The following is a 51,804-nucleotide window of genomic DNA, read 5'->3' as shown; positions in this document are numbered from 1 at the left end:
CCCCAAAATCGACCAGCCAAAGGGTTATGTGGACGGCAAGCTCGCCCGCGCCCACGTCTCAACTGCTCGCGTACTCAAGAAGGCTCGGGTGGGAAGACCTTGAAAGGGGTGGCTCTTAGGGCTCATCATTTCAAGTTGAAGCGAGTCAAGCTGCTTTACGTCGCTACCAGCATCACTCAACCATTCCATACTGTTTTTGGCGACACCTTGGAATTAGGTCAACAGCCTCAGGTCATCCGAGTAAAATGGCAGGCATGACAACCCAACACCCCTATGCAGAGCTAACGCCTGATGTGATGCTCGATGCCGTTGATGCTACAGGCCACCTTTGCGATGGTCGCTTACTGGCACTCAACAGTTATGAAAACCGAGTCTATCAAGTTGGCCAGGAAGATGGCCCACCACTGATTGCCAAGTTCTACCGACCTGGTCGCTGGTCCGACGCAGCCATCCTGGAAGAACATGCTTTCTCCCAAGCACTGGCGGAGGCCGAGATCCCAGTTGTCGCTCCACTCGACATCCATGGTCAAACGTTATTGACGCATGGCGCATTCCGCTTTGCACTGTTCCCACGCCGTGCAGGCCGCACGCCTGAGCTGGATGACGAAGCAACCCTGCAATGGATTGGCCGCTTCCTTGGTCGCATTCACGCCATCGGCGCCTGCACCGACTTCGCACATCGTCCAACCTTGGATATTGCCCATTTCGGGCTAGTACCCAGCCAATACTTGCTGGAACATGACTTTATCCCGCCAGAGTTACGCTTGGCTTACAGCACGCTGGCAGAGCAATTGATTGAGAAACTGAATGCGCGTTGGGCACTGGCCGGTGGGGTCAAAGCCATTCGTCTACATGGCGATTGCCACCCAGGCAACCTGCTCTGGACAGATGCGGGTCCGCATTTTGTGGATTTTGACGATGCTCGCATGGGGCCAGCTATCCAGGACCTTTGGATGCTACTGTCTGGCGACCGCACCAGCCAACAATATCAACTGGGCACACTACTGGATGAATACAGCACATTTCATGATATGGATGAGCAAGAACTCTGGTTGATCGAGCCCTTGCGTACCCTACGCATCATGCATTACGCCAGTTGGCTTGCGCAGCGCTGGTCAGACCCAGCCTTTCCCAGTGCCTTTCCATGGTTCAACAGTCAGCGCTACTGGGAAGAGCACATTCTCACCTTGAGAGAGCAATTGGCCGCCCTGGATGAACCACCATTGGCGGTGTAAACCTGCTCACTTTATGCAGCAGCCGGGGGGGCCTGCCTGGCGCCCCACTGCTGCACAACCAAGCCCAGCAGAATCGCCCCCAGCCCAGCAATCGTCGATGGCAGAATCTGCTCACCAAGCAAGAAGCTGATAAATACCAGCGACATCAACGGTGACAGAAAAATCAAATTGGAAATCCGTGCCGCACTGGTTGTCAAACGCATGGCTTGCAACCACAGTACAAATGTCAGCCCCATTTCAAACACCCCGATATAAGCCGCCCCTGCCAAGCCTTGCCATGCCACAGGTTTCAACTCATCTGTCACCCCACACCAGATCAAAATCAATGGCAGGCTGAACAGAAAATTCAGCGTCAACCCCAGCACAGGCTCCCGCTGGTCACGGGTGTTCAACAACCAGTAGCTGGACCAGAGCAACGTGCTCAACAAAGCAAACCCCACGCCACCCAAATCCGAGAAATTCAATGAAAGCGGATGGCCACGTGTGGCGATGATCAGGACCCCCATGTAACACATCAGCGCGGCCACCATATCAAAACGATGTAAGCGCTGTTTCAACACCGGCACCGCCAACAAGGCCATGGTCAGCGCCCAGGTGTAATTGATTGCCTGTGCCTCCTGCGCGGGCAATCGGTCATAGGCCTGGAACAAAATCAGGTAATAGACGAATGGGTTCAAACCACCAAACAGTAGCGATACTCGCCAGTACCGGCGAATCCCCGATACCAGCTCCGCTCCACGTCGACTGATCAACATCCAGCTCAATAAAAACAAGCTGGACGACATGGTCGCGTACAGCACCAACTGAGCCGGTGTCAAGTGCGAAAGACTGATTTTGAATGCCGTGGCCACCGTAGACCAAAAAAACACGGCCATCAGGCCGAACATATAGGCTTTGTTTTGAGAGGACATCGAGCTACAACTTCTGGATTGGTGGAACAAGAGGGAAGGAACCGCCAATGATATCGCTCACGCCAGGCCCAGGCCACCCCAATTGCAGTGCTGCGAAGGTAATACACAATGGCGGATTCGGATGAAGACCCGCCATTTATTTATACCCGTTTTCGTCATATACGATAAGTCAGGCGAACCAAACCCCGCTGCAACGATTTCACCTCGACAAGGTTCAATGTATGCCGCTCCTTTACCTCGTTGAAAAGTGGCTTCCCCTGCCCCAAGACAATCGGGTGCACGACCAATCGAAGCTCATCAATCAGGCCGACATTCATCAAGGTTGAAACCAGTGCAGCCCCACCTACAGCATGAATATCTTTGCCCGGTTCACGCTTCAACCGGCTAATTTCATCAATACTCCGCACGATACGCGTATTTTTCCAACTAACCGTTTCCAGCGTTTTCGATAGCACAATATGTGGTGTTTTCTCGGCAAAGTGTGCGTAATCGATTTCGCTCTGTGATGGTGGCTTACCAGAAAATGGCAACAGGCCGTCAGGGTCGGTCAAAATCGCTTGCCAGTACCGCTCATAGCCCGGATACATGCCACGCCCAAGAATACAGGTATCGATTTGTGGAAGCAGATCAAATGTGTCCTCCCATGTTTCTACCCAATCCAATTCGCCATGTGGCCCCTCAATCAGTCCATCCAATGAAACCTGCAGAGCAGCGATGATCTTTCTCATACCAATACTCCTTTCAAGTGCAATAGGAGGGCAAAACAATTAATCGACCATAAAAGACCCATTGACTACTTGCGCCTTAGCTATGCATTGCCCCCGCCGACTACAAAGGTAAATATCCAGACAATGCTCAGCAGATCAAGCAACCCATGGCGCAAACCAGCGAATGGCGGTATCAGTCAAGAAATGCTTATAGACGGTGACATCACTGATGTATTAGTGATCACGTCTGCATCTGATGATATATGCGGTACTAACATATTTGGCGAATGCTGGTCAGTTTTCCCACTCAGTCTAGTCTCTCGTTTTGTCATTGAAGCTCAGATTATTTCCGCCCAAAGTGCTGTACCGCCACGGCCATTGAAGCCAATTATGACCACCGCATGTGAGACTCTCGGCAAAATGGTGGCCTATATACAGTCAGCTTCGGACCAACCATGTTGCCAACCTCTACCGAACCCGCGTGGCTCAAACTGCTTCGCAAACTAGGCACTCCTATTCCGCCCTGCCCACCGTTAAGGCGATTGGCAGACCCATTTGGACCAGACGATTTGGCCAATGTATCAATTCGAGTGGTACAAGGTGGCCGGTTGACATCCATGCTGAATACCCATGCAAGCTGGCTGTTTGACAACGAAAACAGACCATTACCTGCGGAAGCCTGGCTGATCGATTGCAGTGATTGGACCAACACAATCTCCCTGGCTGACTTGTATGGCGTGTTGTGTCCACGCATGAGTACCCTGCCCACCCATAGCCGCATCATCTTGCTGGCCAGTCATATCGGGCTACAGGCTCCCATTATCTGTGAAGCCTTATCAGGCTTTGCTCGTAGCTTGGCTAAGGAGCTTGGGCGCAAAGGTTCTACCGTCAATCTGCTGACCGTGGGCCTAGAAGAGACGCCAGGTTTGGCACCCTGGGTTGCTTTCCTGGCTTCACCTCGCAGCGCCTACCTATCCGGACAGGTATTGATGGTGGGATACCATCCAGCCTCACTAAGCCGTTACGGAGAACGGCGTCGAGAGGCACAAACGGCCTTGGTTACCGGGGCTGCTCAAGGTATTGGGTTGGCGATTGCACAACAGTTGCGACGGGACGGCATGCAAGTAATTGGTGTAGACCGGGCCGGCAGCCCGTTGGAAGCCACTATGGCGGCCATTGGCAGCACAGCCATTCTGCTGGACATCACCGCACGCAATGCGGCTGACGAACTGTGCGATCGGATATCAGATTTCGATGGGCTGAATGTGTTGGTCAACAATGCAGGCATGGCACGTGACCGCACTTTCAAGCATATGAGCCACACTGAATGGCAAAGTGTGCTGGATGTCAATTTGTTTGCCAGTCAGCGACTGACGGATGCGTTGGTGAAAAACCAACTGCAACAGAATAGTCGCGTGATCTGCCTGTCGTCCATCAGCGGCGTGGCAGGCAATGCAGGACAAACCAACTATGCTTTATCCAAGGCTGGCATCATTGGCTACGTCAAGGCAATGGCGTCTGAGCTGGCCAATCGGCGGATATCCATCAATGCTGTTGCACCCGGCTTTATCCAAACGCCCATGACCGATCGCATTCCTTACTTACATCGGCAAGTGGCGCAACGGCTGAATGCATTGGGTCAGGCTGGCACGCCACAAGATGTCGCAAATGTAGTGGGATTTCTTGCCAGGCCGGAAGCCATGGCAGTCAGCGGAACAACAATTCGGGTTTGTGGGCTGCACATGATGGGACGATAGGAGCGAAGCCAATGTCTGACTGGATGATCTATGGTGCAAACGGTTACACCGGTCAGTTGATTGCCAAGCAAGCGGCACAACTTGGCCTGCATCCAATCCTGGCCGGGCGACGCGAGGGCATGATTGCTGAACTGGCCCGCCAATTGGGACTGGAAAAACGTATCTTCTCACTTGACCAGCCTGACGCAATTGACCGGGCCATGGCTGGGGTCAAATTAGTGTTGAATTGCGCAGGTCCGTTTTCGGCTACCAGTCAGCCAATGATTGCTGCATGCTTACGGCAGCGCAGCCATTATCTGGACATCACGGGTGAAATCAATGCCTTCGAATTTGCACATGGTAAACATACCGCAGCCCATGCCGCCGGAATCGTCCTCTGCCCAGGTGTCGGGTTTGATGTCATCCCTACCGATTGTGTAGCAGCCGCGCTGAAATCAGCCATGCCGGACGCGACCGAATTGGTGCTGGGATTTTCGTCAAAAAGTCGGCTGAGCCCCGGTACCGCCAAAACATCAGTAGAAGGTATGGCCCATGGCGGCAAGGTACGCAAGAACGGGCAGATCACCACTGTCCCTTTTGCCTTCAAAACCCGGCAAATCGATTTTGGTGATGGGGATACTCATGCAGTGACAATTCCCTGGGGAGATATTGCCACTGCGTTTTACAGTACTGGCGTACCCAATATTGAGGTTTTCATGAGCATGCCACCCAAGATGATCAGCCAAATACGACGTTTAAATTGGATCAGGCCAGTATTGGGCGTTGGCGTGGTACAGCGGCTGTTGAAAACACTGATTGAGCGACGCATACAAGGCCCGAATGAAGCCAACCGCAAGAGTGCCCCGACCTGGGTTTGGGGTGAGGTTCGCAATGCTTACGGCCAGACCAAAACTGCCCGTATCCGTACCGCCAACGGGTATCAGTTGACGATCGATGGCTCGCTGTACGTTGTTCAACAATTATTGGCCGAGCCCAGCGTGCCGGGCGGGTACTACACCCCATCCTTGCTGCTTGGGCCGGCCTTGGTCGAGTCGCTGCCCGGCTCTGGTAAGCTTGAAATCAGTGACACTTAGCGACTGACCATTTTCGCCAAACGGGCCTTCAATGTTTCAACCCCGGTATCCAAAATCGGATCTTTACTTGTAGCTATTTCAACTTGGACCAATACCGGTGGCTGAAACGTCTCTCGCGGGGTGCCATTCATGTGATAAAGGCGTTCCGCAGAATAAGCCAGCCGAATTTGTGAACGTGGCAAGGTCAGATCGAATACCGCACCATTCAGACCCGCCATCGGTGTACCGACAATGGTGGCTCGATTCATTGCATCCAGCCCGATCGCCATGGCTTCGCCAATGCTGGCCGTCCAGCGTCCCACCAATACGACCACGGGTTGGCGATAAGTCCAACCACGTGACTGCACCTTCCGTACCCACGGCTTACCTTGCATCGGTACACCCTTCTGATAAGACACCGTATGGTCGATCAGGCGCCCCAGAATAGGTTCTGCCACATTGGTATTGCCGCCACTGGGCGTATTACGCAGGTCCAAAATCAGCCCTTTGGTATGCCGTAACTTGATGAGCGCACGGTCAAACTGTTTCACCGTCTCGGTGTCACCTAGATAATTGTTGATACGGACGTAACCCAAATTGTCGCCCAAATGCCGCCAATCTACATTGGCAGTTGGATTAGGCTGGTCGACAGTTTGATGGGTAGCTTGATCCAGTTGATAAGTGACACGCTGGCCCTGGTCTTCCACTTCAACAGTTCGGGCTTGCTCACGCGTGCCAGCCAAAACAGACCGCAATGCCCAGTTACGTGCCTCCATATCATCCGCTTTCAGTGCTTGACCAAGCTTGCGTTGAACAGCTTCCCCGATAGGCACGCCATTCATTGCTGTCACAACCATACCGGGGTATAAGCCAGCCTGTTCAGCGCTGAAGCCCGCCCGTAGCTGAGTAACCACAGCCTTGCCATCACACCATTCGGCCCACATGTCCAGCCCTGTAGGTACCAAGCGCGAAGACTTGATGGTATTGGCTTTCAGGTGGGTGTGAGCGTCATAAAGCTCGTCCAACGTTCGCTCCAGCACCCCGATCAATTCACGCGTGTTATTAGCTTGTCCCGCCTGATCACGATACAGCTGCTTGACCTTGGCCCAATCCACCTGCTTTTTACCGAAGTAGACATAGTGAGTATTCATCTGTGACCAGAGATAATCGAAATCCTCCAAATTTGCAGTCTCATCCAATATTGAATTGGTAGCCGCAATGGCAGTACCCCACCCTATTCCACACAGCGTCAACAAACCCAGCTTCCAGTTATTTATTAACATTGCTCTATCCTAAATCCACGTTATATAAGCACGTCAGCTTAAAGGGAAAAAAGATGGAAATAAACGAGAGGGCCAATTTACTTACGACTTAACGCGCACTGGGTCGTTCATTGGCGGAAATATTTGGGTAAGCTTCCACGTTGATGATCAGATCGATCTCGTCGCCAATCAGACTAGGCATGCCAGCCATGCCAAATTCACTGCGTTTGATGCGCCCAATCGCTCTACCCCCACAGCCCTTGGCCAAGCGCAGCGGGTTGAATGCACAGTGGAAATGTGTGATCTGTATCGGTACTTTCCGGGTAACCCCTTGTAAAGTCAGTTCCCCTTCGATGCGTATCGGTTGTTCACCTTCAAATACCACGGTATCGGATCGATAGGTCATGAAGGGAAATTTCTCTGGCTCGAAGAAAGTGGTACCCAATACACCACGCAACAGGTTCTTGTCGCGCAGGGGCATCCCGGTGTCCAGCGATGCCACCTCTATTCTGACCTCCACTTTGCCACCTTTAGCCTCCATATCCATTTCTGCCCAACCGGTCATCTTATTGAAGCGGCCTTGAAGTTCAGACATACCCAGATGACGGACAGCGAAATAAGGGTAACTATGATCGGTATCCAGCACGTAACGAACCGGTTCCGCCTGCGCTGTAGCAAGCACGATTGCCATACAAGATCCAAGAAGTTGATACCGCATCCACACACCCCTGATACATAATCTGGTCATAACCAACCCATATTCCATGCTGATTATCTTACTCACTGGGCCAGGTAATACTGTCAGTCACAACCCGTGCAGATAACTGCCATGTCGAAATTACGACCCGATGATCTGATTCGAAAGCCGGCCCAACTTGCCGAGCAAGCAAATTAACCTTATCAGAATGAAATGTCAGATCAATGGGTACCAGCCGCCAATGTTCGCTACTGTAAGGTGCCCAGGTAGGTTGCCACTGCTGATTTGCCGCATGCAAACCGCTTTCTTCCAGAAACCGGCGATACCACGGTGACCAGGGTGTAATGTTGAAATCACCCACGACAATAACTGAATCGGGTGCTTGTCGGGATACACGCTGTGCCAGTTGCTGCAACTGATGGTTTCGAGCTTGCGTCAAGGAACCGGAAATGGGTGGTGGTGGATGGACACCAATCACATGCAAGGTTCGCCCTGCAATATTGACTTGGGCTTCAATGTAAGGAAATGAATCATTTACCAACTCCAGGTGTGTGTCAGGCAACCGGCTCAGCATGGCAATCCCAAAGGGTGAGTCATCCAGTTGCATGCTTTGGTATGGGTAATGTGATTTCATGCTTGCCAGCAGTGGGGTCAGAGCAGGTCCTGCTTCCAATAGGACTACGATATCCGTATCGGCATGCTTACGATTGAGCCAGGAAAAAAATGCAGGCAAATTGGGGTTTAGTAAACTGATATTGAACTGTGCAACTTTGATGGTAGGCGCCGTAGCAACAGGGGTACCCAATGATGGGGACATTGCCAGGCCAATCTGTACCGCCATGACCGCGGAAACTATCAGGCACAACAATGCCAATCCGATAAATCGCCGCCATACCCACCAGACTGCACCAAGCAAACATGCCAGCAGGTAATAAGGTACAAAGCTGGTCAACACATCAAGCAGCCAGTGCCACGATGCGAACCAGCTCAGTACTGGCGGCAGTACAATCAGCACCAGCAGTCGCCACTCCCATGCCTTGGGCTGATACTGGCGATTGACGAGTGATCGCATTCAGGTCAAACAGCAGCGACCACTACAATCTCAACTTTCCAGGCCGGGTTGGCCAGTTTTGCTTGTACTGTTGCCCGGGCGGGCGGGTGGCCTACAGGCACCCAGGCATCCCACGCAGCATTCATTCCATCGTAATCGGCAAGATCGGACAAAAAAATCTGTGCTGACAGAATACGAGTCTTGTCACTGCCTGCTCGTGCCAACAGTGTATCGATGTAGTCAAGAACTTGTGCTGTCTGCCCTTTTGCATCCAATGTTGTGTCTTCAGGTACTTGACCAGCCAAATAAAGTGTATGGTTGTGTTTAACCATTTCACACAAGCGAGGGCCTACGTCAAAACGCTCGATGTCCATTGTTCTCTCCTGTAAAAATAAAAAAGCCGGACAAAGCCGGCTTTAGATCTGGAAGGCTCTGGTGGCGCCTATTCTACGTTCGAAAATGTCATGCCAACAAAACCTAGCCTGAAAAGTTTACGCCATAGCGTAGCAACGCAGACGTTGTGAAAATTCACGCAGGGGCTCGATACCCGAACTTTCCGCACGATGACACCAATCCTGCAATTGCTTGACCAGTTGTTCCTTGGATGCCGAAGAGCGTTCCCATAGCTGGGTCAATTCCTGGCGCATGTGATAAACAGTTTGTAACACATTACTATGTTGCAATAAGGCCTGCAGCTTTTCACGTTCGTGTTCAGGCGTATCCTTGGCATCCTGTTTCAGCCAAACACGCATCTGCTTGACCGGGTTCCATCCGTCCAGATGCGGCAACTTGGCATTGGCACGCAATTTCTCAACCTCCGCAGACACCGTTTCACGCAGCTCCTTGGCGTACTTGGCTGCAATTTCGTAACGGTTCGCAATGATGGCCTGCAAGCTTTCATCATCGCATACGGGCTTGGCTGCAACTTCCTTCACACTGGGCGCCACACGACGAACCTTGGCCAGTCCCACGGTCTCCATCATGCGAATGTACATCCAGCCAATATCAAATTCGAACCATTTATTGGACAACTTCGCCGAGGTACCAAAAGTATGGTGATTGTTGTGCAGCTCCTCACCACCGATCAAAATACCCCAAGGGAAAATATTGCGGGATGCATCTTCACATTCGAAGTTACGGTATCCCCAGTAATGGCCAATGCCGTTGATCACCCCAGCCGCAAACAGTGGGATCCAGATCATCTGCACCGCCCAGATCGACAGACCTGCCGGGCCAAACAGCAGGATATCGATCATTGCCATCAACACAATGCCTTTGGCACTGTGACGGGTGTAAACATTACGCTCCAGCCAATCGTCAGGCGTACCATGACCATACTTTTCCATGGTTGGCTTTACCTTGGCTGCGGCACGATACAGTTCGGCACCTTCACGCAACACCTTCTTGATGCCCAGCACTTGCGGACTATGCGGATCTTCTGGCGTCTCGCAGTGAGCATGATGTTTACGATGGATTGCCGCCCATTCCTTAGTCACCATACCGGTCGTCAACCATAACCAGAAACGGAAGAAATGGCTGGGAATCGGGTGAAGATCCAGTGCACGGTGTGCCTGATGGCGATGCAGGAAGATCGTCACAGACGCAATCGTAATATGAGTCAACGCCAGTGCAACAACAATATAGCCCCACCATGGTAGGTCAATGAGGCCATTCAGGTATTCCATCTTCGCTTTCCTTCTTGGTTGATGCGGGGGAGTGTAGCCCAACTTTTTCAGTGTAACTGCGTTGAACAGCTATTTATATTAGTATTTTCTAATTTTTGTGCTAGGCGTAATCGACGGATTGTATCCTTGATCCACGCCCCAGCAATCAGGGTATCTCCCTAATCAGCCATTCAACTTGTCTTCCACACTTTGATTCAGCACGGTCACTTCGCGACGTGGGTAAGGGATTGTGATACCAGCTTGCTTAAATGCATTCCATATCTTGAAGTTGATGGTAGATTTCAATCCAAGCTGGCCGTTTTCCGGGTCGCTGATCCAAAACAACGCCTTCATGTTGATACCACTTTCCCCAAATGATTCCAGTGCAACGGAGGGCTCCGGAGTAGTCAATACACGCGGCTCACTCTTGACTGCTTCGAACATGATCTCGCGTACCTTGTCCAGATCGCTTTGATAGGCCACCTGAATCGGCAACTCGATCAACAGATTCTTGTCGGTATATGATCGATTGACCACCGTTGAAGTGATCAATGTCTCGTTGGGAATAATCGCTTCCGAACCATCCAGGCTACGTACCACCACATAACGTGCGGTCAGACGAGTAATATTGCCGACCTTATTGTCGATCACAACGAAATCGCCGGGACGGATCGAACGATCCAGCAAGATCACGAAACCACTGACATAGTTGCTGGCGATTTTCTGCAAACCCAAGCCCAGCCCCACACCAAAAGCACCACCAAATACAGACAACATGGTGATGTCGATACCGATCAATGGCAGCGCGATCAAAATACCCAGTACCATCAACACAGCTCGGGCGACTTTTGTCATTACCACGCGCATATTCATGTTGAGGTCGTCAGCCTTCATAATGCGCTGTTCAATGAAGCTACCCAGCCACATGGCCCCCAGTAAGGTCACGGTAAACCACAGCAGGCTGGACAATACAATCAACAATGAGATGCGATGCTTGCCAAAACTGAAACCCAGGTCATCCAGCAGGTTCAACACATCTGGCAACCAGCCAACCATGTACAGGGCAACCGTACACCAGACCACCACCCCAATCCAGCGCTCAAAGCGTTTCAACCAGTTTCTGTGGGGAAAGATGTAACGCAGCATGTACACCGCGACCCGAATCGCCGCCAGCGTCACTAAAAGTGGGATGGCCACTTTCAAAATACGGACCGAATAGAAATTGCCGAGCACCATTTTGCCCAGCCAAACAAACAGTAGTGCAGACAAAGGGAAAAGCGCACGTTTGAAACTGCCTAGACCAGCTTCCCAGTTAGCCGCTTCGGACTTCACGCTGCCCCGAAGCAAGCGTGTCGCCAACCAAGCCAAAGCCAGACTGGCCAACAGCACGCCAATTTGCCACAGCACATCGACCCGGCCCAGGTCCTCGGCCGCCTCCACAATCAGGTTATGAATTTCGCGTTCAACAGTCATACGATTTCCAAAAAATCCGGTCCATCCCATTTTAGCATCGGGTGCATGAATGACGTTTGAATGCTGCACTAGACAAGGAGCCCCATCAATTCCGATGGACAATCCAGAGCCGGACGTAGTTGCAATAATAGGGAAATTCGCAACCCTCGTGTAATCCCACCCATTTTGCACGCGATACGGGCTAGAATAGCCGCTTATTTCGATAGACTGGACTGGTCGCTTGGCTATGAAGAAGATTTGGCGCGGCGTTGCGCTGGCAGGGACAGGAGTGGTTGTAGTTTGGTTTGGCACCACCTGGTGGGCGGGGACGTCCGCCGAGCAGGCATTGACAGAACAGCAACAAAAGTTATCGAAGTTGCCGTATTTCAAGCTCAAGGCCGCGGCCTACAATCGCGGATTCTTTTCTTCGGAACAGGAAGTCACACTCGAACTCTCCGATGCTGTTACCTGGCCTTATCAGCTTTATCTGCGTTATGCAGGTAAGCAATATCAGCCCATTTCACTGACCTACCGCCAACACATCAAGCACGGCCCATTCCCACAGCTGTCAACACTCGATTTTCGTCCATACAAGGCCGTTGTTACCACAGAACTGCTATTGCCGGATGATGTAAAAGCCAAACTCAAGCCCTTCTTCGGCGACAAGCCTCCGGTCAATCTGGAAACCCGTATCGGCTTCAATAACGATGGTGTAATCACTGCCAAAGTACCAGCTTTCGACTACCAGGAAGCAATCAGCGGCGTAAAAATCCAGTGGCAGGGGCTGGATAGCCAGTTTGCCTACAACGGCCAATACAATCAGTTCCAGTTGGCTGGCAACATCCCAGGCCTGAAACTGGATGCCGCAGGTAAAGCCACTGTCGATCTCAAGGCGCTCACCTTCAACGGCAAAACACATAGTGGCGTAGCTGGGCTGATGCTTGGGGAATCCAGCGGCAAGTTGGCTTCGGTTGCTGTCGACATCAAGGAAGGTACCGCATTTGCAGCGACACTGGAGAATCTGCAATATCAATCCAGTACAGAAGCTGAAGGTGATTTCGTCAATGCAAAAGGCCGCTTCGATATTGGTGCCCTATTGCTTGAAGGCAAGCGTTATGGCCCGGCTACACTCGATGCAGCTGCTCGCCATCTGCATGCGCCGACCTTGGCCAAACTTGATCAGGCAATCATCGCGTTACAACGCCAACCGCTGAATGATGAAGAAGCGACCAGCAAAGCTTTCGAAACTCTCAAGAAAAGCGGTCTACCTTTGCTACAACACGATCCAGAATTGGTGTTGAACAAGTTGACCATTCAATTACCAGAGGGCAAGGTCAATGCCAATGCAGGTATCAAATTAATCGGCTTGGTTGAGCAAGACCTGGAAAATCCTGTGCAGTTACTTGAGCGGATCAATGCACGTGCGGATCTAAAACTACCCAAACCCGTGGTGGATACCTATGTACGGCTGTTGATCCGCAATACCTTGATCAGCCGTAGTGGCAGCGCCGCCGACATCACGCCAGAACAAGTCGAACAGATGGATGAACTGGCGCGGCAATTGGTACAAGGTCAGGTTGCCAATCTGATTGACCAGAAAATGATTCGCGAGGAAGGCCAGAATCTGGCCATTGCGCTGCTGTGGAAACAAGGCAAACTCAGTATCAATGGGAACGATGTCCCTTTACCCTGGCAAACAGCCCCAATCAACAATGTCGAAAAAGGCACGCCCGGAACTGCCATTACGCAATAAGGGTTATCAACTTAATAGCTGGCCACGCAATCACGTTCTGACCGGCCATGTTACAAATCAATCACCAGTCAGATTGGCTAGGTCTACACTTTGTAGTGCGGTAACGTGTCCGGAGCGATCGTATGATCGGTTCGATCTACAGTAGTAGTATTGCAGGGCTGTATACGTCAAGAGGTTTGTTACAGCCGAGTGATTATCTACGCGACAGCGAAATCAGCCGCATCGGCGGCCGAGGGGTTGGTCTGTCCGCGGCCGGCAATGATTTAAGCCGCGCCGTCGAAAGTACGCAGGTTCGACTCTCCAATGTTGGCAAGTTACGGTCAGCCCTCGACACGTTCCGCACTGATTTGGATACCTTGTCCACCAAGGACAAAGTGTCTCCCTTCAAAGCTTTGTCTAGCGATGAAGCTGTTGCTCGTGCAACCGCTGCCCTACCTGATGACCTCCGTGACAATCCGGCAGTGCAACTGGTTGTGAGCCAAGTTGCCACATCACAAACCCTGCAAAGCGAAAGTCTCGACGATGCCAACAGTACAATTGCTGGCACTGGTTCACTGACTATTCAAACTGGCAGCTTCAGTGATGCCAACGGTACATTCACCCCCACAACAGAGCCTCCCGTCACCATCAATATCAGCGCTGCCGACGGCACATTGAATGGCATTGCCCGCAGTATCAACAATGCCAACGCAGGCATATCGGCACGTGTTGTTGAGGGTAGCGACGGGTTCCGACTGGAAGTCACCGCCAGCTCTGGTACCAGCAACACCTTACGGATTACCGCACAGGATAACGATGGAACCAATACTGACACGAGCGGATTGTCGCGTTTTGCGTTTGATCCCACCGCTTCCACTGGTAATGGACAAAATCTGGATCAAACCGTGGTGGCGAGAAATACAGAAGTTACGCTGGACGATCGCAGATTGAGCAGTGCGAACAACACCGTCACTGATGTCGTCAATGGAGTGCGCCTTGATATTCAAGGCACGGGCAGTACCAACATTACCATCGGTCGTGATCAGGATGCCTTCAGACAAGCGGCCAAGCGCTTTGCCGATAGTATTAATGCTTTTGAACAGAGCATATCAGAGCAACGTGAAGAACGATTGACGGCGCGTACGCTGTCACAGGTGACTGCGCGCCTGAATGCCGCCGAATCAGGTTTTGGATTAAACCGGCAAACCTTGGCAGATATTGGTATCAGTCGCGATACCAAGGGGCGTCTGAGTGTGGATGAGGATAGATTGGCAACCGCTTTCAATCGAAATCCAGACAACGCCAGCCAATTGCTGAGTCAGTCAGCCAGTACATTACGTGATGACATCAGTCTGATCACTGCCCCACAAAGTGAACTCAGACAAACGGGTCAGATTCTTGAACGTACTTTGAGCAGCCTGGAAACCCGACGCAATGTTCAACAACTCTCGAATACACAAATGTATTATGGCCTACCTGCTCAGCAAGCCAGTTCATTATTCAACTATGTCCCCAGACAAGGCAGCCCGCTTGGGGCCGCCCGCTACCTGAGTATTGCAAATAGCGCATAAATTGGTTTCATCGTTTTTCATGCACTTGCTCCGGCCGAAGCAGGGTCACCAATGCGGTTACGCCTGCTGTGCCATCTCATCTTGTGGCGATTCGTCTTGGCCAAGGCGTGTCAACGCGGCCGCAAAAAAGCCATCAGTACCATGCTGATGAGGATAGAGCTGTAAGTAATTCCCCATTGGTAGGTCAATTTTTTGTTGTGCAAGCAATTCACCCGCTGGTAACAAACTGAACTCTGGATGCTGGGCCAGAAATGCTTCAACGATTTGCTGATTTTCTTCCGGCAGAACAGAGCACGTTGCATACACCAGTCGCCCACCTTTTTTCAGCAGTGATGCAGCTGAAGCCAGAATCGAAGCCTGCTTCTGGGTCAGTTCGGTAACACTGTCTATGGATTGACGGAACTTCAAATCAGGGTTGCGTCGCAAGGTACCAAGACCAGAGCACGGTGCATCCACCAACACGCGGTCGATCTTGCCAGCCAGACGCTTGATCTTGGTATCATTCTCATGCGCGATCAACTGTGGATGTACATTGGACAATCCAGAACGCTTCAAGCGTGGTTTGAGATTGTTCAGACGCTTCTCGGAAACATCCAATGCATAGACACGCCCACTAGACTGCATCAAAGCCCCTAGCAACAAAGTCTTGCCACCAGCGCCAGCACAGAAGTCCACAACCATCTCGCCACGACGTGGCGCTAACAATAAGCCCAACAACTGGCTACCTTCGTCCTGTACTTCCAGTGCACCTTCCGTGAACAGGGCATGCTTATTGACCGCAGGTTTCCCTTGCAAGCGCAAACCCAATGGAGAATAAGGTGTTGGCTCGCACGGCAGCCCCCCTGCAATCAATGCACCCATTACTGCGTCACGACTCATGCGTAGCGTATTGACCCGGATATCCAACGGCGCAGCCTGCTGAAAACCACGCCCCATCGTCAGAATGGACTCGTCATCCATGAAAGTATGCAGTTTGTTGTACAGCCAGTCTGGAAACTCAGCCTGAATAGCGATCGGAAGGCTGTCCGCCTTGACAGCCTTTGCATGTGTTGCTGCTTTCAATTCAGCCTCGGGTGCGAAAGTGGCAATCGCCTTGGCTGGCAAACCCTGCACTTTCACCAGATAACCGAGTAACAACCCACGTGCAGTCGGTTTCTCTACCACCGCTTCAAGCATCAAGCGACGACGCAGAATACCAAAAACCGTTTCGGCGATGATATGTCGATCCTGCGTACCCAATTTTGGGTGTTCACGAAAGAACCGTGACATGACTGCGTCAGCAGGTTGTGTCATCGGTAAAATCTGACGCAAGGCGGTCAGGGTCATGTCAAACTGATTGGCATTCATATTGGATCACTTGTTTTGATTCATATTGGAACACCACTTGTCCAACCCGCAGGTCACATCAAGTGGCGGAAATTAGGTCAGCGATCCCGCTTGGGGCGCGGGGGCGCGGGTTTCGGTCTGCTCAACATCACTTTACCCGCCACTTCCACTTTGGTCACATCCAGTGGAACGATCAGTTTACCCGACATGTCCAGATTCACTTTGACAGGCAAGTTATACCAGTCAGGCGCCAGCCAGAAATCACCACGGCCACGTTCGTTCTGCCCCTTGACCAATACTGCATTGACATCACCCGCACCTGGAATGTGAACAGTCGATTCGCCCTCGATATGGTAACGCTGGGTATACAGTTTCTTGCCGGTGATAATCTGCAACTCGGCATCCATCGCCTTGCTTCCACGCAGTGCCACCTGAAAATAAAGTGACAAAATATCCTGAGCACCTGGATTGATAGGTTCCCGTTTCAGCGATTGTGGATCACCAAAACTGACCGTGTTGGCATTCCAGTCAAACAGCACCACATATTTTGGCGTATCCAGCTTGCCATCGCGAAATTCCTGATACTCATCTGGGCGCAACCCCGCTTTGGTCACAGTCCCTTTGGCACGCCCCAACATACTTTTTCCCAACCCTGCCGCACGTAGCTCAACCGTGTAGACATTGCCTTCCTGTCGCCAACTCAAGGTAGCCTCACCCAATCCCAATGCAGTGTAGTGTACCCGCATGTCTCGGGGAAAGGCTTTGCTGGACACCGGTGCGGCTTGAACCTCACTGGCTACAGACTCAACTGGTGTGGATGGCACCACAGGCGGCGCTGTCGCGACAGTGGTTGATACAGGCGTTTCTGGCACCGGTAACTGCACTGGTTCAGGCTGCGCGATAACTAGTGCGGTCGGCTCTGGTGGTAGCATCACAGGTTCTGTCGGCACTGGGAATGATTCTGTCGTGGGTACCTGCTGCGCCAGCTGAGTAGGTTGCGCCTTTTTGGGCACGACCGTCCTGGGTTGCTTGGGTTTTGGTTTACTTGTTGTCGCCTTCAGTTGCTGGGCCGGGACCAGATACACATTCAGTTTGTTGATCAGCGGTTTGGTCGGCAAACCCGCCTGCGGCAGTGTTTCAGCTTCAATCTCCTGTTCAGTCAGTTGGCGATCGGTCTCACGAACCTCGATTTTTTCACCCATCAGACCAAGGGCAAGGGCATAGAGCTGTTCGCTAAAGACTGTAGCAAGATGAACCAAGACCGATAAGGTCATCGCCACAAGCAATGTCCGGGTTATCCAGGGCCTCATGCCGAGCCGCATCCCCTTCGATACCGCGTCATGTCCCGCTCCTTGAGTTACTACGTTATCCATAACGATCCGTATTGATCATGTATGTTCACCTCGCCGGAGTCACACTCAGGTTGCTGGCACTTAGTTGCGCAAACAGTCAATCAGGTGATCGCAACGCTACTGTTGCATCAATCTGATCCTGCCGGACACGCACACGGCCGTTTTCCAACGTAACACGATCTTCGGCAATCCAGCGTACGACCGCCGGATAGAGCAGATGTTCCTGCTGCAATACACGAGCAGACAAAGTTTCCGGCGTGTCATCATCCATCACAGGTACCGCCGCCTGCGCGATGATCGGGCCATGATCCAGTTCTGCAGTGACAAAATGCACAGTGCAGCCATGCAGCTTGCATCCCTCCTCCAGCGCTCGGGCATGGGTATGCAGGCCAGTAAAAGCAGGCAATAAGGAAGGATGGATATTGATCATTCGTCCTTCATAGTGGCGAACAAAACCTTCAGACAAAATGCGCATGAAACCTGCCAATACAACCAAATCGGGTTGGAAAGTATCGATAAGCTGCGCCAAAGCCGTATCAAAGCGCTCGCGGCTGTCAAAATCCTTATGCGACAACACGGCCGTCGGAATACCGTGTGCACTGGCAATAGCCAACCCACCCGCATCGGCCTTATTGGCAATCACAGCGGCAAATTCAACTGGTGGCTTGGCATCCAGAATGGCCTGCATATTGCTGCCGCGGCCGGAGATCAACATAACAATTCGCTTCATATGCACATCTATCATTTAGAGCCATGAAAAACAAAGGCCGCCAGCATGGCCGGCGGCCGGTATTGATGACGGTAGTACTCAGGCCACCTGAGTCTGATGCTCATCACCACTACGAGCCCGGACGGCACCAATGCGGTACACCGTTTCGCCCTCTACAGTCAGCATGGCCATCGCAGCATCGACATGCTCCGCGGCTACAATCACTACCATACCGATTCCACAATTGAAGGTGCGGTACATCTCATCCGCTGCCACATTGCCTTCTGTCTGTAACCACTGAAACAACTTCGGCAATGGCCAAGCTTGCTTGTCGATCTGTGCCACGGTGTTCTCTGGCAATACGCGCGGTACGTTCTCAGTAATACCACCACCGGTGATATGTGCCATGCCCTTCACTGGCAAATGCGCCATCAGCTTCAGCAGTGGCTTTACGTAAAGACGCGTGGGCGCCATGATGCAGTCTGCCAGTGTTTTGCCACCGTCAAACTCGGCATCCAGATCAGGTTTGCTACGCTCAATGATCTTGCGTACCAGGCTGTACCCGTTGGAATGCGCGCCATTCGATTTCAACCCCAACACCACGTCACCAGGCTGAATGGACTTGCCGGTAATGATATTGGCTTTTTCCACCACGCCCACGGCAAATCCGGCGAGATCATATTCACCATCCGGGTACATGCCCGGCATTTCGGCAGTTTCACCTCCGATCAAAGCACAGCCAGATTGCTCGCAACCAGCGGCAATACCCTTGATCACATCCGTTGCGCGCGGCACATCCAGTCGGCCACAGGCAAAATAATCCAAGAAGAACAGCGGTTCAGCCCCTTGCACAAGAATGTCATTGACACTCATCGCAACCAAGTCGATACCAACCGTATCATGACGATCCAGCTCGAAGGCCAGTTTCAGTTTAGTACCCACGCCGTCGGTACCTGACACCAGAACAGGTTCTTTGTATTTCTTCGAAATTTCCACCAGCGCGCCGAAGCCGCCGATTCCACCCAGCACTTCTGGGCGCATGGTGCGCTTGGCAAAGGGCCTGATGTTCTCGACCAGTTGATCGCCTGCATCAATGTCGACACCGGCATCACGATAGCTGAGGGAGGTTTGGTTGGCGCTCAAGAGGGTTCTCGCTTTGATAAGTGAACGTTCCCCGCACACGGCTAGGGAAAACAAAACTATAATGTCGCTTTCGACGCATGATCGTGGCCTAGGTGGCCGCGATAAAAAACAACATTTTACCGTATTCCAGTTTGCAATTGAAACGAGAAGCGCATACCTTGCCTTTGCAAAAGCAATTACCACCCCTGACAATGTGCACCGGTTTGCTCGATTGCAAGGCTGGAACCCGCGCTGCCAGCCACTCGACCAATACCATACCATCCCGCTTGTGAAACAACTGCTGCTTGATCTGACCCCGTCCCCCCCAGCTGCCTTTGACAATTTTGTCGGCCAGGCCAATCTGGAAGCGCTCAACGCACTACGGGACGCGGTTTTTGGTTACAGCGACGAACACATGCTGTATTTGTGGGGGGAACACGGCGCAGGCCGTACACATCTTTTACAAGCAGCAGTTCGTGCTGCAACGGAACAGGGCGCCAAAGCTGCTTATGTAGACTGCGCCCAATTGTTCGCCCCTGACGACAGCCTGGGTGAATTGGATTGCGTGGCACTCGACAATGTTCACCACCTGAATGCCGAAGCCCAAGTTGTAGCATTCAGTGTCTACAATCGCCTGAAAGAGTCGCGCGGCGTATTTGTTGCTGCCGGCCCGTGTGCACCGAGCCAATTACCACTGCGGGCAGACCTGACCACCCGCTTTGGCTGGGGTTTGGTGTTTCAGATGCAGCCCTTGTCCGATCAGGATAAGGTACAGGCCCTCAAACTACATGCCCAGGCTCGTGGTTTTATGCTGAGCGATGATGTCTGCGAATACCTGCTATTGCGCTGGCGACGCGACTTAACCTCACTGGTCGGGATCATTGATGAACTGGATCGGGTATCACTCGAACAACAACGCCAAATCACGTTGCCACTGTTGCGCGAGGTATTGAGTGCTCACCGCTTTGATGATGCCAGCCAACAAACTTTGTTCTGAATGGGAGATATTCGATGAAGCGCCTGGTGTTATTTGACCTTGATCACACCCTGCTGGCAGGCGACAGTGACGTTGAATGGCCACGTTTCCTGATCTGTCGCGGCCTGCTGGATGCCGACGAAACCAATCGCCGCAACGATGCTTTCTATGAACAATACAAAGCAGGGATACTCGATATGAACGAGTTCCTGACATTTCAGCTGGCACCGTTGGCACAGTTCAGCATGGAAGAATTGCACACACTTCATACTGCCTACATGCAAGAACATATACTGCCCATGATCACCGACAAATCCCGGCAATTGTTAGCTGGCCATCAGGCCCAAGGCGATCTGATTGTGATCATTACCGCAACCAACCGCTTCGTTACCGCGCCGATCGCCGCAGAACTGGGGGTACCACACCTCATCGCTACCGAACCTGAGATCGTGGATGGGCGGTACACCGGTAAACCCATGGGTATTCCTAGTTTTCAAGCTGGCAAAATCACCCGGCTGGAAATGTGGTTAGCAGAGCACGCGCAAAAATGGACCGACTTTGATGAAACCTGGTTCTATAGTGATTCCCGTAATGACCTGCCACTTCTAGAACGGGTCAGCCATCCGGTGGCCGTCAATCCGGACAGCCTGCTGAAAGCCATCGCAGAAGAACAAGGTTGGCCGATTGTCCACACCCACTGACGGTACGCAACCGACTACTGTATTGCTACATGAGCGGGTTGCTCGTGGGATTTCGATCGTGGGCCATCCACTTTGCCTACTTCCCGCTTCCACCTTCACGGCCATGGCCCGACAGGAACGCCCGGAGTTGCTTGCCGTTGCCATCGCGTTTCTATTGTTGGGTGGCCTGATCACAGTCTATAGCACCTATCGGGTCCAACAAGGGCGCTGGCAGCACGTCGACGCCAGTATTCCGCACGAGCGCCGTGATCTTCACCATTTCATACTTCCGTTATTGGTGATCAGCAGCCTGCTGACAGGTTGGCTACTACATTTACCAGTCGTTGCGTTGGGCATTGCCACGGCAGGGTTGATTGTCTTGATCGCCAAACTCTGCCTGCGCTGGTTCAAATTATCCCATCACGTGGCATTCGCGACATTTGCTGCCATACTACAATGGCCTTTCCTGCCTGGTGTGCTGCTGATTGCATTTGCTGTATTCCTGATCGGCTGGTCCAGAATTGTGCTGCACCGACATCAACCCATAGAAGTATGTGCTGGCACGCTTGCTGGCATCATGGCTGGCAGCATGTTCTGGTTAAGTCTGTTTGCCTGCCGTCAGTTTGACTGGTTGTGAATCATTGTTCCCCAACTCAAATACATTCCCAAAATCATATATTTACCTCTACTATCATCAGTATTCATTACAATCAAATTTGGCATGTGAGTCATGCATGGATATATATTCGGCAGCGTAGGCAATAGCACTGCACAACATGCCGTTCAGAGCATATAATTTTTGTATCAATTCTGAATAGACCAGTGCCAAACAAACATCAGTCTAGTTACTCAACTCTCGCAAGGACGCAGCATGAAGGCATTGATCGGCCTCTTAGCCATTTGGCTTTCCCTCGCTTCCGCAATCAGCCAAGCAGCCCCATACCAATCACGCGAAGAACAGCTCCAATCCATTAAAACCATTTATGCAGCCTACAAAGCCGCACGTATGGCTGCTATTGCCGGCCCCAATCTAATCAGTGTACCCAATCAGGCAAGATTCAATCTGCCAGCCAGCACCGTCTTCATCCCCAAGAATGATGTCAATCACCTATTGAAAGCGATCAAGGCGAATCCCAGCGATATGGTTGTTGGTGCAATTTTGCCCGAGGATGAATCAAATCCTTGGGCAATAGAAATTCGCTTTAATCCGTTTGGATATATCAGTGAAAAAGATTCTGCCCAAATACATTCCACAACATTCATGAATGAAATGAAAGATGCCTTCATCAAAGCCAGCGCCCAACACGCTGGCATCCAAATCATGTTCAATAAGTGGGTCATGCCTCCTGCTTATGATCCCACAAAGCACAGGCTCGAATTTTCTTTCGATGTACGCTCAATTGGCCTGCAAGATGAGCAATTTTTTATTGCAGGGGCAGTGCTGCTTGGACGGGAAGGCGGCACTGCCTTGGTGATGCATGCCAAATATGCAGAAATGGCCAAGGCTCAAGCAGTTTTCAGACAGATTCTGGACGGTTGGACGTATTTGCCGAAGAAGCGTTATGAAGATTACAACTTCCTGTTCGATCGCGCTGCCTCAATAGACAATGTCAACTGGGGACTTGAAGGCACTTACGATGCCAAACGAGATGAGTCCGTATCGGAAAATCTGTCGAACATGCCTCGCATCCTACTCATCGTGATGATTGCCTTGGCTGGCATTGTTTTTACCGTCATTCGCCGACTCAAACCTAAAGATTAGAATTAGGCCTGCTCTTGGCAAATATTGATCTCCATGATCTGATCAAAGCCCTCCTCAATGGAGGGAGGCTCAAGTTGATCATAAACATGCCGAATCGCCTCTTCGCGGATACACGCAAGCCCAGTACGTGTGGCATTTTGAGCAAGGGCTACGTCGAATGGCGTGTTCAGCCAGACCGCTACTACTTTGCGCCCCATACTCTTGGCCAAGACAACTGCCCGCGTACGTTTGGTACGTGACGGTAATGGCCCATCAAGGAACACCGCATCAGGGCCAAAACGATGAGCGTTCTGTTCAACCCAGGTTGTTTTTCCTGCACCTTGTAATCCAAATACAACATACAAGGTAGCGTGTGGCCCAACTGCTCGCAATTGTCGCTCCATGGCCTCGTATGCGAGCTCCCAGGCTGCTACAACGTCTTCGCTGGTGAGCGTGACATTGCCGGACATATCCAGAAAATGATCGGGATTGATGTGGTTTGATAACGACATGCTATGCCCCCTAAGAATAGGACGTTCTCAGGGGCATTTGTCCCTGAAATCAATAAACAGTAACACCGGCTACAACACTGTCGCTCACGCGATGCCGCTGTAACCGGGACGACACCCTTCCCTAAGCCACTTTTCTGGCTTTTGGCAGCTTCCTTAATCTTCGGATTTCGCGAATCATCGTCATCACTTCATCGGAAGGCTTACTTGGCTGCTTGCGGTATTGTGCACCATCTGGCGTACGCCATAGTAGGCCGGCGTTGACCAGCTCTCGGCGCAAGATGACGTGATCACCAAAAGTGTTGAAAGCTTTCAATACCTCATTGACTTCCCGCTCGGTATATTTGTGGCGCGGTATGAAAAGCGTCCACAAATACCAGATGCTAAGCTGCTGAACGGTGTACTTGTTTGGCCAGCGTGTAAGTCGGCCTGAATCATCCAGGTAACTGATCAGCTTTTTGGCATTGGCAGTCAGCGCCACTTGGCTGGCGTTGGCATCGTTTGCCGCATCCTGCTGGTGAATTGCCAGCTCGCGATAACTTTGAAAGTTCTGAAAGCCGGCAGCGCGGGCCAGTATGTTGAGCATCTCCAAATGAGATGGGACGTCAGTACGAGCTGCCAACTGCCGACACATAGCACGAGCGAATGCTGAGATATCGTCAGTATGAAATGGAAGCAATATCTTGGACACGGTGGTTTCCTTGTTTGAAACGTGCCCACCCGAAGGGGTTGCTGGTGGTCGCCCTTGCAGCATGGCACAGGAAATCATGGCCACGTGATCAAACTACAACAGGTTTAGCGCTCCAATAGCGGAGTGGCGACGCCTGGGTGAACTGCCGACCCGAGGCGCAAGCTTAACAAGTTTGCCCCTGGGCCGACAAGCCTCAGAACCTGTTCACGATCTGCCATGAGCAGCACATGAGCCACAATCACGGGTGCGCAATATGGTTTTGAACAGATTCCCAGCTGTCACCCACTTGCGAATCACGGGTTGCGCACCATTATTGCTGTAGTCGTCACCGTTTCTGCCGCAGGCATTGCATGCCCCAGCAGCCAGTCACGCAAGTGCAAGCCGGGACGTTCGACCAGCCAGTATAGACCGCCCCCTGCCACCAAGGCCGCCCCGCCATAACAGACATAGGCCAGTACTGGGTTTGCCATCAACTTATTCCCCCATTGCACCTGAACACAGTGAAAGACCGCCTTGTGGGTCAGATACAGGCTGTACGCCAAGGTTGCTACTACCGTGACACCCGGTAACCTGAAGCGTCCAATCAGGCTGAATGGACTGGCCGCCGCTGCCACCAGCATCGCCAGGCTCCAGGATAACAATGGGAAGCCGATGACTGCGGGCAGGAACGCAAACCGATCCACAAACAGATACAGCGAACACGCCATGCCTACCACCCCAGCCAGCAATAGCCCATTGGCACGCAACATCAGCCATGCCCATTGCTTCGGGTGATACACGTTGACTATCGCCAGCGCGACGCCAGCCAACAAACCGTCCAGCCGCGTATAGGTGGGGTAATAGATACGCTCGATATAAAGCTGGAAGAAATTCCCCGGCCCCTCGACGATGCCCTGAACAGGCGCCAGATCATGCTGCCAGACGTACCAACGCAACAGCAGACCGCCCAGTATGATGCTGACACTGACCACTACGACGTTCACAGCACTGGGGCGACGCGCCATTGCCCACACCAACACGGGCAGCAGCAGATAGAAATGCTCCTCTACACACAGCGACCAGACATGAGAAAACGCCTTGGGAATCGAGTAATCGATCAGCAGATTCTCGGTAAACGTCAGAAACTGCCACCAAGGTTGAATTTCCTGAAATTCGCGAATGCCAGGCAGATTGAAATACAGCACCACCATGACCCAGAATGCCGGCAGGATGCGAAATGCCCGCCTCAGATAGAACCGGCCGCATGATACGGTCCCAGTCGTTTTCAAGGTTTGCAACAGCTGGCTTCCGATCAGAAAGCCGCTTAATACAAAGAACAGGTCCACACCCATCCAGCCAAAGCGGGCAATATTGTTGCCCGGCAGTGATAAGCCACCCACCATGGCGTGAAACAACATCACCCACAATATGGCAATGGCTCGCATCAAATCGAGCCCCGGCATGCGTTGCATCACTTCTCCCCTATTATGTTATTCACTTATATCGATACCAACGTACAACTACTTTTTGCAGTCATGATGCGGCAAACAGCCCCCAAGCGGCTGCCTCAAATCACGCCTGAGTCAGCAAGTAACTTACGCGCCACCACCATCCGCTGATCAGCGTCGCGATCTGTATTGATGTCAATGTTCAACGCAAAAGCATAGATCTTGCTGTCACGCTCAACCCAGCCTACCCACCAGCCAATCCCGGGTCGCGTGGCATCCGACCAACCTGTCTTAGCATACAAACGGTAATCTTCCGTTTGATCCTGCAGGGTTAAGTCATGCACTCTGTCCATGGTCGTTTTGCTCAGGGGTAATTGCTTTTGCGCCAATTTAGCCAGGAAACGGGTTTGTTCGATTGCCGAGATCGTCAAAGGGCCATCCAACCAGAAACGATCGATCACTTTACCAATATCGCGGTTGCCGTAATTGAACTGTTTGACCCATTCTGCCATTCGATCTTGGCCGATCCGGCGTGCTACCACTTGATAGACGGGCACATTGGAAACACGAATGGCATCGCGCAGATTCATATCTTTTTCCCATATGGCAAGTCGTTGTGGCTTACCGCCATAGGGCTGGATTTCATCCAGATCCCGAACCGCGCCGGTTTCCAACGCAATCAAGCTATTGGGAATTTTGAAGGTGGAGGCAGGGATGAATCTTTGCAAAGCACGCTGTCGAGGGTAAATCAGCGTTTGATTCGCAGCCACGTCATACAACACAAATGTCCCCTTCACACCAGCTGCATTGAATGCACCCGCAAAATCCGGCCGGTCAATCACCGTATCGGCATGTGACAGATGTGACAGCCATAATCCAGTCAGTAACAGCAAAAACAGCGACAATCGCGGTGCACGAACCTTAATCATGTAACCCGTCCATTTCCCCATGAATGAAACTGCTCAACCACATGGCAACCGCTTTGACCAATTGCCATCCATATCGCGAATAGTAGATAGCCTTCACAACAGTGCCTATCGACCCGGCTGTCACAACTGTCACATTCCCCTGTCCATCACGATAAGTAGGTGGCCGACATGATCATGATTGAGCTCACCACCCCCCAAACGGTGAATGGTCGACGGGCTGCTTATCAATCGCTATGGTTATTGATACGGGTTTATTGGGCCTGGCAGTCCGGCCAACCCAAAGTACGACTGGATGACTTGAAAGGTTTGTTGAGCGATGCCCGCTCACTACGCATGGCCATCAGCCGGGCTTTTCGGGATTTTGGTGAATGGGGGATCAAAGTGGGCTGGGGGGAGGACATCCAGCGTGATCCACGCTTTCTGAATACCGATCGACGCAGTCAGGGGCCTTTCTGGCTGACTGGTACCGAAGCAGCCAAGTTGGCCATACATGTCGATCAGCACTTGGCCAGTGCCGAGGACATTACCGCTTACTTGGGCCTACCCCAACCCTATCCTGCACAAACCTCGCCAATCAATCAAACGGTAACTGACCTGGCCTTCTGGCAGCAGATCATCCTGGCCCGACAAGCTAGCCGTTTGGGACGCCTAGCCTCACCCGTGCAGGGTGAGGGGGAAATGACCGCACTGACCGCCCTTAAAACAGCCCATCAACTGGCAATCGATTCAGCCCAGGAAGCCCATGTGCTATTGGCTCAGGCAGGAGTATGGCGACGCCTGGGAGATGGAAGGCAGGCAAGACGACTACTGCGCCAATTACGGGAACAACGACGAAACAAACAAGTGGCCGGACATGATTTTCTGGATGCCATGGAACAGATCCTCGCGGCGTGGTGCGCTTACGATCAACGAGACTTCGGGCTGGCCACTACGTTGCTGGCTCAGTTGCATGGCAGCCCCAATTTGACTGGGCTGTTACGCTATCACCCACAAATCCGTTTCGAATGGCACAACTTGTCCGCACTTGTGCTGCGAACCCGCGCACTGGCCTTCCCCACTGACTTAGCCGCCACAGACTGGGCTCGGCAATCGCTACAACATTTTGAAACCAGCTTGATGGCGGCATTCGAATCCAACTCAATGGATGCGGCCCAACAAGGAGCAGCCAATCTCGGGATGGCGTGCTGGTTGTTGCACTGTGCCAAGTTGATTGATGGGCCCGACCCAACCCCACAAGCTGTGCAACGTATTGCATTCAGTGAATGGCTTTGCCAACAAAGTGGATTGAGTCATCATTCGGCCTGGAATCCGCTTTATTTGATGCGAATTGCGCGAGGCCATTGTAATACCTCATCACGCCCGTCATTTTCCGATTTCCAGTGCTATGCGCCATGGCCACCCACTGCATTACGCGACTGGGCACGGCCTTTTGCAGATGCGCTCCCGCAGCAGGGTGGTTGGCATGATATAGCGGCCAGCTATCTACAAGAGCACGACAGCGGCCGGCGACGTTATCCCGTCAGCCAAGTGTGTGCCCTACTGTTTGAGCGAGCCTGGTACAGCGCCCACGCTGCCCAGCCACACGTTGCACACGCCGCCTTGCAACGGCTGCAGGGACTGTTGCCAGAACTGTCACGTGCTGATCGTGAATACTACCGGGGCATGTGGTCGCAATTGCCAGCAGAGATAGCCCCCATACCAGGCTAGATCGGATTCGTCCCGTTCAAGCATTTTGGTTATTCACACCATTCCAATCGAACCTGGATGACCCATAGTCAGGTGGGAATGGCATGGCCTCTTCAAGTAACGATCTAACATTGAAACATACCAACGAACGCGACTTGCCCCATTTTCCAATCCAAAATCACACAATCATCATCGACCCATTCGACCCAATCACACCATTTCAATATGACCGGTCTAATTTACCAACTCACCTGAAAATCCAATTGATTCAGATATTTTTACACTACCCTTGAAACCTCATGTACCCTTCACCAAAATACGCAAAAAAATAAAGTCAAGTCATTGTTTTATATGAATTTTAAAATAATTCAAAAAATAGGCATGTGATGTGCTTTCTTTCCTGACGAGTAGCAACTTATTTGCTGCTTGCCAGGTGGATATTTCCATCAGCGCAAATTGTCATAGTTCGAACTATTTAATTTCCAGGAGGCAAGATGATGAAAACAGTCGCATCCACTCCTCGTACTACCTTCTCCAAGGTAATGCGAATTTCAGTAGTCGCAATGGCAGTCAGCTGTGCGGTATCGTCAGTACAGGCGGGGTTGATTGAAGCAATTGCTATCGAAGACAAAGGCGTGCAAGTCACCGTCATTGGGCACAATGAATTCAGGAGCCGAATGACGATCACGCTACACGCCCCCGATTGGGGAGACCGTGCAGGTACCTATACACGATTGAATCGGGAAACCTTCGTTATTGATCAGATCATCACAACACATCTGTGGAACATTTTTCCGGCGGTGATCCACATTCCACAACCACCTAATTTTGGTAGTTTCATTGATATCCCGTTTTTTATGGCGACGGGTGATGATATCGGTAATCTGGACTCACTCCCTACCAATGCACAAATGACCAATGCCACCATGACCGATGGGTACGGTAATGAACACGGCGGTACCATCCAATCGTTCTTTGATGTGTTTACCGAACTACCATTATTCGGACTGAATGGCGAACAATATCAATGGGATCTGAGTGGTTTCAACATGAATGACCCAAATGATCGGAACGGGAATTTCTATTTGACAACAGTTCGAATGACCGTCGATCAGTTCACGGTACCGGAACCCGGGACCATCGCGATGATCGGGCTAGGATTAATTGGCATGCTGAGTACCAAGACGTCACGTCGTCGCTGGTTTTGAGGTCAATCACTTACGGTTGGATTAACTAACATCTCCAATACAACATGCTTGGCATACTCACACCAACATCTATCAGCCTTGGCCCGGCCTCACCACCCATCAGTGCCAATCGGAAATTCGGCTACCGCCGAAGAATACCGTTCCGGGCCAAAGCGAACTTACCTCGTCTACCGTATATCAATCTATCGCATACTCAGGTTGATCCTTCGTCATTACCATGACCTATCGTTTACCACGAAGTTGATTGATGGTCGTGTTGGGGGTAATGGCTTCAGGGTCGACCTGTATCTCGATCAATGCCGGCTTTCCAGCAGTCAGTGCACGTTCAAATGCCACGGCAAACTGGCCAGTCTCTGTCACCAATTCACCATGAGCGCCATAGGCTTTGGCCAACGCGACAAAATCCGGGTTGACCAATGAGGTGGCCATCACTCGTTCCGGGTATTCCCGTTCCTGATGCATACGGATGGTGCCAAACATGCCATTGTTGACCACAATGAATATCACACTGGCACCGTATTTGACTGCGGTAGCCAGCTCTTGCCCGTTCATCATATAGCAGCCATCACCGGCAAAAGCCACCACGGTACGACTTGGCTGTGTAATCTTGGCAGCAACTGCGGCAGGTACGCCATAACCCATTGAACCATTGGTCGGTGCAAGCTGCGTACCAAACTGTCGATATCGATAGAAGCGATGTAACCAAATCGCGTAGTTGCCAGCCCCATTGGTCACAATCGCATCTGCAGGCAGCCGTTCACGCAACCAGCACATGATGTCCCCCATCTGTACTGCCCCGGGGACCCGCCCAGGCTCACTCCAATCCAAATAGATTTGCCGATTGCCGGGCACGTTATCCCCCCATGGCAAACTGGCCGGTGGCTGCAGATTCAAAGCGGCTGCGAAAAATTCCGGATAACCACTATTGATTGGCAGATCCGCTGCATAGACCCGACCCAGCTCTTCAGCACCTGCGTGCACATGTACCAGAGTTTGTGCCGGACGAGGGATATCGAACAAAACATAGCCATTGGTAGTTGATTCACCCAATCTGGCCCCCACGGTAATGACCAGGTCAGCCTCCTGCAAACGAGCCTTGAGCTTGGGGTTGATACCCAATCCAACATCACCGATATAGTTTGGATGGCTATGGTCAAACAAGTCCTGATAGCGGAATGCACACGAAACCGGTAATTGCCACTGCTCGGCAAACTGCTGTAAATCGGCGCACGCTTGGGTTGTCCAGCCACGGCCACCGACAATCATCACCGGTCTTTTGGCTTGGCAAAGGCGGCTGTGCAGTTCCGCCATGGCAGCTGGCGGTGGTGCAGCAGCAATACGTCGATATGGCTGTGGTTGCGCAACATCGCATGGATCATTGAGCATGTCCTCCGGCAAGGCCAGCACAACCGGGCCTGGACGCCCGCTGGTTGCGATATGGAAGGCATGGGAGAGAAATTCCGGAATACGGCGGGCATTATCGATCTGTGCCACCCACTTTGCCAGCTGCCCGAACATACGTCGGTAATCCAACTCCTGAAATGCTTCACGCTCAAGTGCATCCCGCGCGACTTGACCGATGAATAGAATCATCGGACTGGAATCCTGAAATGCAGTGTGTAAGCCAACACTGGCATTGGCGGCACCCGGCCCACGGGTGACAAAGCAAATACCGGGTTTACCTGTCAGCTTGCCATAGGCGTCGGCCATATACGCAGCCCCACCTTCCTGCCGACATACGATCAGTTTGAATCGTTCACGTACATCGTAAAGCGCATCCAGTACCGCCAGGTAGCTTTCACCTGGCACACAGAAACCTGTATCGGCGCCATGGATGAGTAAGGCGTCCACCAGCGCCTGGGCGCCATTTCGAACAGCAGGAACAGCAGACATGACAAGTCTCCTAGATCGGATCCGGTTCGGAACACCAGGATGAGCCATCACGGCCGTGTTCCGCTATGCAGTACACAACCATGCTCTCACCGAATTGCTTAGACATGCTGAGACATGCCATCAGCTTGTGATCAGGAAACATTACTCCAAGGAAGACATACTTGGCATGCGGCGCTGCCACAATGGCATTTTTTATTCCGCATACCGGAACATCATGGAATCAGAATAGTGGATCCGGTTGTACGTCGTGCTTCCAGGTCACGATGTGCCTGAGCTACATCTACCAGTGAGTAACGTTGGTTGATTTCCACTTTGACTGTCCCATTTGCCAGTACGGCAAACAGCTCAGCGGCCATCTCTTCCAGATCGCTACGCTTGGCGGTATAACTGAACAGCACGGGCCGGGTGAGAAACAGTGACCCTTTCTGTGCCAGTATTTGTGGCGAGAATGATTCCACCATCCCGGATGCATTCCCGAAACTGACCATCATGCCCAACGGACGTAAGCTATCGATCGAATCCAGAAACGTATCCTTGCCAATGGAATCGTAAACGACATGCACCCCGTCCCCATCCGTCAATTCACGGACCCGTGACGGGAAATGCTCACGCGTATAGACAATGGGATGATCGCAGCCATGGGCTTTGACCAATGCTGCTTTCTCGTCTGAACCTACCGTACCGATGACCGTTGCCCCCAACGCCTTGGCCCACTGGCAAGCAATCAGACCAACACCACCTGCCGCCGCATGAATCAACACCGTATCACCCGGCTGTACTTTGTAAGTACGACGTAACAGGTACTGGGCAGTCAACCCTTTCAACATTGCGGCAGCGGCGGTATCAAAACCAATTCCATCCGGTAATCTGACCAACTGACTCTCAGGTATGATGCGCACATCACAGTATGCGCCATTTGCCCCGCCCGCGTACGCAACCCGATCACCCACGTCGACCAACGTGACATTGGGCCCTATTGCCTCTACAACACCTGCGGCTTCTTTACCCAGCCCTGTCGGTAGCGTTGGAGATGGGTAGACCCCGGTACGGAAATAGACATCAATGTAATTCAGGCCAATCGCATGGTGACGTACACGCACCTCACCTGGCCCAGGATCTCCAAGTGTTTCGTCGATCCATTGCATAACTTCCGGCCCACCGGTCTGGGATAATTGAATGGCTTTGGACATGTTGGCTCGCTGATTGAGATTGGAAAGTCAGGCGGGCCAATCCCACCCAAACGCCAATCTTGGCGAGGTTTTGCAGACTTTACAAGTGATCTGCACGGCGAAGCCTGATACCGTTTGCTATCGTAGCATTCAGTATTGGCAGTCCAAACTGAGAGGGGTATTCTGTTTATCGAGTCACGGAGGCGACGGGTAAGCATCACCCCGCCCCGACCAGAGCAAGGTAATACAATACGTTTCAAATAGACCGGTGTCTGGTCAGGGCAACATTTCGAATGTGATTCGCTCGAAATCAGAGCCTCGCTCCAACATCGCCAACAGTTTCACACGGCGTGTTTTGCCATCCTGAAGCATTTCCAGAATACGGCTTTGACGGAACCAGCCGGGTGGCAGCAACAGGCTGACCTCCGAGCGCAATGCCGCCACTCCGGGTAGCAACAAAGCTTGCACATAGAGATTGGCGCCCGATGGACTAAGGCCCGTGGCACGCACTGACACCGCTTTAGGGATACCCGGCATCATGCGAATGCCAACCAGCAATCGGTTATCTGCGGTCTGGATTACCCAACGGAACGCACCCACCAACATGTCCGCCCCTTCTTCAGCGCGGATGCCGACCATTTGGTTGTGTTGAACACGTTCCCCAGTGCCCACCGTTTTCGCCAGTCCATAACCCAGCGCACTTTGGTCAAAAACATCCCAGCGCTCGGATGGGAAACCGACACCAGTCGCCACTGTACGTACCGCACTCTCAGCAGCATGACCGAATATCTGAAAAGCTTCGAGCGATTGGCCGCGGATCTCTTGTGGTTTGAGTGGCTGTTCAAAAGCTTCGCCACTGATGAAATAGTGAACAGCTGGTACCGTCAACGCCACCTCAACCGAACCCTTGATAACACGCCGCTGATAATTGCGTTCTTCGCCCCCTTTACACCATTGTTGATAACAATTGAGCAATAATGGCTCACACACATCACCAGGGAAATCTTCACCCAAACCCAGTTGGGCTGGTGTCTCGCCCATACGCAACAACTTGATGCGCTTGCTGAGGCTTTTGGCCAACTGGCTGGTATCCAGATAGCGTGCGCTACCTTTCAGTTCGGTCTCACGATACAACACCCCACCAGCACCTGTATCCACCATGATCTTGGTTGGGCTGGATGGTGGTGGTTCGAGATGTACTGTGACATAGTTCGCCCAACGATCCAGCAGTTTATCCAGCCAGACAATCTGTTTGATCGAGCTGCCAGATGGCTTGGCGACATCCAGCAGCAAGGCTTGGACATAGACAGCAGTACAACTGGACGCCGGTGCCTGGGTATTCATGGAATCCTTCACCGCCCGCAAAGCATGACCACGTTCAGCTACACGGAACATGCTATGGAAATCCTCCCAGACTTCCTGCGGGATTTCTTGATATGCCAGCGCATACTCGCGCAATGCCAGACCCAGATAACGCAGGCTGCGCTGATTGCTGAGCGCGGTATACTCGGTCACTGTCTCGTCGCCGTCCAGCGCGGCTTTCAGGCAATGCTTGTAACTATCACTCATCACCCGCCACAGCTGGACATTTGCTTGCCAGATGTCGCGCTCCCCACTGGTCATTGGCAACGCGCGACCTGCATATCGTTTGGCATTGGCATCGTTTAGGTAGGCGATGGTTTCGCGCAACAACTCCAGTGTCTTCAATCGATCCAGTGCTGGCAGCTGCACCCGGTTGAATTTCACCAAGGCATCCAATAGCTCGAAATGGGCTTGTGGCACATTGATCATTGGCAGCAACGCCAACCATTGCCGGCACGTGCGCGCATCGACAAAATCCGGTGTCATGCTGGTACTGATGGTGGGGAGATTAATGAAATCTTCCATGATGATGCCCTGGCAATCAAAACAATGGGTTAATTCAGGTAATGCAATAGTGCATCACGCAATGCCTGTTGCCAACCTGTTGGTAAGCTGCACGGTGCATGCTCCCTGACTGGCGGCGCCCAGACAGGACTGGGAAAATGGCGATCATCCGCAAACCGTGGAATGACATGCCAGTGTAGATGAGGCGTCATATTACCCAGACTGGCCAGATTGATTTTCTCTGGCGTCAACACATCTCGTACTGCCTGTTCGACCAATAGCACGATCCGCATCAAATGTTGTTGGTCAACAATCGGCAAATCCGTCATTTCCTTGACATGAGCTGACCAAATGACCCGACAAAAACCGGGATAGTCGGCATCAGCCACCCGGACTACCCGACAACGCTCATCCTGCCACAGCAGTTCACCGCCAGGTTGTTCACATAACTCACAAGCCATCAGGATTCCTTCACACGCCACGGTGGATTGATACGATTTTCACCAGCTTGAAACAAGCATAGCCGGTTACCATCCGGATCGCGCAGTCGTGCTTCCCGCCACAACCAAGTTTGGTCAACCGGACCATGATCAAATGCAATATGCTCAGCCTGCAAATGAGCCACCAATGCATCCAGTACCAAGCATTCAAAATACAGCGTGATACTGCCAGGCCGCGCTGCAGTCTCGTGCTCCAGCGATAAGGTTGCATCGCCGTCCGGGCACAACATACGCACGTAACGTGGAGCGTTATCGACAATGATTTGAAAACCCAATTTTTGGTAAAACTGCAACAAGACCGGTACATTTTCCGTACCAATCGTGACCTGGTTCAGCAACATGGCTTACTCCGTTGCCTCGAAACGCCCCAGCTCAAGATTCTTGCGTACTTTGCCCGCCTCAAAAATACGACCATTCATAGTGATATAGACACCCACTGGCAATGCTTGTGCCGCAGCGACCGCACATCCAATGTTGAAGATGGAGTCGGTTTCACGAAAACGAGCAGGTGACATAGCCCCAGTCAAGACGATCGTCTTACCGGGGATCGCTTTCAATTTGGCTGCGGTCACCGGCATGGTATCGGTACCGTGCGTGATCACAATGTAGCGCTCAGGCGCGGCAACCACCGTATCGTAAATCAGTTGGCGGTCGTCATCGGTCAGCTCAAGGCTGTCTTTCCTCAAGATGGATTGCACGGTGTGCGGCACGGTCACCAGGCCTTCAGCCAGAATCGCGCTGACCATCGGGTCGCCGATTTCATAGCTGCTCTTGGCATCGAAGTAGATTTTGTCGATAGTGCCGCCAGTGGTGATGATGCGTAATGACATACCTGATCCTTGTTGATTTAGTTATGTTTCCAGTACGATGTACTGCACCAGAAAATATTACATTCGAATATTTTACCCGAGATCACGTCCAGCTGCGGGCGTTTTCCCGCCTTCAACGAATATGACTTTGTCGTTCCGACAATACGCAAACAGACATGCTATCGTTAAAATACATGTCCCTGCGCCGCCGCAGATACAAAGCGGCTAGAAAAACCCATCTGCTATGGTCACACTACGACGACCACGATGCGATTTTTACTGGCCGTTCTGGAATGGCGCCGCTGCCCTTTGACCTTAGTACGGAAACCCGATTCCATGAAATCAGCGTTTACCTTTTTAGCCGGGCTCTGTTGCCTTCTACCGGTGAACACACCGCTTTACGCCGCTGATAACGCCTCCTCTTCAGAAGGCCGCGTGATTGTCAAATTCAAATCGACATCGACCCTGTTGAAAATGGCACAGTCCGCCACTGACAAACAAACCAAATTCGCCCAGATCGCCGGTACCAACCAGATCGCAACAGTTGACTTGGCACCACAGCTACAGGTGATACGCGCAGCCGGTGTTTCATCAGCCACGCTGGCCGCGCGCTTTGCGGCACAAGGCGATGTGGAATATGCAGTCCCCAGCGAACGCAAGTACCCCAAAGCGATACCAAGCGATACGTTCTTTAACTCACAATGGTACCTGCAATCCACTGAGCTGGCTGCAATCAATGCAACGGGAGCCTGGGACATCACGACCGGCAACGCCAACATCGTGGTTGCAGTGCTTGATACGGGTATCCGTTTTGAGCACCCTGATCTGTCCGCACGATTGTTGCCGGGCTATGACTTCATTTCGACAGCGCTGGTTGCGAACGATGGGGATGGCCGGGACAGCGATGCATCGGACCCAGGGGACAACATAACGTTGGCAGACCTGGCCAATCCATTCTTTCAATCTTGTCCCATCAAGAAGGAAACCCCTAGTTCATGGCATGGCACAAAAGTGGCTGGCATTGTCGGTGCCAGCACCAACAACGCAATGGGGGTTGCAGGTGTCAATTGGGGTGCCCGCCTATTACCTGTACGGGTATTGGGTAAATGCGGCGGCTACGATGATGACATTATCGCGGGCATGCTGTGGGCAGGGGGTATTTCCGTCGCCGGTGTACCAACCAACCCAAATCCGGCCAAGGTGCTCAATCTCAGCCTAGGTGGCCAGGACAGTTGTAGTGCTGCCTATCAGGATGCCGTCAAGCAACTGAGTGCCAGAGGCGTATTGGTCGTATCAGTTTCAGGTAACGAATCAGGACCAGTCGATTCACCTGGTAATTGTCCAGGTGTACTGGCGGTTGGTGGCCTGCGCCATAACGGTGCCAAAGTGGGATTTGGTAGTATCGGCCCCGAAGTGGGCATCTCTGCGCCAGGCGGCAACTGTGTGAACACCACTGGCGGGCCTTGCTTGTACCCGATCAGCAGTACTTCGAACGATGGCACTGAAGGCCCCAAGAACAGCAGTTACACCTTCAACCAGAATGAAGCATCAGTTGGTACCAGCTTTGCTGCACCACAAGTTGCAGGTGTTGCCGCGTTGATGTTGGGTGCCCACCCAGGACTGGGTACGGATGACATCATTCAACGTATCAAGTCAGCTGCACGTGCCTTTCCACAAGATCCAGTGCTTCCCAGTTGCCCCACAGTTGTCTCGTCTGGTCAGCCCAATGCTGGACAATGCAACTGCACCACCACAACTTGTGGTGCGGGCATGCTGGATGCAAAAGGATCAGTCACGGCTGCTCTGGCTCCACAAGTGCGCGTTGTCAGCCCAACAACGGGCACAGCCGGTGAGACCATCACCTTGGAATCCACGGGTAGTTCGGTCGCTAGCGGACGAAATGTAGCCTCATACAAATGGCTATTGGTCAATGGCGGCGGTGTTGTGACGGCACTGACCAGTGACGACAACCAGACGACCTCCTTTAGAGCTACAGGGCCAGGCACTGTAACCGTATCACTGCAGATTACAGATAGTGCTGGGGAGCAACGCACCACCACCACCCAAGTCACCATCACCTCGCCATCATCCGGCAGTAGCGGTGGAGGAGGCTCAATGGACTGGTTAGCACTGATCGGTTTAGCGGGACTGGCAGCCGGTACTTATCGACCACGACGCCAGGAATAGACCAACAGGCCCAACCCAATACCAGCCGCATATCCACACAAATGTGCTGCTGGTATGGGTACGATATGCAACCAGCCGACTGTCGTGGCTGGCTGGTGCATATCCCACCCTACCTTTACCAACCCTCCGACCAGTAATAGCAACCCCACCCCACGTTGCCCAAGCTGGGTTGGACAGATCACGTACTCCAGCGCCAGCCAGGCAAACACACCGTACAAGGCACCAGATAACCCTACGTACCACTCAACACCAGGAAATCCCCAACCCAAACCTAGCAATACCGACAGCGCTATCGCAATCAACATCAGCGGAAAAGCCCAGTTTATCCCGCGTGCCGCAGCCACCCACCCACACACCAATAAACCAGCGAGATTGGCCAGTAGATGCCAGGTGTTCAGATGCACCAAGCTGGCTGTCAACCATCGCCACCAATCATTCCGCCAGCCAATGGCCGGGTAAAAGGCAAAAAAGTCGATACGTGTCGTAGGCAAACTGAAACCCAGTGCCAAGCCTGCAATCGTCACGACAGTTACCCAAACAGGCAGGGAGCGGATCACACTTGGCATGTGCAGAGAAGTTGCCGTTCAAAGTGATAGAATGTTGCAGAAACACATACAGCAAAGCCAGTATGGATCATATCGAAACCTGATCCATACTGGCTTTGAATGCTATATGACATCGTGTCTGCTTACAGCAATACCCGCTCGATTCCGCCGTGACGGGCCTTTTCAATGTAATTTGGCATCCAGTCCTCACCCAGAATGGCCTTTGCCATTTCCACCACAATGTAATCGGCATCAGCGCCGATATCGTCGTGATAACGGCTCAACCCCTGTAAACAGGCCGGACAGGATGTCAGCACCTTTACTTGAGCTTCCGGTGTTTCGTTGCGAATACGCTGTGCACCCTTTTCCAATTCTTCCTGTTTACGGAAACGAACCTGGGTCGAAATATCTGGTCGAGTCGCTGCCAAAGTACCTGATTCGCCACAGCAGCGTTCCGTCAACGCCACCTTGTCACCCATCAACTCATTGACCACTTTCAGCGGTTGATACGTCTTCATTGGCGAATGGCAAGGATCGTGATACATATACTTCATCCCTTTCACCCCTTCCAGCTTCACACCCTTTTCCAGCAGATATTCGTGAATATCCAGCAGGCGACAGCCCGGGAAGATCTGCTCGAACTGATACTTGGCGAGCTGATCCATACAGGTACCACATGATACGATAACGGTCTTGATATCCAAGTAATTCAACGTATTGGCAACACGGTGAAACAGTACCCGGTTCTCAGTCGTGATGGCTTGACCCTTGTCTTCGTTACCACCTGCCGTCTGTGGATAGCCACAGCAAAGGTAGCCTGGGGGCAAGACGGTCGTCGTACCAATATGGTAAAGCATGGCCTGTGTAGCCAACCCGACCTGACTGAACAGACGCTCCGAGCCACAACCTGGGAAATAGAACACTGCATCCTGGTCATCGCTGGCTTTTTGCGGATCCCGAATCACTGGCACGATGCTGGCATCTTCAATATCCAGCAGAGCACGGGAAGTCTTTTTGGGCAGCTTCCCCGGCATCGGCTTGTTGATAAAATGGATCACCTGAGCCTTCACCTCCGACTTACCTACAGTGGAAGGTGGCGCAGCCAGCTGTGGCTTGGCCAAATGACCCAGTAGCTTGTAACCAGCACGCTGCGCTTTGAAACCCCATTCAATCATGCCCTTGCGAATGAACTTGATGGTCGCCGGGTCTTTGGCATTCAGGAATGCCATGGCTGCTGCCGCACCTGGGTTGAATTTCTTGTTGCCGGTTCGACGCAAGAAGTTGCGCATGGCGACCGACACGTCGCCAAAATCGATTTTCACCGGACAGGGATTGACGCACTTGTGACATACCGTACAGTGGTCCGCGACATCCGACAGTTCGTCAAAATGCTTCAGCGATACACCACGCCGGGTCTGCTCTTCATACAGGAAGGCTTCGGTCAGCAAACCGACACCCAGAATCTTGTTACGTGGGCTATATAACAGATTGGCTCGTGGAATGTGGGTGTTACACACCGGTTTGCATTTGCCACAGCGTAGACAATCCTTCACTGAATCAGCGATCTTGCCGATGTCGGACTGTGCCAGAATCAGCGACTCCACCCCCAGCAGCTCGAACGACGGAGTATAGGCATTACGTAAATCGGCACCTGGCAATAGCTTGCCTTTATTGAAACGACCTTCCGGATCGATACGCCGTTTGTATTCGACAAACGGGCGCAATTCGTCTTCCGTCAGGAATTCCAGCTTGGTGATGCCAATGCCATGCTCACCCGAAATCACGCCGTTCAAACTACGTGCCAGTACCATGATGCGCGCCACGGCATGATGCGCCGTCTGCAGCATCTCATAGTCATCCGAGTTAACCGGTAAGTTGGTATGCACATTGCCATCACCAGCATGCATATGGAGTGCCACAAACACCCGGCCACGCAGTACCTTGCCATGAATTTTGTGCAGCTTGTTACGAATGGTCTCATCCGTCTTGCCAGAGAATATCGCCTCCAGGTCGGCCAGCAGTTCACGTTTCCAGGATACGCGCAAGATCATGTCGCGCATGGCGTGGAATACGCTCTGCGGCATTTCGTCACCGGATAGTTCGCGCTCCAATGTGGCATTGGGATAGCCGGTGGTATACATCTCAAACGCAGAATCGAGATTTTCGGCAATCCATTGCCACCGCTCGCGAACACTGGCAATTAGCCTCAACGCGGCATCACGACGATCACCAATCAATTCGTCATGTCCTACTACCCCCGCGTCACCATCATCAACAGGCAAATCACCGCTGAAGAAAGCCGAGAGCTGGTCCAGCAACTTCAACTTGTTCGCAGTCGACAATTCGATGTTGATCCGCTCGATACCGTCCGAATAGTCACCTAACCGATCAAGTGGGATCACCACATCTTCATTGATTTTGAACGCATTGGTGTGCTTGGCAATTGCCGCTGTACGAGCACGATCAAGCCAGAACTTCTTACGTGCTTCGGGACTGACCGCAATAAATCCTTCACCCGCACGGGCATTGGCCAGTTTGACCACTTGCGAAGCAGCTTCGCCCACAGCACCTTCGTCATCAGAAACGATGTCGGCAATCAGCACCATTTTTGGCCGACCACGAGATTTGGCCTTGGTGGCATAACCCACCGCACGGACATAGCGCCAGTCCAGATGCTCCAGCCCCGCTAATTGAACCTGCGGGTGGGCATCTAGGTAATGCTTGATTTCGACGATTGCTGGTGTAGCACGCGACACCTCGCCGAAGAACTCCAGACAGACTGTACGCGTATGTGCCGGCATCTTGTGCAGCACGAAGCGCGCCGACGTAATAATGCCGTCGGTCCCTTCCTTCTGCACCCCGGGCAAACCCGCCAAGAACTTATCAGTTACATCTTTCCCGAGGCCAACCTTGCGGAACTGGCGACCGGGAATCTCAAGCATTTCCTCGCTCAGCTTGGTCTTGCCATCTTCTTTAAAGCGAGTGACGCGGAAACGTGCCAATTCCACATCGTGAATCTTGCCGAAGTTGTGTGCCAAGCGCTCGACAAACACCCAGTTTCCACTCGGATCAACCATACGCCAAGAGGCTAGGTTATCCAGCGCAGTTCCCCACAACACGGCCTTTTTGCCGCCCGCATTCATGGCAACGTTCCCGCCAATACAGGATGCTTCTGCCGAAGTAGGATCGACTGCAAACACCAGCCCATTGGCAGATGCAGCTTCGCTAACCCTGGCAGTGACGACACCCGCACCACATTGAATGGTGGCGCGTTTGCCTTCCAGGCCAGGCAGCTCGATATATTCGGCACCATTGTGGTGGTCGAGTTTTTCTGTGTTGATCACTGCCGAGAAGGGGGTCAGCGGCACTGCGCCACCCGTGTATCCCGTACCGCCACCACGTGGGATGATGGTCAGCCCCAGTTCGATACAGGCTTTCACCAGCGATGCAATTTCATCTTCGGTATCTGGGCTCAGCACCACGAATGGATATTCGACACGCCAGTCCGTGGCATCCGTTACATGTGACACCCGCGCCAAGCCATCGAAAAGGATATTGTCGCGGCGAGTAATGTGATCCATGCGCTTGAGAATGCTGGCCCGCAGGGTTTTGATCTCCGCGAACCACATATGGAAACGGCCGACAGCTTCATCTGCCGCCTTCAACAATGCACCAACCTGCGGATTACCCTGCCGCCGTTTTTCGATCTCGCCGATGCGATGGCGCATGGCTTCAACCAATGCAACCAGTCGCCTGGGATTTTCCAGCAAATCGTCCTGCAGGTAAGGGTTACGCTGCACCACCCAGATATCGCCCAACACTTCGAACAACATGCGGGCAGATCGGCCGGTCTTGCGTTCGGCACGCAGGTGGTCCAGTTGCTGCCATGCTGATTCACCCAACAGGCGAATGACAATTTCTCGGTCGGAAAAAGAGGTGTAGTTATACGGAATTTCGCGCAGTCTAGCGTTCATGTGTGGGTCTGACGATTGCTGCAAAGCACAAGGAAAGGGGTTAATTTTACCGGAATCGATCGTTTTCTTTGAAAAAAATTTCAGAAAAACAATACGGTTGACAGGGATTTCACATTATCGCATATGCAATCGCAACATATCGTACAGCCTTACCAATCAGCAACATCATGGCCACTGGAAACGCCTTTAGTCGCAGCCAGCCGGCACCTATACACAGGGCATCTCCTACGACTGGCACCCAGGACAATAACAAAGCAGTAGCACCATAGCGACGCAGCCATGACAGCGATTTACCCTCTGCAGGCGGCGGGGCAAATCGACCCAACCAATAGGAACTCAGCCCGCCTAACGTATTGCCGGCAGTGGCCACAGTAACTGCCAACACCACTTGCTGCGGTACGAATTTCAAATATGCCAGCAATGCCAGCTCCGAATTGCCAGGCAACACCGTCGCCGACAGGAAGGCTGAGGCAAACAATCCCAGCAGTGCCCAGTCAAACATCAAAATTGAAACGACTCGCCGGCATATTGACTGATCAAATGCCCAAGGCTCGCGAAAAACTCACTGCCATCACGCGTATTGCGCCATGTATCATCACGCCAGGCATAATGAAAACCACCACTTTTGGCAGCAATCCACAGTTCGCGGTTGGGCGTGTGACGATTAATGATGATCTTGGTGCCGTCATCAAACTCAAGCTCCATTACTGACTCATTCAGATTGCACTCAATATCGAGCCCACTGCGATCGATGGCTGCTTCAATACGATCGAAAACGGCTTCAGCCGCATCAAGAAAATCGGATTCATTCATGGTATTCAGTCCACATAGCACAGGAAAGGATCAACAGATTGACTGACACGGGGTTCAACATTGCAATCGCGACCAGTTGGTTCGGCCCGGTCATCATGGTGGGAAATTCTGCTAAGATTTCGATTCTGCCATAAACACCCATTATCATGCGCCTGATTTGCACCCTGACTTTGTTGGCTCTTCTGTCTGCCTGTGGTTTCAAAGGGCCACTTTACTTGCCCAAGCCAGAACCGGCCAAAAATCAGCCGTCCGAAAAGCAATAAGCACCCAAGTTGCGAATAATGATCAGGGTGCCTTGTGACACGATTTGCACTTGCCCGCCGTTGTAACCAAGCCGGTTTACACCGGCTTTTTTGTTGTCCAGACCCGACATCGTCGATACATTCCACGATTACCTTGGTGACGCGCGATTCAACGCCGACTTACCACCAACATATATTAGCCGCGTTTACCCGAACCGAGAGGCAGTCCATGCGAAGACTCACCAGCAAGCTCACCCGACGAATTGCCGAACATCGCCGCCTGCGCAAGCCTACGACATTTCACATTGCCCTCGCGGATCGAATCGCCCAACTGAACCAGGCAGCTTGGGCGGCCATTACCACGGACGACAGCTATTTCTTTTCGACTGAGTACCTGACGTTGCTGGAACAGGTGGGCCCGGACAATCTGGAGCCCAAGTACGCGCTGATTTACGACGATGAAGGCCCGGTGGCGGCGGTATGCATGCAGATTGTCAAAATCAGTTTGGCACAATTGCGGGAAGCCGGTGACGACACTATCGTGCCCGGTTTCAGTGCCTTGCTGAAAGGCAAGCGCAAGTTGGAACAGTCAGTCACTCAGCGGGTTCTGGTCTGCGGCAATTTGCTGACGTATGGCATGCACGCAGCAGCATTTGCAGAAGACGTGGACCCTACGGATATCTGGCCAGCCATTGCCGAAGCACTCTACCGTGTACGGCGTGCGGAAAAAATCGCCGGACAAACCAATATCGTGTTGGTGAAAGACATGCCGAACGAAGCGTATTTGCAAAGTAAGGCCTTGGGCAAGCTAAGTTATGGTGCCATTGAGACCGAGCCAAACATGTTGCTGACGCTAGACCCAGCCTGGAAGAGCCACGCCGACTACCTGGGCAGCATGGTGTCCAAATACCGTAGTGCAGTGAAGAACCAGGTGCTGGAACCCATCGACAAATCGGGCTGCACGGTCGAAACCCTGACAGATGTCGCCAACCATGCCAACCGAATCCAGGCACTCTATCTACAAGTGCACGGCAATGCCAGCCTTCGTCCATTCACATTGCGCCCAGAATACTGGCCTTCACTGGCGGCCACTGGGACAGAGCGGGTGATTTTCACCGTGATCAAGCGCGACGGGAAATTACTGGGCTTCATCGCCACACTAAAAGACGGCGAAATGGCCTATGCCTACCATATTGGCTTTGACCGAGATGCAGCAGCCGAGGGTTTACCAATCTATTTACGGCTACTGCACGCTGCCATCGCCCAATCCATTGCCTTTGGCTGCAAACAAATCTCGTTCGGCCGTACTGCTCTGGAACCCAAAGCCCGATTAGGCTGCCAACCTGAACCAATTCGGATGTGGCTGCGACATCGCCAACCATTGCTCAATCAGTTCGTCAAACCCATGCTGAAACTGATTCAGCATGAAGAAGCGCCAGAAAGCAATCCGTTCAAGAGGTCCGCCACAGCCAAATAGAAAAAGGCCGGTTGCCCGGCCGTTACATCCATCAGCCCCAGTACATCATGCACCGGTTGGTTTCAGATCCTTTGACAGGAAGAAGGCATCGGAATAGAACTCATCCTCCGGCAAGCCTTTCTCAGTAAAGCCCCGGTGTGCAGCCTCCACCATCACTGGGGCACCGCAGGCGTAGACCTGATAATTACTGAAATCAGTGACATCATCCAGCACCGCTGCATGCACAAAACCAATACGCCCATGCCAGTTGTCTGCCGGTACTGGGTCAGACAGAACCGGCACAAACTTGAAGTGAGGATAATCGCGTGCCCATTGTTCCGGCAGGTCATACATGTAAATGTCGGACTTGTTGTAAGCCCCCCAGTAAAGTGTCATAGGCCGCTGGATATTGTGCCTGATGGCGTGCTCGACAATGCCCTTCACTGGTGCAAAACCTGTACCGCTGGCTACAAAAATGATCGGCTTATCAGAATCCTCACGCAGGAAGAAGCTTCCCAGCGGGCCCTGGAAACGCATGATCTCCTTGGGCTTCATCGTGTTCCACACATACTCGGAAAAGGTACCACCCGGCATGTGGCGAATATGTAACTGGATAAAGGCATCGTCATGGGGCGCATTGGCCATACTGAAGCTGCGACGCTTGCCATCCTTCATGATGATGTCGATGTACTGACCTGCCATGAACTGCAAACGTTCGTTGGCTGGCAACTTCAATGACAATACCGCAACGTTGTGCGAGATTTTCTCGATCTTTTCCACACGGCACGGCAGCGTTTTGATCTGGATATCCTTGGCGGCACCAATCTCTTTGGATTCGATCACCACGTCGCCTTGCGGCTTGGCGCAGCAGAACAGGGCAATACCTTTGACACGCTCATCGTTGCTCAAAGTTGCTTCGGCATAGGCAGAATGAGTCACCGTACCTTCCAACACCTTGCCTTTGCAGGCACCACATGCGCCGTTACGGCAGCCATAGGGCAACATGATGCTTTCGCGCAACGCAGCCTCCAGGATGGTTTCACCCTCGTTGACGATAAACTCATGCCCGCTAGGCTTGACGGTCACCTTACATGACATCTTGATTCATTCCTTCAACTCCGGACGAGCGCTTCGCCCGGTTTTCGTTATAGACTTGCGCTATGCAACGAGTGCTCTTCATTGGCTGCGGCGACATTGCGCTGCGCATAGCCCGCTTATTGAGCGGGCGGTTTCGTCTTTATGGCTTGATCCGACAGGCCGAAAAGGCCAGTTGGTTACGCCAGAATGGCATCACGCCTTTACTTGGCGATCTGGATCAGCCGGCTACATTAGGCCGGATTACCGGACTGGCGGATATCGTATTCCACTTCGCCCCACCACCAGCATCTGGCCGGCAAGACCCACGCACCCGACACCTGCTTAACGCGTTGACAAAACGTGGAATCTTACCACAGCGACTGATCTACATCAGCACCAGCGGCGTCTATGGCGATTGCGGTGGTGCTTGGGCAAATGAGACACGTAGGCCCAATCCTGCAACAGATCGAGCCTGGCGACGCTTAGATGCTGAACAGCAGTTACGCAGCTGGGGTAAGCGCACCGGTGCCATCGTCAGTCTGTTACGCGTACCGGGCATTTATGCCGCCAGTCGTCTGCCAATTGAGCGTATCCGCGCTGGTTCGCCTACGTTGTCACCTTCAGAAGACGGCTACAGCAATCATATCCACGCTCACGACCTGGCCCGAGCAGCCATCGCCACATTGTGTCGGGGAACCAGTCTGCGAATCTATAACGTAGTAGACGATGATCAGATGAAAATGGGGGACTATTTTGATCGCATAGCTGATACCAAAGGCCTGCCCCGCCCACCACGGATCAGCCGCAGCGAAGCAGCCATCAGATTGGCCCCGGCCATGCTGTCGTTCATGGACGAATCCCGTCGGCTATCCTCTATTCGCTTGAAACGAGAATTGAAACTGATTTTACAGTACCCCGCCCTCGAAACCGGGCTGCTGGCCGACTGAATCACATGATTGATGGCTGTCTAAAACGCGCCAGATGCAAAAACAACTTGTTATCAGGATTGCGGTTGAAAAAGGAATCCCGGTACTCCAGTGGCACATCACACGCCGCAACGCGGGCCAGCCAACGTGAGGCATATTCCAGTGCAGTGTCAGCGGCGGCCTGATATGCCTGGGATTGCAGTACCTCATACACCTCGCGCCATACTGTCATCGGGTAGATATCACCCGGCACATAGTTCAGTAACAGCGCAACTGCAGACAGCGCATGCATGGTCGCCTCCTCACGCCGCCCCAGTTTCAGTGCCTCACGTGCCATGGCAGCTAGGCTAGCTGCCTGCAATCCCCACAGATCGTGGCCATGTGCCATCTTCCAGGCTTGGCGCGCTTCCTGATAGGCGGCTGGGCGATTTGGAATCTCTGCCAGCGCCAATAATGCCATGATGCGCAGGTTACGTTTTCCCGACTCTGGCAGAATATCCAATGCCTGCTGCAATAAGTCTGCGCGCGGCACCTGCTGTGTTGCCAGACTCAAACGGGCTTGCAAAATCCACCCTTGGGCTTCAACGCAAGGGCTCTTGCCATGGATACGCAGACTTTCCTCCATCAACGGCTTGGCTTTGGCTGGTTGACCCAACTGCCAATACAACTGTGCCAGCGCATAGCAATCCAGTGCTTGGCGGTCGCTTCCTACTTCTATCTGACGGGCGCGTGCCAATTCAAGAATGGCCAATGCCTGCTGAAAATGCCCAGCCTGCCGCAAGATATCGGCATAGCACGAGTACCGTCCCTGCCAGATATTCGGGGCTGGCATGTGGGTTGAATGAAGCGTATCAGCATAGCGGAAATGCTGTAATGCCTTGGCAACATCCCCCATCGTGAATTCCGCATGGCCAGCCACCAGCGACAGCTGGAATCGGTTACCCTGATGGGATTGCTCGGACTCCATCCGCATCGCATGTTGCACATAGAGCAAGCATTCCGTGCAGCGATCCGCATCGAGCAATGCGATGGCATAGTGCAATGCGCTGTCTATATTCAGCGCATGATCGGAGATACGCAACATGCCTTGTACCTTGTCGACTTCCTGCAGCGCCAAGTCATAGCATTCCTGATGTTGTAATACCTTGGTCAATGCTTTGGTTGCATCAAAGATCAAGCCATGGTGATCAAGCCGATACGCTGTTTCAAGTGCTTCATCTGCCAGTTCTCTTGCCGTATCCGCATCACCTTCAAGTAGGGCCAGTTCGGATTGCGCAATGGTCAACCAGGCATACTGCACCTCACCCTCAGCCAAAACAGCCATTGCCTCAACCTGCCCCACCAGCAAGTACAGCGGCCGGGCCAAACGATAACGGCAAAACAAGCGGTAGCGAATATCGAAAACCTGATTGGTACCATCATCTGCCTCCAACAATGGCAGCGCCAACTCCAGCCAAGTGATTTCTTCAAGGCATTTCCCGGCCCTGCACGCCGTGTCAGCTTCCTGCAGCATCAACGGCAACGCTTTTTCCGGCTTGCCAGCCTGTTGCCAGTGGCGTACCAGCAAATGCACGGGTGGTGGTTCTTGGTGTTCCAGAAAACTGGCAACTTCAAAGTGTAAAAGCTGAAGCAAACCGCCTGGTATCTCTGCCAACGTGGCTTCGGCCAGGGTGTCATGCACCAGTGCCTGGTTTTCCAGTATTTGCGCCTGCTCCAACTCAGCCCAAGGAGAAATCAGATCCATCAGACTGACGCCCAACACAGCCTGGGCCAATTCGGTACAAAAGCATTCACCGGCCACTGCTGCACAACGCGCCAAGGCAAGTGCCTGTGAACTGAGGCTACCCAATCGCAACTTGAAAATGGCTTTGACATTGTCCGGAATCGGCAACTGCATCGGCAGCTCGCCACTACCACCCCATTGCTGCAGGATTGCTTTAATGATCTCCAGCAGCATCATCGGATTGCCACCAGCCCGGTGATGCAACTGACTGGTCAATGGATGCAGATCCAGCGTCGGCAGAACCAGCGATTCGATCAAACTACTGGTTTGATCCAAGCTCAAGGGGAGCAGCGATAAGGTTGCACCCCACTCCGTTTGTAGAAAGTCAGCCTGCAGTCGCTGCAAGTGCGGGGTCATGCCCTCCTCGCGAAAAGTCATCACCCATGGCAATCCTTGCGCGATGGTGGCAGGAATAACGGCAGAAACCGTCTCCAAACTAGCCTGATCGGCATAGTGCAGATCATCGATCATTACCCCACTGATCGGACGTGAAGGCATTTGCCGAACCACGAACTCGACTGCATTGATCAAACAAGCGCGATCGTCCTCCTGCATGGGCAGGGCAGACGAAGCCAACTCGGGTAATAACCGCGACAGCTCTGTACGAACACCCGTTGGCAGCTCGTCACCCAATAACGGCAACATGACCCGCATCATCCGCGACAAAAACAGATAAGGGATGGCAACATCACCAGGACGACCTTCGATACGCAGTACCTTGCCAGTTTGCTGCTCACAAAATTCACCTGCCAGCCGGGTTTTACCTACTCCCGCCTTGCCCGATATCAAACTCACTCGCTTGGATTGCCATTGTTCGGTCAACCATTGCCATGCTACTTGGCGTCCCACCAACTGTGGTGGTCGCAATACGGTCATGGGCAAAGGAGAAGCGGTTGCAGCAGCCAGTACTTTTTCCTGCAATTGCTTGCGCAGGAATTCCGTTTCTTCAGAAGGCGCCACCCCTAATTCCTTGGCCAATACCAGTTGGCAATGGCGATAAGCATCCAGCGCCGCAGCACGGTCCCCTTTCAGGTAATGACACTTGATCAGACAACGATAGGCATCCTCATCAACCGCATCCAGCGCCAACAATTGGTAAGCAGCCGCAATGGCTTCTTCCAATGCCATGGCAGCTTCTGCCTGCTGCATTTGGCGCTTAATGCCCAGCTGGGCCTGCATACCCAGCTGCACACGAATGCGATCCAGCCAAGCCTGAAATTCAGGCAGGTCTTCATACTGAAATGCGCTTAACAGACCATGTTGATCGGTTTCAGTTGTCTGAATGGCGGTATTGGATTGAATCTGGGCATGCAGCGACAGGATCTGGTCGCCATCGATCAATGGCAACCCCACCAGACGGCGAAGACGCAGCAAACGCTGCCGCAAATTGCGCCGGGCTTTTTCCGCATCAGTGTCCGGCCAGAACAGACTGGCAAGTTTTGCGCGGCTGGCGGTCTGCTCAAAAGCAAGGTACGCGACCATGCCAGCATCTTTGCGTTCCAGCCGTATTTCAGTTTGATGGGTGAAAAGACACGGCACGCCATAGAGATTCAACGTGAAAATCACGTCCTGATCGAATTGCATGTTGTCCGCACCTGTACCCTGATCCGTCATTTTGCCCTGCACTGCATTCTAATGTCATGCAGAAGCACGTTGTCATTTGTTTTGCGGGGACCATATTACCAAAGGCCGAAATAATGGTGATGCATTTTATTACAGCAGTTACACATTCTTGCTTGTTGACACTGGCTTGAAACGGACAGCTGACCGCATAAGAACTTAAATGGCATCGTTTTCAGATATTTTCCGTTACATGCAGTAACGCTTCAGTAACGCCCCATTTAATAGACTGCCTCACTGAACAAGGCCTATCAAAAACAGGCCAACAAGAAAAGTAAACTGCAGCACAGAGGAGTGAGCATATGTTTGGGCTCTTACGAGATCGTCTGACACTCTCCATTCTTTCCGGCAAACTGGAAATGACGCGAGTCAGCGCCATCAGACGGCGTTGCCTGCAACACAATCGCTTGCCACTTTGCACCGTCAACGGTGCTCCCCAGTTCGATGAGCTGGTGGGGTGGCATGACCGCTTCGGTGCGGGAACTGAATCACTGGATGTGCTGGTGTCTGCATCCTGGGTTAAGTACGCGGTCTTGCCCTGGCAAGGGCGCATTTTGTCTGACCAAGAAGCCCGTGCCTATGCCCATGCCATGTTGTCATTGCGCCATGGGGAAGCGGCCAATAGCTGGTCCCTGACCATGTCACCCGCTCAACATGGCCGCAATCGCGTGGTCAGTGCAGTGGACAACCGCTTGATGCGTGCCATCGAACGCTATGGTGAAGATTGCAACATCCCCAATATCAATCTGACACCCATGGCAGTTGCCATTTTCAACAAATTGCAGGCCAAGATTGCCAATGATGCGCTGTTTGTCGCGCTGGAGCCAGACAGCCTGTCACTGGTTGTCCTGCAAAAAGGGGAATGGGCTCATGTCCACACCCGCCCCTTGCCAGGCAATTGGGCCAGTGTACTGCCTAAATGGATCAATGATTTTTTGGCAGCCAAGGGGTTGCGCCACCTACCTGTTTTTGTTGCGGCGCCCACTCACACCCGCCCCGACTTTGACAACTTCCCGGCCACTTGGCTTCGCCTGCCACCACAAACAGGCTTTGATCCACGCAAAGATCAGGATTTAGCGCTGAGTTTAGGTTTTTAGGTTGGTCAATCCATCCGATCCGTTGCCCGCAACTTAATCACAGTTGCGGGCTTTTTTTACCAAGCTCTGGCACCAAGCCATCCCAGTACTGGTCAAGCATAGCCACATATCATGCAAAGCCGCGCGACCATTTCAATCTCGACCGATTCTGTAGTGGTCTAATGATCCCGGACACCAACTTAGGTGGCGGATTACAGGTAGGGGTTGAGTTAGAACGACGGGGAGCGGACTAGGGGATTCGATGATATTACATGCGCATTTGACATGATATAATTGATTAGATTGACTATTCTTTCATGCCGATCACGTCGGCAATATCTGACCTGTCCCCGCGCTCATCAAAAAAAGCCAGCAAACCCGCTGGGATCCGCCAGGCAAGTTGGCGAGGCGGATAGGGTAG

The 51,804-nt window shown here is 52.5% G+C and carries 45 protein-coding genes; 17 read left to right on the top strand and 28 right to left on the bottom strand.

The genetic code is table 11. The annotated features are described in order from the left end of the window. The coding region (locus FFS57_RS25605; RefSeq protein ID WP_212749166.1) for a hypothetical protein at positions 1 to 258 on the top strand (258 nt) is incomplete at its 5' end. After that, complete coding sequence (locus FFS57_RS19190) at positions 246 to 1,235, top strand: serine/threonine protein kinase (protein WP_137939434.1); 990 nt, start codon at positions 246 to 248, stop codon at positions 1,233 to 1,235. The genes FFS57_RS25605 and FFS57_RS19190, both read left to right, overlap by 13 nt. An 11-nt stretch (positions 1,236 to 1,246) precedes the next feature. Here the strand turns inward: FFS57_RS19190 and FFS57_RS19185 are convergent, their stop codons facing one another. Further along, complete coding sequence (locus FFS57_RS19185) at positions 1,247 to 2,146, bottom strand: DMT family transporter (protein ID WP_137939433.1); 900 nt, start codon at positions 2,144 to 2,146, stop codon at positions 1,247 to 1,249. Positions 2,147 to 2,301: 155 nt separating this feature from the next. Then, positions 2,302 to 2,874 (bottom strand): dihydrofolate reductase family protein, encoded by a 573-nt coding sequence (locus tag FFS57_RS19180; RefSeq protein WP_137939432.1) that lies wholly within the window; start codon positions 2,872 to 2,874, stop codon positions 2,302 to 2,304. Between the two features lie 434 nt (positions 2,875 to 3,308). On the opposite strand from FFS57_RS19180, the gene FFS57_RS19175 reads away from it, so the two are divergent. Then, positions 3,309 to 4,610 carry an SDR family oxidoreductase gene (locus FFS57_RS19175; protein WP_137939431.1) on the top strand — a complete coding sequence of 434 codons (1,302 nt, stop codon included), beginning with the start codon at positions 3,309 to 3,311 and terminating at the stop codon, positions 4,608 to 4,610. Positions 4,611 to 4,621: 11 nt separating this feature from the next. Continuing rightward, positions 4,622 to 5,683 carry a saccharopine dehydrogenase family protein gene (locus FFS57_RS19170; protein ID WP_137939430.1) on the top strand — a complete coding sequence of 354 codons (1,062 nt, stop codon included), beginning with the start codon at positions 4,622 to 4,624 and terminating at the stop codon, positions 5,681 to 5,683. Here the strand turns inward: FFS57_RS19170 and FFS57_RS19165 are convergent. From FFS57_RS19165 to FFS57_RS19140, 6 genes are all read right to left on the bottom strand, one after another. Then, positions 5,680 to 6,945: a S41 family peptidase gene (locus FFS57_RS19165; RefSeq protein ID WP_137939429.1), complete on the bottom strand. Its 1,266-nt coding sequence runs from the start codon at positions 6,943 to 6,945 to the stop codon at positions 5,680 to 5,682. The two genes, FFS57_RS19170 and FFS57_RS19165, sit on opposite strands and share 4 nt — an antisense overlap. Before the next feature lie 88 nt (positions 6,946 to 7,033). Continuing rightward, positions 7,034 to 7,615, bottom strand: coding sequence for a YceI family protein (locus FFS57_RS19160; RefSeq protein WP_171014075.1), 582 nt, complete (start codon positions 7,613 to 7,615; stop codon positions 7,034 to 7,036). Between the two features lie 85 nt (positions 7,616 to 7,700). Next, complete coding sequence (locus tag FFS57_RS19155) at positions 7,701 to 8,693, bottom strand: endonuclease/exonuclease/phosphatase family protein (protein WP_137939427.1); 993 nt, start codon at positions 8,691 to 8,693, stop codon at positions 7,701 to 7,703. A gap of 5 nt (positions 8,694 to 8,698) precedes the next feature. Beyond that, a complete protein-coding gene (locus tag FFS57_RS19150; RefSeq protein WP_137939426.1) occupies positions 8,699 to 9,046 on the bottom strand; it encodes a RidA family protein in 348 nt (115 codons plus the stop codon). A gap of 117 nt (positions 9,047 to 9,163) precedes the next feature. Beyond that, a complete protein-coding gene (locus tag FFS57_RS19145; protein WP_137939425.1) occupies positions 9,164 to 10,357 on the bottom strand; it encodes a DesA family fatty acid desaturase in 1,194 nt (397 codons plus the stop codon). Between the two features lie 162 nt (positions 10,358 to 10,519). Beyond that, on the bottom strand, positions 10,520 to 11,809 hold the full coding sequence (locus tag FFS57_RS19140) for a mechanosensitive ion channel family protein (RefSeq protein ID WP_137939424.1): 1,290 nt from the start codon (positions 11,807 to 11,809) through the stop codon (positions 10,520 to 10,522). A gap of 226 nt (positions 11,810 to 12,035) precedes the next feature. On the opposite strand from FFS57_RS19140, the gene FFS57_RS19135 reads away from it, so the two are divergent. Together FFS57_RS19135 and fliD are read left to right on the top strand one after the other, a co-directional pair. Next, positions 12,036 to 13,541: a YdgA family protein gene (locus FFS57_RS19135; RefSeq protein WP_137939423.1), complete on the top strand. Its 1,506-nt coding sequence runs from the start codon at positions 12,036 to 12,038 to the stop codon at positions 13,539 to 13,541. A gap of 122 nt (positions 13,542 to 13,663) precedes the next feature. Next, on the top strand, positions 13,664 to 15,091 hold the full coding sequence (fliD, locus tag FFS57_RS19130) for a flagellar filament capping protein FliD (protein WP_137939422.1): 1,428 nt from the start codon (positions 13,664 to 13,666) through the stop codon (positions 15,089 to 15,091). 57 nt (positions 15,092 to 15,148) lie between these two features. On the opposite strand, the gene FFS57_RS19125 is transcribed toward fliD, so the two are convergent. The 4 genes from FFS57_RS19125 to purM all read right to left on the bottom strand — a co-directional run bounded on the left by FFS57_RS19125 (position 15,149) and on the right by purM (position 19,621). Further along, complete coding sequence (locus FFS57_RS19125) at positions 15,149 to 16,438, bottom strand: RsmB/NOP family class I SAM-dependent RNA methyltransferase (protein ID WP_137939421.1); 1,290 nt, start codon at positions 16,436 to 16,438, stop codon at positions 15,149 to 15,151. A gap of 77 nt (positions 16,439 to 16,515) precedes the next feature. Beyond that, on the bottom strand, positions 16,516 to 17,790 hold the full coding sequence (locus tag FFS57_RS19120; protein WP_171014074.1) for a DUF3108 domain-containing protein: 1,275 nt from the start codon (positions 17,788 to 17,790) through the stop codon (positions 16,516 to 16,518). A 76-nt stretch (positions 17,791 to 17,866) separates the two neighbouring features. Further along, positions 17,867 to 18,499, bottom strand: a complete 633-nt coding sequence (gene purN, locus FFS57_RS19115; RefSeq protein ID WP_137939419.1) for a phosphoribosylglycinamide formyltransferase — start codon at positions 18,497 to 18,499, stop codon at positions 17,867 to 17,869. 78 nt (positions 18,500 to 18,577) lie between these two features. Continuing rightward, the gene (gene purM, locus FFS57_RS19110) at positions 18,578 to 19,621 is read right to left on the bottom strand and encodes a phosphoribosylformylglycinamidine cyclo-ligase (RefSeq protein WP_137939418.1); all 1,044 of its coding nucleotides are present in this window, start codon (positions 19,619 to 19,621) and stop codon (positions 18,578 to 18,580) included. A gap of 61 nt (positions 19,622 to 19,682) precedes the next feature. Here purM and hda point away from each other — a divergent pair, with 61 nt between their 5' ends. The 4 genes from hda (at position 19,683) to FFS57_RS19090 (ending at position 23,018) form a co-directional block, all read left to right on the top strand. Continuing rightward, entirely contained in the window at positions 19,683 to 20,597 is a 915-nt protein-coding gene (hda, locus tag FFS57_RS19105; protein WP_249384074.1) for a DnaA regulatory inactivator Hda, read from the top strand. Positions 20,598 to 20,611: 14 nt separating this feature from the next. After that, positions 20,612 to 21,277 (top strand): histidinol-phosphatase, encoded by a 666-nt coding sequence (locus tag FFS57_RS19100; RefSeq protein ID WP_137939417.1) that lies wholly within the window; start codon positions 20,612 to 20,614, stop codon positions 21,275 to 21,277. Then, entirely contained in the window at positions 21,261 to 21,893 is a 633-nt protein-coding gene (locus FFS57_RS19095; protein WP_137939416.1) for a phosphatase PAP2 family protein, read from the top strand. The genes FFS57_RS19100 and FFS57_RS19095 overlap by 17 nt, the downstream gene beginning before the upstream one ends. Positions 21,894 to 22,127: 234 nt before the next feature. Further along, the gene (locus FFS57_RS19090; protein ID WP_137939415.1) at positions 22,128 to 23,018 is read left to right on the top strand and encodes a DUF2167 domain-containing protein; all 891 of its coding nucleotides are present in this window, start codon (positions 22,128 to 22,130) and stop codon (positions 23,016 to 23,018) included. Positions 23,019 to 23,020: 2 nt separating this feature from the next. Here the strand turns inward: FFS57_RS19090 and FFS57_RS19085 are convergent, their stop codons facing one another. From FFS57_RS19085 to blaOXA, 4 genes are all read right to left on the bottom strand, one after another. Next, on the bottom strand, positions 23,021 to 23,509 hold the full coding sequence (locus FFS57_RS19085) for a P-loop nucleotide/nucleoside kinase family protein (RefSeq protein ID WP_137939414.1): 489 nt from the start codon (positions 23,507 to 23,509) through the stop codon (positions 23,021 to 23,023). Between the two features lie 121 nt (positions 23,510 to 23,630). Further along, entirely contained in the window at positions 23,631 to 24,197 is a 567-nt protein-coding gene (locus FFS57_RS19080; RefSeq protein WP_171014073.1) for a DUF2087 domain-containing protein, read from the bottom strand. A 293-nt stretch (positions 24,198 to 24,490) separates the two neighbouring features. Further along, positions 24,491 to 25,648 (bottom strand): acyltransferase family protein, encoded by a 1,158-nt coding sequence (locus tag FFS57_RS19075; RefSeq protein WP_137939412.1) that lies wholly within the window; start codon positions 25,646 to 25,648, stop codon positions 24,491 to 24,493. A gap of 95 nt (positions 25,649 to 25,743) precedes the next feature. Beyond that, complete coding sequence (gene blaOXA, locus FFS57_RS19070) at positions 25,744 to 26,553, bottom strand: class D beta-lactamase (RefSeq protein ID WP_171014072.1); 810 nt, start codon at positions 26,551 to 26,553, stop codon at positions 25,744 to 25,746. A 168-nt stretch (positions 26,554 to 26,721) separates the two neighbouring features. Here blaOXA and FFS57_RS19065 point away from each other — a divergent pair, with 168 nt between their 5' ends. Further along, positions 26,722 to 28,260, top strand: a complete 1,539-nt coding sequence (locus FFS57_RS19065; protein WP_137939410.1) for a hypothetical protein — start codon at positions 26,722 to 26,724, stop codon at positions 28,258 to 28,260. Between the two features lie 473 nt (positions 28,261 to 28,733). Next, the gene (locus tag FFS57_RS19060) at positions 28,734 to 29,447 is read left to right on the top strand and encodes a PEP-CTERM sorting domain-containing protein (protein ID WP_137939409.1); all 714 of its coding nucleotides are present in this window, start codon (positions 28,734 to 28,736) and stop codon (positions 29,445 to 29,447) included. Between the two features lie 222 nt (positions 29,448 to 29,669). On the opposite strand, the gene FFS57_RS19055 is transcribed toward FFS57_RS19060, so the two are convergent. The 6 genes from FFS57_RS19055 to FFS57_RS19030 form a co-directional block, all read right to left on the bottom strand. Continuing rightward, positions 29,670 to 31,340, bottom strand: a complete 1,671-nt coding sequence (locus tag FFS57_RS19055) for a thiamine pyrophosphate-binding protein (protein ID WP_137939408.1) — start codon at positions 31,338 to 31,340, stop codon at positions 29,670 to 29,672. Positions 31,341 to 31,552: 212 nt separating this feature from the next. Then, positions 31,553 to 32,530 (bottom strand): quinone oxidoreductase family protein, encoded by a 978-nt coding sequence (locus tag FFS57_RS19050; RefSeq protein WP_137939407.1) that lies wholly within the window; start codon positions 32,528 to 32,530, stop codon positions 31,553 to 31,555. 255 nt (positions 32,531 to 32,785) lie between these two features. Continuing rightward, positions 32,786 to 34,396 (bottom strand): cyclic-di-GMP receptor FimW-related protein, encoded by a 1,611-nt coding sequence (locus FFS57_RS19045; RefSeq protein ID WP_137939406.1) that lies wholly within the window; start codon positions 34,394 to 34,396, stop codon positions 32,786 to 32,788. A gap of 29 nt (positions 34,397 to 34,425) precedes the next feature. After that, entirely contained in the window at positions 34,426 to 34,836 is a 411-nt protein-coding gene (locus FFS57_RS19040; protein WP_137939405.1) for an HIT family protein, read from the bottom strand. Then, positions 34,836 to 35,216 carry a VOC family protein gene (locus FFS57_RS19035; protein WP_137939404.1) on the bottom strand — a complete coding sequence of 127 codons (381 nt, stop codon included), beginning with the start codon at positions 35,214 to 35,216 and terminating at the stop codon, positions 34,836 to 34,838. Before FFS57_RS19035 ends, FFS57_RS19040 begins: the two co-directional genes overlap by 1 nt. 3 nt (positions 35,217 to 35,219) lie before the next feature. Beyond that, positions 35,220 to 35,705, bottom strand: coding sequence for an asparaginase domain-containing protein (locus FFS57_RS19030; RefSeq protein ID WP_137939403.1), 486 nt, complete (start codon positions 35,703 to 35,705; stop codon positions 35,220 to 35,222). Positions 35,706 to 36,020: 315 nt separating this feature from the next. Between FFS57_RS19030 and FFS57_RS19025 the strand changes: the two genes are divergently transcribed. Then, positions 36,021 to 37,871, top strand: coding sequence for a S8 family serine peptidase (locus tag FFS57_RS19025; protein WP_171014071.1), 1,851 nt, complete (start codon positions 36,021 to 36,023; stop codon positions 37,869 to 37,871). Here the strand turns inward: FFS57_RS19025 and rrtA are convergent. The 4 genes from rrtA to cyaY all read right to left on the bottom strand — a co-directional run bounded on the left by rrtA (position 37,847) and on the right by cyaY (position 43,203). Then, complete coding sequence (rrtA, locus tag FFS57_RS19020; RefSeq protein WP_137939401.1) at positions 37,847 to 38,437, bottom strand: rhombosortase; 591 nt, start codon at positions 38,435 to 38,437, stop codon at positions 37,847 to 37,849. The two genes, FFS57_RS19025 and rrtA, sit on opposite strands and share 25 nt — an antisense overlap. A gap of 122 nt (positions 38,438 to 38,559) precedes the next feature. Beyond that, on the bottom strand, positions 38,560 to 42,390 hold the full coding sequence (locus FFS57_RS19015) for a DUF3683 domain-containing protein (protein ID WP_137939400.1): 3,831 nt from the start codon (positions 42,388 to 42,390) through the stop codon (positions 38,560 to 38,562). A gap of 109 nt (positions 42,391 to 42,499) precedes the next feature. Further along, positions 42,500 to 42,892, bottom strand: coding sequence for a YqaA family protein (locus FFS57_RS19010; RefSeq protein ID WP_137939399.1), 393 nt, complete (start codon positions 42,890 to 42,892; stop codon positions 42,500 to 42,502). Beyond that, on the bottom strand, positions 42,892 to 43,203 hold the full coding sequence (gene cyaY, locus FFS57_RS19005; protein WP_137939398.1) for an iron donor protein CyaY: 312 nt from the start codon (positions 43,201 to 43,203) through the stop codon (positions 42,892 to 42,894). The genes FFS57_RS19010 and cyaY overlap by 1 nt, the downstream gene beginning before the upstream one ends. Positions 43,204 to 43,349: 146 nt before the next feature. Here cyaY and lptM point away from each other — a divergent pair, with 146 nt between their 5' ends. Both lptM and FFS57_RS18995 read left to right on the top strand, forming a co-directional pair. Beyond that, positions 43,350 to 43,466, top strand: coding sequence for an LPS translocon maturation chaperone LptM (gene lptM, locus FFS57_RS19000; RefSeq protein ID WP_137939397.1), 117 nt, complete (start codon positions 43,350 to 43,352; stop codon positions 43,464 to 43,466). Positions 43,467 to 43,674: 208 nt separating this feature from the next. Next, complete coding sequence (locus tag FFS57_RS18995; protein WP_137939396.1) at positions 43,675 to 44,922, top strand: GNAT family N-acetyltransferase; 1,248 nt, start codon at positions 43,675 to 43,677, stop codon at positions 44,920 to 44,922. Positions 44,923 to 44,967: 45 nt separating this feature from the next. Here FFS57_RS18995 and FFS57_RS18990 read toward each other — a convergent pair whose 3' ends face one another. Beyond that, positions 44,968 to 45,999 (bottom strand): CDP-6-deoxy-delta-3,4-glucoseen reductase, encoded by a 1,032-nt coding sequence (locus FFS57_RS18990; protein WP_137939395.1) that lies wholly within the window; start codon positions 45,997 to 45,999, stop codon positions 44,968 to 44,970. Positions 46,000 to 46,061: 62 nt separating this feature from the next. Here FFS57_RS18990 and FFS57_RS18985 point away from each other — a divergent pair, with 62 nt between their 5' ends. Next, positions 46,062 to 46,925 (top strand): SDR family oxidoreductase, encoded by an 864-nt coding sequence (locus FFS57_RS18985; protein ID WP_137939394.1) that lies wholly within the window; start codon positions 46,062 to 46,064, stop codon positions 46,923 to 46,925. Between the two features lies 1 nt (position 46,926). On the opposite strand, the gene FFS57_RS18980 is transcribed toward FFS57_RS18985, so the two are convergent. Continuing rightward, positions 46,927 to 50,271, bottom strand: a complete 3,345-nt coding sequence (locus tag FFS57_RS18980) for an ATP-binding protein (RefSeq protein ID WP_171014070.1) — start codon at positions 50,269 to 50,271, stop codon at positions 46,927 to 46,929. 338 nt (positions 50,272 to 50,609) lie between these two features. Here FFS57_RS18980 and FFS57_RS18975 point away from each other — a divergent pair, with 338 nt between their 5' ends. Beyond that, positions 50,610 to 51,404, top strand: coding sequence for a hypothetical protein (locus tag FFS57_RS18975; RefSeq protein WP_137939392.1), 795 nt, complete (start codon positions 50,610 to 50,612; stop codon positions 51,402 to 51,404). Positions 51,405 to 51,804: the final 400 nt, after the last annotated feature.

Origin of the sequence: Chitinivorax sp. B (assembly GCF_005503445.1) — a bacterium.
In the GTDB taxonomy this organism is placed as follows: Bacteria; Pseudomonadota; Gammaproteobacteria; order Burkholderiales; family SCOH01; genus Chitinivorax.
Note: the sequence above shows the minus strand (reverse complement) of the source record. Positions and strands in the feature narration are given on the sequence as shown.

What these genes read in the sequence shown, in the direction of transcription:
- FFS57_RS19190 (WP_137939434.1), top strand. Translation starts at nt 246, where the DNA reads ATGGCAGGCATGACAACCCAACACCCCTATGCAGAGCTAACGCCTGAT.
- FFS57_RS19185 (WP_137939433.1), bottom strand. Translation starts at nt 2,146, where the DNA reads ATGTCCTCTCAAAACAAAGCCTATATGTTCGGCCTGATGGCCGTGTTT.
- FFS57_RS19180 (WP_137939432.1), bottom strand. Translation starts at nt 2,874, where the DNA reads ATGAGAAAGATCATCGCTGCTCTGCAGGTTTCATTGGATGGACTGATT.
- FFS57_RS19175 (WP_137939431.1), top strand. Translation starts at nt 3,309, where the DNA reads ATGTTGCCAACCTCTACCGAACCCGCGTGGCTCAAACTGCTTCGCAAA.
- FFS57_RS19170 (WP_137939430.1), top strand. Translation starts at nt 4,622, where the DNA reads ATGTCTGACTGGATGATCTATGGTGCAAACGGTTACACCGGTCAGTTG.
- FFS57_RS19165 (WP_137939429.1), bottom strand. Translation starts at nt 6,945, where the DNA reads ATGTTAATAAATAACTGGAAGCTGGGTTTGTTGACGCTGTGTGGAATA.
- FFS57_RS19160 (WP_171014075.1), bottom strand. Translation starts at nt 7,615, where the DNA reads ATGGCAATCGTGCTTGCTACAGCGCAGGCGGAACCGGTTCGTTACGTG.
- FFS57_RS19155 (WP_137939427.1), bottom strand. Translation starts at nt 8,693, where the DNA reads ATGCGATCACTCGTCAATCGCCAGTATCAGCCCAAGGCATGGGAGTGG.
- FFS57_RS19150 (WP_137939426.1), bottom strand. Translation starts at nt 9,046, where the DNA reads ATGGACATCGAGCGTTTTGACGTAGGCCCTCGCTTGTGTGAAATGGTT.
- FFS57_RS19145 (WP_137939425.1), bottom strand. Translation starts at nt 10,357, where the DNA reads ATGGAATACCTGAATGGCCTCATTGACCTACCATGGTGGGGCTATATT.
- FFS57_RS19140 (WP_137939424.1), bottom strand. Translation starts at nt 11,809, where the DNA reads ATGACTGTTGAACGCGAAATTCATAACCTGATTGTGGAGGCGGCCGAG.
- FFS57_RS19135 (WP_137939423.1), top strand. Translation starts at nt 12,036, where the DNA reads ATGAAGAAGATTTGGCGCGGCGTTGCGCTGGCAGGGACAGGAGTGGTT.
- fliD (WP_137939422.1), top strand. Translation starts at nt 13,664, where the DNA reads ATGATCGGTTCGATCTACAGTAGTAGTATTGCAGGGCTGTATACGTCA.
- FFS57_RS19125 (WP_137939421.1), bottom strand. Translation starts at nt 16,438, where the DNA reads ATGAATGCCAATCAGTTTGACATGACCCTGACCGCCTTGCGTCAGATT.
- FFS57_RS19120 (WP_171014074.1), bottom strand. Translation starts at nt 17,790, where the DNA reads ATGGATAACGTAGTAACTCAAGGAGCGGGACATGACGCGGTATCGAAG.
- purN (WP_137939419.1), bottom strand. Translation starts at nt 18,499, where the DNA reads ATGAAGCGAATTGTTATGTTGATCTCCGGCCGCGGCAGCAATATGCAG.
- hda (WP_249384074.1), top strand. Translation starts at nt 19,683, where the DNA reads ATGTCGCTTTCGACGCATGATCGTGGCCTAGGTGGCCGCGATAAAAAA.
- FFS57_RS19100 (WP_137939417.1), top strand. Translation starts at nt 20,612, where the DNA reads ATGAAGCGCCTGGTGTTATTTGACCTTGATCACACCCTGCTGGCAGGC.
- FFS57_RS19090 (WP_137939415.1), top strand. Translation starts at nt 22,128, where the DNA reads ATGAAGGCATTGATCGGCCTCTTAGCCATTTGGCTTTCCCTCGCTTCC.
- FFS57_RS19085 (WP_137939414.1), bottom strand. Translation starts at nt 23,509, where the DNA reads ATGTCGTTATCAAACCACATCAATCCCGATCATTTTCTGGATATGTCC.
- FFS57_RS19075 (WP_137939412.1), bottom strand. Translation starts at nt 25,648, where the DNA reads ATGCAACGCATGCCGGGGCTCGATTTGATGCGAGCCATTGCCATATTG.
- blaOXA (WP_171014072.1), bottom strand. Translation starts at nt 26,553, where the DNA reads ATGATTAAGGTTCGTGCACCGCGATTGTCGCTGTTTTTGCTGTTACTG.
- FFS57_RS19065 (WP_137939410.1), top strand. Translation starts at nt 26,722, where the DNA reads ATGATCATGATTGAGCTCACCACCCCCCAAACGGTGAATGGTCGACGG.
- FFS57_RS19060 (WP_137939409.1), top strand. Translation starts at nt 28,734, where the DNA reads ATGATGAAAACAGTCGCATCCACTCCTCGTACTACCTTCTCCAAGGTA.
- FFS57_RS19055 (WP_137939408.1), bottom strand. Translation starts at nt 31,340, where the DNA reads ATGTCTGCTGTTCCTGCTGTTCGAAATGGCGCCCAGGCGCTGGTGGAC.
- FFS57_RS19050 (WP_137939407.1), bottom strand. Translation starts at nt 32,530, where the DNA reads ATGTCCAAAGCCATTCAATTATCCCAGACCGGTGGGCCGGAAGTTATG.
- FFS57_RS19045 (WP_137939406.1), bottom strand. Translation starts at nt 34,396, where the DNA reads ATGGAAGATTTCATTAATCTCCCCACCATCAGTACCAGCATGACACCG.
- FFS57_RS19040 (WP_137939405.1), bottom strand. Translation starts at nt 34,836, where the DNA reads ATGGCTTGTGAGTTATGTGAACAACCTGGCGGTGAACTGCTGTGGCAG.
- FFS57_RS19035 (WP_137939404.1), bottom strand. Translation starts at nt 35,216, where the DNA reads ATGTTGCTGAACCAGGTCACGATTGGTACGGAAAATGTACCGGTCTTG.
- FFS57_RS19030 (WP_137939403.1), bottom strand. Translation starts at nt 35,705, where the DNA reads ATGTCATTACGCATCATCACCACTGGCGGCACTATCGACAAAATCTAC.
- FFS57_RS19025 (WP_171014071.1), top strand. Translation starts at nt 36,021, where the DNA reads ATGAAATCAGCGTTTACCTTTTTAGCCGGGCTCTGTTGCCTTCTACCG.
- rrtA (WP_137939401.1), bottom strand. Translation starts at nt 38,437, where the DNA reads ATGCCAAGTGTGATCCGCTCCCTGCCTGTTTGGGTAACTGTCGTGACG.
- FFS57_RS19015 (WP_137939400.1), bottom strand. Translation starts at nt 42,390, where the DNA reads ATGAACGCTAGACTGCGCGAAATTCCGTATAACTACACCTCTTTTTCC.
- FFS57_RS19010 (WP_137939399.1), bottom strand. Translation starts at nt 42,892, where the DNA reads ATGTTTGACTGGGCACTGCTGGGATTGTTTGCCTCAGCCTTCCTGTCG.
- cyaY (WP_137939398.1), bottom strand. Translation starts at nt 43,203, where the DNA reads ATGAATGAATCCGATTTTCTTGATGCGGCTGAAGCCGTTTTCGATCGT.
- lptM (WP_137939397.1), top strand. Translation starts at nt 43,350, where the DNA reads ATGCGCCTGATTTGCACCCTGACTTTGTTGGCTCTTCTGTCTGCCTGT.
- FFS57_RS18995 (WP_137939396.1), top strand. Translation starts at nt 43,675, where the DNA reads ATGCGAAGACTCACCAGCAAGCTCACCCGACGAATTGCCGAACATCGC.
- FFS57_RS18990 (WP_137939395.1), bottom strand. Translation starts at nt 45,999, where the DNA reads ATGTCATGTAAGGTGACCGTCAAGCCTAGCGGGCATGAGTTTATCGTC.
- FFS57_RS18985 (WP_137939394.1), top strand. Translation starts at nt 46,062, where the DNA reads ATGCAACGAGTGCTCTTCATTGGCTGCGGCGACATTGCGCTGCGCATA.
- FFS57_RS18980 (WP_171014070.1), bottom strand. Translation starts at nt 50,271, where the DNA reads ATGCAATTCGATCAGGACGTGATTTTCACGTTGAATCTCTATGGCGTG.
- FFS57_RS18975 (WP_137939392.1), top strand. Translation starts at nt 50,610, where the DNA reads ATGTTTGGGCTCTTACGAGATCGTCTGACACTCTCCATTCTTTCCGGC.